This is a genomic window from Candidatus Flexifilum breve (assembly GCF_016713355.1).
This window is the reverse complement of the sequence record NZ_JADJPI010000037.1, coordinates 865,072-922,742: the sequence shown is the minus strand read 5'-3', so window position 1 is coordinate 922,742 and position 57,671 is coordinate 865,072. Positions and strand designations below refer to the sequence as shown.

The following is a 57,671-nucleotide window of genomic DNA, read 5'->3' as shown; positions in this document are numbered from 1 at the left end:
ATACGGGAATCGTCACCCTCAGATCGCCCCCTATGAGCCTCTGCAAGCGGGTGATGGACGGTGGTTCATCCTCGGGGTCGGCTCGGATAACACCTGGCAGAAATTTTGTGCAGTCGCTGGACTCGATGGTTTAGGCCAGGATCCGCGGTTCACGACGAATTCGGATCGTGTGCGTAACTATGATGCCCTCATGCCCCATGTCAGGCAGGCGCTGCTCCAGCATTCGGCCGATGAGTGGATGCAGATTCTGCGCGAAGCCGATGTTCCGGTCGGGAAAATCAACAGCGTCGCCGAAGCGTTGGCCGATCCACATCTACTGGAGCGCCACTTCATTGTGGAACTGGAGCATCCCACGCTCGGCACGGTCAAATCGCTCGCTACTCCCGTCCATATGTCGGCGACGCCGCTGCGCTATGATCGCCATCCACCACTGCTTGGCGAGCAGACCGAAGAGATTTTGCACGAACTAGGTTATGGCGCTGATCAGGTGTCCGATCTGCGCCAAGCTGGCGTTGTCTAGAACAGATACCCCCTTCAACTCGAATGAAGCTGAAGGGGTTGTTTTGTACCAAGTGGATCCAGCCTATGATCCGCTTTCAATTGGCAGGCTAGAATCGGCTGCCCATTCCTGCATCGACCCATCGTAGACGCTGATGTTTGGCACGCCGAGCAGCGTGAGGATCAAGGCGTCGCTGGTAGCCGAAATCCCCGCACCACAGTAGGCCACAACTCGCTCTTTTTCCAATACGCCACTTTGCGCAAAGGCAGCGCGCAGCGCGTCTGCTGGTAGATACGCGCCTGTCGCCGGGTCAACAAGACTTCCCCACGGCACATTGCGGCTCGTTGGAATGCGTTGGCTGTGGAAGTCCGACTCACCAAGCGTATTGAGTAAACACGCTGAAGCTGCTCCGGCCTGAAGTTCACGCAGCACCTCATCTTTGCCGATGAGGAAGCTCGGTCGGTGATGCGGCGTAAAGACAACTGGCGGACGGACTGTAGCGTTCGTCGAAGTCGGTCGCCCCTCGAGTGCCCACTTCTTCCAGCCGCCATTGAGCACAGCGGCGTTGTCGAAGCCAAACGTCCGCAGTAACCACCAAACCCGCGTCGACCACATGATGTTATTCGCGTCATACACAACAACCCGTGTGCCTTCACCAACTCCATGGCGCCCCAACGCCGCGGCAAACTGTTCTGCCGATGGAGCGCTGAAACGGAGGGTCGGATGCGGTGACGAAATCTCCTCGATCAAGTCGATAAAGGTGCTGTTGGGGATATGTCCAGCTTCCCAATTCTCACGTCCACTGACAATTGAAAGCGCGCTAGTTTCCGGATCGGTGCGGTAGTAGACGGTCGCATCCAGAATGCGCAGATCAGGGTCGTTCAAGTGCTCTTGCAACCAATCAGTCTCAACCAAGTATTCGGGATGGGCAAAACTACTCGTCATAAGTCTCTCTCAATCTCCTATACATAGTTACTTTTCGCAAGACGAAATCACCCCCCAGCTTGTTGTGTTAGGGCATTTAAATCTGATCACCAGAATAAAAACGCCCCGATTGCACGAACCGGGGCGCTCAATGTCTTGCAATATTTGTCATCACGACGTGATCAGCTCTCCCGGCAAGAAGGTATGCGACAACTACAACAACAGCGACTGAAAAACCACACGAAGTTAGACCTTATGTTGGGCGAACTGAGCACAGTGTAGCGGTGCGACTTTGGGCTGTCAAGAATCTTGCCAGAGCTGAGTCGCTATAGGTCGCCAAGGGGCTGAAGCCTGTAAGGTGGCACTGGCACTATCACAAGAGTTGGTCTCTTTGGTTTGCCCCACACGAGAAAGCCGATCCGTTTTAGGTCGCGTTTTTATTTCCAGCAGAGAAGTCCTCTTGTCTTTTGTTTCAGTCTGAGCCAATCGTTCAAAACATCGCGCACAATCCAGTTGTCGGCTATGCTCAACCCATAGACGGTGGTCTTCCGGCTCAAGTAAAGGCAGCTTTTTGGAAAAGTAGCTGGTGATAGATGTCTGCAAACAGGGATACACTTCAAAGGATTAACTTCTATGAGCGGCTGCGCGATGCGCTTTACGCCCTCTACGATCCGATAGTTATTACGGATAGCCCGCTCAATGCATGGCTGCAGCTTGACCAAAAAAACGCACCACTCGGCTTGCGTCAAGCACTTATGGATGCCATTAGCGCCCTTAAACCGCCCGAAAGCGATCCACGCAGCTCGAAGAGTTGGCGCATTTACAGTGTGCTGCACCAACGATTCATCGGGCAGTGGTCACAGCGAAAGGTTGCGCTCAATCTGGCCTTGAGCGAACGTCAGCTTCAACGCGAAGAAAAGGCTGCGATCAAGGCACTGATGATCTACTTGTGGACAACCTATCGGGTTGACCAAGGCTGGCAAACAGAGACTGCGTCGTTGGACGATCTGGGTGACGTCGAGGAGCGCTCTCACAAGCTTAGCGAGGTGGAAGCGCAAGAACTGAGAGCGCTTGCCAGCTTGGTCGAGACGGACATTGCCGTCGTGCTAGATGGGGTATTGGCGACTTTGAAACCCGCATTAGAACGTTCGCGGATACAAGTTGAGAACCATGTTGACCTTGGAATGTATCTTAAACGTGGATACGCTCAGACTTTACCAGCATTATCTGGCACACACTGGCTATCAATATGTTGGTTGCAACGCGCCGCTGCAAAGCTTACACATGGCGAGGGACAAAGCGGTTCGCTGCATCGTCCTTGATGTTTTAATGCCGGAGCTCGATGGCTGGCGCGCCCTAGAAATCCTGCGCCACGATCCGATCACCGAGGCGATCCCCATCATCGTCACCTCTATTCTGCCACAAGCAGAACTGGCACTCGCGCTCGGCGCAGTTGAATTCATGCGTAAGCCTATCACTCAAGCAGATCTCCTCGCTGCATTGGGTCGTTGGTATCGGCCGTTGTCGAAAGAATCGGCATAACGGCCCGCAGACACTTCATGAGTCGACTCACTGAAATATCGTTTTTCGTGGTCATGGTGATGCAGCGACTGACTAGCGGCTGAGAATCAACCTCATTGGCGGACATTAGGATAACTGGAATCCTTTGGAGATCGGGTCGACTGGCGCGCACGGCGAGGAACTCAACCCCGTTCATTGTGGGCATGACTAGATCGAGCAGGATGACGCGCGGTTGCAGCGCTTCCAGGATGCGCAGTGCCTCAGCCCCATCATTGGCGGTCATGACGCTGAAGTTCTGATCGTCCGCGCTCAACATGCGCGCGAACAGCTGACAAGCGTCCGGCTCATCATCGACGATCAGCACACTGCCGTCCGTAATCCCTCGACTCTCGAGCGTTTGCAGAAGCCGCTCACGGGAAACTGGCTTAACGAGGATGTCGTTGACACCGAGAGACTGTGCGCGCTCATCTGTATCCGGGATCGAACAGGCAATCACCAGCATGCCGGTATCCTGCGCTAGCTGGCGCAATGCCGCCGGATCGAGCATGTCCAGCTTTTGATTCACGAGAAGAAGGTCAATCGATAATTCAGCGCGGCGCTGTTCGAAATCCATGGGTAAGACTTCAACATCACTCATATAGCGTGTGATCAGCCTCCCGAGCACGTCACCCTGTTCCATGACAAATGCTTTTTGGTTCGCTACTTGTTCAGCGCCGCGCTTGGACGATAGACGGGGTTCATAGTGCAAATGTGGACTGAACAAGCGCATATGATCATTGGCCGCCTGGCTGTGCTGTAACAACGGCAGTGAGATGAAGAAGGTGGTTCCCAAGGCGATCTGGCTTTCCACCCAAATACGCCCATCATGCATTTCGACGAATTTCTTGCTGATCGCCAACCCGAGTCCGCTGCCACCATATTCACGCCGAATCCGCGCATCAAGCTGCTCAAATGGCTTAAAGAGCCGGTCCAAATCGGGTTTGGCGATACCGGGCCCTGTGTCGGTCACCGAAACGATCAGATTTTCGTCATTGATCGATGCCCGAATGATCACACCGCCCTGCTCCGTGAAACGGCCTGCATTGCTCAGGATGTTGAGCAAAACTTCCTGAATGCGCGTTCGATCACAGAAAACATAGTGGATGTCATCGTGGATCTCGTGATGCAAATACAGGTTTTTCCGCTTGAACAGCGGGGTAACCGCTGCAATCACGAATTCAATCATCTCGCGGAAATCGACCGACTCGCGCGTGAGTGCCATTTGATCCGACTCGATCTGGCTCATATCCAGAACATCGTTGACCAATCGGGAAAGCTGCTCGGCATTCCGCTGCACGACGGCGAGATCGGCGAGCAGCGCACCGGGTAAGGGTGCGTTATACATACGGGGGGACTGGGTGATCATCTCGGTGTAGCCCATGATCATATTGAGCGGCGTTCGCAGTTCGTGGCTGACATTCGCTACAAACTGCGCCTTCGCCGAACGCTCGGTTTCGGCAATCTGGCGGAGATTCTGCGTCAGTTTGTTCAAGCTGTTGAGCTGGGCATTTGCTCCTTTAAGCTCGGCGACGGTTTGTTCATATTCCGCGCGTTTATCTCGAAGCTGTTCCAACGTTTCGTTGGCAGCGGCATAGACTTCTTCCGCCCATTCCACCACATCGCCGATGGGTTTGTAAGCGGCGCTTAAAATGCCGTAAATTGCCCAGCAGCTTAGAAGCGCCCCGATTAACCAGATCGATGTGTCTGGCTCACCTTTGAGCAAGGTGAAGGCGAGCAGCAACCCGGACTGAATCATCGCCATTACTGCCGAAGCGTCCAAACCGATTAGCACAGCGGCGAGGGCGGGAATCAGAAAGGCCCCAGCATAAACCGGGACTGTGCCCAACCAGTCGGTTGACAACATGAGCATTGATTCCAGCAGAAACAACACTGCCCACTTCGCCGCGGTTGACGATCTGGAACTCAGGTGTCCGATTCCGGAAGATGCGGCAAAAATATAGACCGCGAACAGACTGAGCGTGAGTTTCGTCGGCATGTCGTTTGCGGCGGTGCCTGCCGTGAAAACAGCGAGGGCGCAAACATAAAACACAAGGATGATGGGCTGCACAGAGATGCGCGTGTCGCTCTGGAAGTTAATCGCGGAGTTCCGCATAAGCCTCCTCGATGTCGCCTTTATGTCGTGCTCTTGGCGTGTCATACGTTGAAATGAGAGTTAACTATATGAAATGCAAGTGTAATTATAGCAACCCGGTGCAAAAGGAGATTTGTAGTCCGTCACTTCGAACACATCAGTCCAAGAAATTGCCAAGTTATGTAAGTAAAAGGAAAAACATCGTGTCCAAGAGCAACTTTTCCCGCTTTGTCGTGCTTGTCATGCTGGTCGTTCTTTTGTTAGGGGCGGTTTTGCCCAGCGCCGCTCAAGCTGTCCCCGAATCCGATCCGACCGCGCCGATCCGGGTCTGGGTCGACGCTGAACGCGCGCGTCAGGTGCAGGCTTTCATCGATGCGAATCCCGATAAAGCCGCGCTCATCGAGATCATCAATGAGCCGCTGGGCGCGAACGTGCAGCAGCGCATGCTGCTCTACAACAACATCGGCGGCAACTGGCCCGATGTCATCTTTGAAGACCCGTCAACCTGGCGCACGCTCAATACCCCGCAGTTCGACTTCTTCCCTGCCGATCTGCGCCCGTATATTCCGCAGGATGTGCTCGATCAATTCTATCCGACCGCGAATGACCCGTGTATTGCGCCCGATGGCAGCCTGATCTGCGTGCGGAACGACATTGCGCCCGAGGTGATGTTCTACAACGTACCGGCGTTCGCGGAATTTGGCTACGAACTGCCGACAACGTGGGAAGAATATGTCGCGCTGGCGCAGCAAGTCGCGGAAGAACACCCCGGCTACACAATGGGGCAGCTGGACGGATGGGAACCACAGCTTCTGTGGTACCGCCACTCGGAATGTCCGTTGATGCAACCGCTCAGCGCTTCTAGTTTCCTTGTCAACTTCCTGCATCCGAACTGCCAGCGCATGAGCGAAATGCTGGATACGGTCAACGCGCTCGGTGTCCTCGACAATCAAGGGACGTTCAGCGCGGGCTATGGTCAAATCTGGGAGTCCGGCAACTGGCTGATCCATTTCGGACCCTCGTGGCTGCCGGACTTCGTCATCAAGGGGCTGTACCTGAACGCGGATGATCCCGAAAATCAGGGGACAGTTGGCGTAGCCCTTCTCCCCAACTGGGCTGATCAGGCGACCCGCACCACCAGCAATGTGGGCGGCGGTTCATACGCGATGAGCCGGCACACCCTCAACGCGGACTTGGCAGCCGAACTGATCATCTTCGTCAGCACAAACCCGGATGTCGGCGCGGCTCAGGCGGCGACCCCGGCTTATATGCCCAGTGCTGCAGCGTGGGGCGCGAGCCTGCTCACCCGCGTCCCCCTGCTCGCCAGCGATCCCGATCCGTGGACGGTCATCAGTGAAGCTGCGTCCGGTGTCATGGCGGACAGTGGTTTTGAAGGTCCGCCACACTCTTCGCCGGTCTTCAGTCCATTCTTCACCGATGTGGCAGCGGGTAACCGCACGGTCGTCAGCCTGAATGATGATTTGCAGGCGGCGCTGGTGGAAGCTGTCACCACGGCAGGCTTTGAAGCGGTGACAGACGGACCGTAAGCCGGGTCTATCTGCGGCCTAACGAACCGGAAATGGGACAGCGTTGGCAGCGTGGCGCTGTCCTGTTTTCCTGTTTTACCGTTGTCTTAGCTTGAGGAGATCGCCATGTCTGCTGTAAATCGCGTCGCCGCCAACGATTCTTACCGGCGTGCCGCGCGCAAAAAGCGTAGACCCATCGGAGATTGGAGTCTGCTGCTGATCGTCCCGTATCTGGTCGCGGTATTCATCTTCCATCTCGGCCCGGCATTGGTTGCCCTCATATTCAGCTTTTCGAAGTTCACCTTTGGTCGACCCGAGCTGTTCGCGGCGGGTCTCGAAAACTTTGTCAAAGTCTTCTCCGATCCGGTCTTCTTTCGCTCCTACAGCAATGTCATCCAATTCTCAATTCTGGCGACCGCGGTCGGGTTTGTCGGTTCGCTGGGGATTGCGCTGCTGCTCGCGCTCACCCGCGACCAGTTTGGAAGCGTGGCGCGGTCGCTGCTGTTTTTGCCCGGTGCGATCAACCCAACGGTCGTTGGCTTGATTTTCATTTTCATGCTCGACCCCGCAGTCAGTCCGTTTGGGTTTCTCTTTCGGGCGGTCGGGTGGAACGCGACCACCGATTTTGTCAGCGCGTCAAACGCGGTTGTGATCATGACGGCGCTGCGCTTCTTCATGTCGTCAGGCGCGTGGATCGCGATCTTTTATTCGGCGCTGGAAGGCGTCTCCCAAGAGCTGATCGATTCTGCAAAAATTGACGGCTGTTCCCCGTGGCAGTTGGCGTGGCTGGTGCGTCGCCCCATGATCATGGGTTTCGTCTGGTTCATGATCATTCAACTGGTGGCCTACAACCTGCAAATCTTCGCTGAACCGTATGTGATTTCGACGGCGTTGGGCGGGGCGAGTTTCATTGACCGCTACTGGTCACCGAACATGCTTGGTTCGTTCTATACCTTGCAGCGGGGCGATCTCGGTATGTCGGCGGTCGTTTCGCTGTCACAGACCGTTATCAGTATTACGGCGTCGATCTTCGTCGTCACTAGAACCGGTGCATTTGTCACTTCGACAGATTGAATTTCATTTCGGAAGCACATTTGATGGCAAAAGACTTTTCATACCCGAAGCGCCCAACAGAACCCGGTCGCACTTCCAATCTCTGGTTACAACGCTGGTTGTTTCGAACCGGCATTGGACCGGGAACTTACCTCGTCCGCGTCATTATCATCTGCCTGCTGATCTTCACTTTCCTGACACCAATGCTGTGGTTGGTCACCGCGATGACGAAAACCAATGCGCAGCTCATCAATCTGCCGCCCTTCGCGATTGGTTCGCTGGACTGGATCGGTCACGCATGGAACAACCTGCTCCTGTACTTGAACGGCGTGATTGTGCGCTGGATCTTGAATTCCGTGCAGTACACGACCCTTGGGCTGATCCTCAGCTTGCTCACGGCGATCCCGGCGGGATTCGTCCTCGCGGTCATTCGTTTTCGCGGGCGGAGTGTGGTGTTATGGATCACGCTGATCATGATGCTCGTCCCCGGTGATGCACTGGTGCTGCCGCTGTACATGGAGATGTTCTATCTGCGCATCATCAATACCCCATGGGCCTTGGTGCTTCCCGCAGCCTCGTTTCCGATGGGCGTATACCTGACCTTTCAGTACTTCAAAGCCAGCCTACCGCCCGACATCATTGCTGCGGCGCGCGTGGATGGCTGTTCCAACTTCCAACTCTTTCGGTATATCGGTTTACCCCTGTCGAAAAACATCGTCGGCGTGCTGGCGTTTACCAACTTCGCGGCCTTATGGAGCAACTTCTTCGCTGCCACTCTACTGGTGGACTCGACACAGCTCAAAACGTTACCCGCCGGGATTTCGATTATCGTGGGGAGCTGCGGTGCCGTCCTGCCCGCGGCGACGCGCTGCGTCATGCCCCCCGACGGAACGACGATTGCCCGCGCTGAGGTCGCGCTGCTCGGCGTGATTTCGACGCTCCCCGTCCTGATCATCTACATCCTTGCGCAGCGATTGGTGATTCGCGGCGCGACCGCCGGAGCAATCAAAGAATGAACGGCACACCGCTAGACTTACTCGATCAATACAATGTGACTTGGACAGAGTTTGCCCAAACCGACCGCAGTTCGATGCCGATTGGCAATGGCGAGGTCGGTGTCAATGTCTGGATGCAGCCGGGCGGAGAACTGCACTTCTATTTTGCTCGCACGGATGCCCGCACCGAAACCGATCGCAGCGTCAAGCTCGGCAAGGTGCGGCTGAAGTTTCTCGCCAGTGCCGGGCTCTTCGACCAACCGTTCCGGCAAACGCTCGTCTTGCGGGACGGGCGAATTGAATTTAATTTCGGCACGGATACCGCGCAGTCCGCGCGTTTGGAAGTGTTCGTCGACTCCGACCAGCCTGTGATTTATGTGACCGGACAGTTCTCGGTTCCCGTCACCGTGCAGGCCGATTACAGCAACTGGCGGACGGAGCCCTACCGCGGTGACATGCAGTTCAGCGGCGTGATGGAGACGGCGGACATCGTCCACCCGCGTGACGGGGGAATCCTGTTTTATCATCGCAATGGCGCAACCCAGATCCCGTTCATCACTCAGCTTGAGGCAGTCACCGCGCTAGCCGATACCATCCCCGACTGCCTGACCAACCGCACCTTCGGCGGGCTGCTATCGATGGAGGGCGCAGCGCTCAACGGGAACGCGGGCTTAATCTCGTCTACGCCGGTTCGGGAGTTTACGCTCCGCGTGATCACGCACAGCGATCAAGTGACGGATGTCGACGATTGGATCACCGCAGTCACGGCGCTGCGTACCGCAGTCTCCACCCCCGGCGAAGCCTGTCAGCGCACGATGGCATGGTGGCAGGATTATTGGCAGCAAAGCTGGCTGTTTGTCGAAGGTGATATACCCGTCACCGCGGGAGTCACGCCCGAACTGTTGTCCCTCCCGCTCGAAGTTCAGCCTGCGCCCAGCCCGGGTGTATCACAGGTGACGCAAGCGTATATCCTGACGCGCTGGATGTTCGCCTGCATGGAACGAGGCACGTTTCCCATTCTCTACAGCGGCGGCTTGTTCAACGTGATGCCGGGGATGAATGAACATCTGGGTGATATTTTTACGTTCAGTCGCTCGTTCAGCGCGCGTCCCTTTGGTGAATCGACGCCAGAATTTAACCCGGATGAACGCGGCTGGGGACATTTTTACCTGTGGCAAAACACCCGCCTGCCCTACGCCTCTATGCTAGCGCGCGGCGAACACGAGCCCGTGCGGGCGCTGTTTCGTTTCTACCGGCGCTTCTGGGAACTTGATCGCGGACGCGCACAGGTGTATTACGGGGCGCAAGGGCAGTACAACACGGAAATCGTTCATAGTCACGGGTTGATGCCTTCGGCGGTGTATGGTCTTGATCGTGCGGGTTTAGCGGATGGCTATGCGGCGAATCGCTGGGGCGGCGCGGTCGATCTTTCGCCCGGTCTGGAACTGCTGCAGTTGATGCTCGACTATTACGATTACGAACGTGACGATACCTTCCTCAGCGCTGAACTGCTGCCCTACGCCCGTGATCTGTTGGTGTTCATCGAGACGCGCTTTCCTGAGCGCGACCAGGGCAAGATCGTCATCGCTCCAATTCAGTCGGTCGAAACCTACTGGGACACGACCAACAGCTTGCCCGTGGTCGCCGGGATGCACGCCGTAGTCGCCCGAATTCTGGCGCTCGATCCCGAAAAAGTGCCGGGACGCAATTACTTCTCGCATGTGCAGCAGATTATGCCCGACCTGCCCATGGAGACCGTTGCGGGCACCCGGCTGATCGCGCCCGCTGCGGTCTATGATCCTGAGCGGCACAATGTCGAAGCCCCGCAGCTCTACGCGATCTTCCCGTTCCGGTTGTATGGACTCGGCAAACCGGATCTGCCCATGGCGCGGGAGAGTTTTCGGCATGGTACGCAGGTGGTCGGAAACTATCAACCGTTTATCGTTGGCAAGCCCCCCACCTATCCCAGCTATTCGGGTTGGCAGTATCACGGTTTGGTGACGGCGCTGCTCGGTCTGACGGATGAAGCGCAAACTATTCTCCAGAACAACTGCGCCTTGAGCAATCCGGGGCATCGCTTCCCGGCCATGTGGGGGCCAATCTACGATGCTGTACCCGACATTGACCATGCATCCAATATCCTAACGACGCTGCAACTCATGGCATTTCAGGCCGAGGGGGATGAGATTCGACTGCTCCCCACGTGGCCCAAGGCCTGGGATGTGTCATTCAAGCTGCATGCGCCGCGCGGCACGACGGTCGAATGTGTGTATCAACAGGGCAAGATCACGCGCCTGATCGTTACGCCGGAGGAACGGCGGAAAGACGTGGTGTGCGATGTCGAACTCCCTCAGTAGGCCGTTTTCCGTAGCTGCTGTGGTGGAACACAATCGATTCTCTTTGGGTTCCATAAACGCCGTGATCTGCCATATCGTCGTTAGCCACCCAAGCATGGGACAGTACTCGCAAATGCCTAAGGTTGGATAGTCTTATGCCGCTTCTGTTTGATATGTCATTTGATCAATTGAAAACCTACGCAGGCACGAATCCTCGGCCCGGCGATTTCGATGCCTTCTGGGATGCGGCGCTAACCGAAATGCAACACACTGACTCTCAAGTTGAATGCGTCTCGGCCGATTTCGAGTGTGCCTTCGCCGAGTGTTTTCATTTGTATTTCACCGGCGTGCGCGGGGCGCGCATTCATGCCCGGTTCGTGCGCCCCTTGCAGCGTTCCGGCAGTCAACCCGCCATACTGATGTTTCATGGGTATCAGGGCGCTTCACCCCAGTGGGTTGAATTACTGCCCTACGCCGCACAAGGGTTTGTGGTGGCAGCGATGGACTGTCGTGGGCAGGCTGGGCTGTCCGAAGATATCGGCGGTCACAAAGGAACTACACAGTCTGGCCACATCATTCGCGGACTGGATGGCCCGCCTGAAAACCTGTTGTTTCGGCATATTTTCCTAGATACCGCCCAGCTTGCACGGATTGTTATGGATATGCCCGAAGTCGACGCAGGTCGCGTTGGCGTAACCGGCATCAGTCAGGGCGGCGGTCTCACGCTCGCGTGTGCGGCGCTCGAACCGCGTATCCGCCGAGCCGCCCCGATCTTTCCCTTCCTGTGCGATTACCAACGGGTGTGGCAGATGGATCTGGCTCAAGATGCCTATGCGGAGCTGCGCACCTACTTCCGCAATCACGATCCGCTGCACCAGCGCGAAGCCGCCATCTTTACTCAACTGGGCTACATCGATGTGCAGCATTTGGCACCGAGAATTCGGGCCGAGGTGCTCGCGAGTATCGGACTGATGGACACCGTGTGTCCGCCCTCCACGCAATTTGCTGCTTACAACAAGATCTCCGCGCCCAAGTCGTTCGCCGTGTATCCCGATTTTGGGCACGAGGGGCTGCCAGGCATATATGATGCGATTTTCCAGTTCATGCAATCGATGTAATTGGCCAGATCGCAGCCGTCACTCAACAAAGTATGCCCGTTTACCAAGTACGGTAAATGCAATAACTTGCCCACTCGGTGCTGGCTCAGAACTCGACATCTTCAATCGAAACGGAATGCATCGACTGAGTGCGCTTTTGTCCAAGTACTTCGACGTAGGAATCCTATTTTGGGATTCCGCATCACCCTATACTACAGACGAAATGTGACTTTTGTCGCGTTTGATATTGATTCCATGATAGTTGCATTGGAGCAAATTATGTTGGGAATTAGGAAAATTCTTGCGTTTCTCGTGCTGCTTATGAGCATTGGTTCCGTTTCGTTGGGTGTCGTGACGGCTCAAGACGATACCGTCTTTCGGGTGATCGAGCCGGTGGCTTACCGTGCGGCGGGGATGCTGGCGACCCCCAGTGAACGCGCTGGGCATGTCGTCGATCTTCTGTGGCTGCCGCTCGTCGGCGGCGACACTAATGCTCAACCCGTCCCCACGGGTTTAGCCGAATCGTGGGAAGTAGCCGCGGACAATATGTCGGTTGTCTTCACGCTGCGTCAGGATGCCAAGTTCTCCGATGGTTCGCCGATCACGGCAGCGGATGCCGCGTGGAGCATCAACTATCAGATTATGAGCGGTCATCCCGACATCTACGGTCAACACGACTTCTTCCCTGCCCGCCGTGAATACGCGAACATTGTCGGCGCGCAAGAAGTCTTCGACGGCGGTATTCCAGCAGATGAGTTCGGCGCGGCGGATGTCGCAGGCATCATCGTGGTGGATGATTACACGCTGCGCATCGAATTCACACAGCCGACCCTGTTTATGCTCAATAACCTCCAGTTTGCGCGTATAGCCAAAGCCGAATCGGTGCTGGCCAGTGCCGGCAAAACCTATGCCGATGATGCCTACTGGACGACCGAATCCGGCACAGTGTTTTCGGGTCCGTTCATGCTGGAGTCATTTACATCGGGCAGCGGCATGACCCTCGTTCCTAATCCCTACTGGTTTGGCGCTGCACCAACTGTTAGCCGCGTGGAGTCCATTTTTGTCCAAGACCTGTCTTCGGGCATCGCGGCTTTCGAGAATGGGGAAGCCGAAGTTATCGATTTCACGATGACCCCGATTGATGTAGCGAACCTGGCATCGTCGGAATATCTCCAATCCAGCCTCGTGAGCTATCCCAGCTTGAGTGTCGTGCAGTTGTTCGTCACGCCCTTCCGCCCCATGGACGACGTGCATGTGCGCCGGGCGATCTCGATGGCGATTGACCGGCAGGCCCTGAGCAATGTGTTAGGCGGTGGCGACGGCCAAACGACCTATCAGGTGATTTCCGGTCACTTTGCGCCCGCCAACGTAAACTGCGGGGATCAATTCGCCAGCGTTGTTGGTATGCCCTACGATCCAGCCGCGGCTCAGGCCGAACTCGCCTTGTCACCCTATGCCGCGGAGATCGCCACGATGCCGCTGAACATGCAGTTGGGCATGTTCGGGATGCCGCTCTCGCAAGACTTGATCATCGCTCAGGTTGTCCAAGCGATGCTTCAACAGAATCTCGGTATCACGGTGAACATTCAATCGTCGCCCATCGCTGACTTCAACGCGCCGCCCTACCCGACGCACCTGTGGCCGAACGAACAGGGCGATCACTTCATCGATCAGATGGCCTTTATGAACAACCTCGCCTCCTTGAACTCTGCCGACCCGCTGCCCGATGAAGCGCAGATGGGGATGGTGACGATGCCGCGTGTCCCCGAACTCCTTGACCTGATGGCGCAGGCCGCTGCTGCGACCGACATTACCAGCCGCTGCGAGATTCTGGCGCAAGCCCAGCAGGTGTGGGTCGATCAGGTGTATACCATTGACCTGTTCACACTTGATAGTTCGATGCTGATCGCTCCGTATGTCGAAGGTGAAGTGATCAACAACTTTGGTGGTTCACTCAGTTTCCGTGAAACCCTCGAAGGCCTCAGTTACAACCGCTAGGCAGCGGTTGTAGTCCGTCGATTGCGCAAGGCTCAGAGCCCTGTGAAGTGGCTGGTCTGAGCCTTGTGGTTGGCATCCCCGGTGGGCAGTCGAAAATGATCTGAAAAAATGTTCATTATGGTGAACCAGCATGTTTAGCTTTCTAGTGCGTCGCCTCGCCGGTTTGATCCCCTTGCTGTTGGTGGTGAGCGCGTTTGTATTTGTTTTGGGGCAGTATGGCGCGGGCGATCTCGCCGCGTATTTGACCTTTCAACGCAGCGGCGGACGTTTCGATCAGGAGTTGTATGATCGCTACCGCGCTGAACTCGGTCTGGATGATCCCGTCTTGCTTCGCTATACCACGTGGCTTGGAAAAGCGCTCCAAGGCGATCTCGGTCGCTCTTATGTGGCGATTGGTGAGCCCGAGATTGCCGACCTGCTCGCGCGATCGCTGCCGATTACCCTGCAATTGGCGTTCGCTGCGTTGGTCTTCGTCACCTGTACCGCTGTCCCTATCGGTTTTATCACCGCGCTCTATCGCAACTCCCTGCTCGACCGCTTGCTGGTCTCGGCGGCCTCCGTGCTCTCGACTATTCCCGCGTTCGTCCTCGCGCCGCTCAGCATGATTGTGATTGTCAATCAACTGCATCTGCTGCCCTCGGTCGGGTTGGGCTGGCGCGGTTTGTTCAGCCAGGAGACGATTCTGCCGGCGGCTTGTCTGGCCGCTGGCCCGTTCCCTGAATCTTGTCCGCTTCACCCGCGCCTCGGTGCTGGAAGTTCTATCTCAGGACTATATTCGCGCGGCGCGGGCGCGCGGCCTCTCGACTCTTCAGGTGCTCCTCTATCACGTGGTGCGCAACAGCCTCACTCCGGTGATCACGGTGTTGGGGCTGACGGCCGGGCAGTTGGTCGGCAGCACCTTGTTCGTTGAGGCGATTTTCAATTTGCAGGGTTTCGGGCAGGTCGTCGCCCGCGCGTTGACGCTGGGTGATATTCAGACCGCGACGGCGGGGGCGCTGGTGGGCACTGTGATTGTGTTGTTGTCCAACCTGATGGTCGATGTGTTTTATGTCATGGTCGATCCCCGTGTCAAACTTTCCTGAAGGTGAGCCGATGAGCGCCGAGATCGATAATCAGTCCACAGACGCTGCCGCGCTGTGGCGCACCAGCAAGCCGCGCACCTTTTGGAGTGATGCTGTCCACAGCTTCGCGCATAACTTCACCGGAATGCTCGGTTTGCTGATCTTCGTCCTGCTGCTGCTGGCCGCCATCTTTGCCAATCAGATCGCGCCGTATGACTACCTGACGCAGGACTGGAACAACCTGCTTAAGCCGCCGAATAGCGCTCACCTGATGGGGACAGACGAACTCGGACGCGACGTCTTTAGCCGCGTGCTCATGGGCGCGCGCACGGCGTTTCTCGTCGCGTTGTGCATCTCAACCGTGTCGACCACGATCGGGTTGTTTGCCGGAGCGTTGAGCGCTTTCCTCGGCGGTTGGGTGGATCGGGTCGTGGTGTGGATTATGGATGCGCTGCTCAGTTTTCCATCGATCTGGTTGGCGGCGTTTGTGAGCGTGGTTACGCGCCCGACGATTGATTCGCTGACCAGCAGCTTGTACGCGAGTACCGGTTGGGCGCTGTTTCAGGATCGCGTCATCTTCAGCTATTTAGTCGTCATCTTTGCGATTGGCTTTGTGGCGTGGCCCTATATGGGGCGCTTGGTGCGGAGTCAGGTGCTGTCGCTGCGCGAGAAAGAGTTCATCGAAGCGGCGCGCGCGCTCGGCGCGGGGACGCGCTGGGTCACGATGCGCCATTTGATTCCGAATGTGCTGGGTTCCGTCATCGTGACTTTCACCTTGAGCTTCGGGAATGCCATGCTCTACGAATCCAGCCTGAGTTTCTTGGGGATCGGTATTCAGCCGCCGGGCGCAAGCTGGGGGCGCATGATCTTTGAGGCCCTGAGCCGCCTACGCGCCCAGCCCTACCTGATCATCATGCCGGGTCTGACGCTGACACTGGTGGTGCTGTCGCTGCAGTTTGTGGGGGATGCGCTCAACGATGCTCTAAACCCGCGTTCACACTCACGCTAGGTAACTTGAGTTATGGAGAAGCCTCATTCACGCTTACCCCTCACCCCAGCCCCTCTCCCACGCAAGCGGGGAGAGGGGAGAAAACCCTGCTCTTTCTAGCTCCCCTCCCCGAATTCGGGGAGGGGTCGGGGGTGGGGTCAGAGAAATGCTATCCATAACTCACGCTAGCTGACCAAAGATAACGGTTTTTGACAGGAATAGTTCGGATGAGTCTGGAACAACGGCAAAGAGATGTTTTGCAGGTTCAGCGACTGCAAGTTCAGTTCAAGACGCGTGACGGTCTCGTCTACGCCGTGCAAGACCTATCATTTCAGGTCGCTCCCGGTGAGATTGTTGGCTTGGTGGGTGAATCCGGTTGTGGCAAATCGACCGCGGCGCTGGCCTTGATGCGCCTCGTTCCCAAACCGGGACGGATCGTCGGCGGAAGCATATTGCTCAACAATCGCGACATCTTAACCTTGAGCGAGGCCGGAGATGCGGTCGCTGCGCGGGCACGAAGTGGCGATGGTCTTTCAGGACGCGCTCACCGCACTCGATCCGCGCATGACGGTGGGACGCCAGATCATGGAACCGCTGCGGATTCACTTGAAACTCACGCCGAAAGCCGCGCGTGCCCGAGCCGCCGATCTGCTGGCTCAAGTGGGGATTCCCTCGCCCGCGAGTCGCCTCAACCAGTTTCCCCACGAGTTTTCTGGGGGAATGCGCCAGCGCGTCATGATTGCGCTGGCACTGTCGTGCAGCCCGTCGCTGCTCATTGCGGATGAACCGACCACCGCGCTGGACGTGACCACGCAAAATCAGATTCTCAACCTGCTGGTCAAGCTCAAGGATGAGACGGGCGCGGCCATTGTGCTGATCACGCATGACGTGGGCGTCGTCTCGAATGTCTGTGATCGGGTGGTCGTCATGTACGCGGGGCGGGAAGTCGAAGTCGGCGGCACACACGCTATTTTCACGGGGGCGCGCCACCCGTATTCCCGCGGGCTGCTTGAATCGACGTTGATGCTGGATGGTGATCGCACGCGACCGCTCGAAGCCATCCCCGGCCTCCCCCCGGAACTGATCGACTTGCCGCCGGGCTGCGTCTTCTACCCGCGCTGCAAATACCGATCCGATCAGTGCAAAACCGCAGCTCCCCGGCTGGAACCCGTAGCGCATGCGCACGAAGCCGCCTGCTGGAATTGGAGATCGATCGACGCATGACGACTCAACCTGAAGTGCTCGGTGTCCGTAATCTGCGCACACATTTTCCGGGTCCCGCGCTCGGTTTGCCGTGGCAGGGACGCGCGACGGTGCGCGCGGTCGATGATGTCAGCTTTTCGATTGCTCACGGTCGTACGCTGGGCCTGGTGGGCGAATCGGGCTGTGGGAAATCGACCGTGGCGCGTTCGGTACTCCAATTGGTGCGCCCGACGAGCGGTCAGGTGCTCTTCAACGGTGTGGATCTCTGCGGATTGAAACCCAAAGCGCTCGTACCGCTGCGCAAGCACATGCAAATCATCTTTCAAGATCCGTATGCATCGCTCGATCCGCGCGCCACCATCGGCTTTACCATTGGTGAAGGGCTGTTGATTCACAAATTGGTCAATGAACGCGATCTGCGGCAGCGCGTCGCCGATCTCATGGTGATGGTCGGCTTGAACCCGGCTTTTGAGAATCGCTACCCGCATGAGTTCAGCGGTGGGCAGCGGCAGCGCGTGGGGATCGCGCGGGCACTGGCGACGAATCCCGAGTTCATCATTGGTGATGAGCCGATCTCGGCCTTGGATGTGTCGATTCAGGCGCAGATCATCAACTTACTGCGCGATCTGCGCGCCCGTTTGAACCTCACCATGCTGTTCATTTCGCATGATCTCCGCGCGGTTCGTTACCTGAGTGATGAAGTCGCTGTGATGTACCTCGGCAAGATCGTCGAAAGCGCGCCTACCGATCTGCTCTTCAAGCAACCGGCCCATCCCTACACCCAAGCCTTGCTGAGTTCAGTGCCCCAGCCGCGCTGGTCAAACAGCGGACGGGCTGCCGAGATCAAGGGCGAGGTTCCCAGCCCCCTCAACCCACCAGCGGGATGCTATTTCTCGACGCGCTGCCCCCACGTCATGCCGCGCTGCAAGCAAGAACAGCCCGCGCTGGTCGAAGTGCAGCCCGGACACAAAGCCGCCTGTTTTCTCCTGAATGATGCGAGTCGTTCTGAATGACCTTCTCACTGATTGACGCTATGCGCACGTACAACCTGATCTGGGAGCGGCAGAGTGCTCATTCCGGAGAGTCGATGCCGGTTGGGGGACACAGCATCGGCTGTAACGTCTGGGTCGAAAATGATGACCTGCTGCTGTACTTTGCGCAATCCGGCGCGTTTGACGAAAACGGCTCCATGCTCAAAGGCGGGCGCTTGCGCGTACGCAGCACGCCGACTCCGTTTGCGCTGAAGTTCCGGCAGACGCTGGAACTGTACGACGGGTACATCCATATCGAAGGCGAGTCTGAGCAGGGGACGGTGCAGATCCGCGTCTGGGTGGAGGTGGGGCGTCCCGTCATTCATGTGGACTGGACCGCAAGTTTTGCGGCGGATCTCACAGTCACATACGAAAGCTGGCGCACCGAAGACCGCCTCGTCGAGAGCCAATCGTACGAGCTGTTCCAGTGCAAGGAAGTGTGGGGGGATCCAACCACCCCGATTGTGTTTCACAAGGATCAGATTGAAGTCACGCGCGCCGATGAGCTTTTGTTCTATCACCGCAACCGCAACGACTATCTCTCGTTTGACCGCGAAATGGATACGCAAGGGATGCAGTCAATCAAGGCTGGACTGCACAACCCACAGCGTAACCGCACGATGGGCGGGCTGCTGACGGCTCCCGGGTTGGAGTATACGGGAACGCAGCGCGGGCGGTATGTCGATACCGATTTTGTTGGCTATCAGTTCCAGTCGCCCCAGCCAACCTCCGCGCAAAAACTGCAAATCACCCTGTACACCGCGCAGACCAATACGCTTGAAGCGTGGATAAGCGCCCTGCGCGCGCTTGATCACGAGGCGACTGAAGATGACCATGCACGGGAAGCCGCCCTAGCCTGGTGGCAGGCGTACTGGGCGCGCAGCTATATCGTCATCAACGGCGCGACGCCCGACGAACAGGATGTTATGTGGCAAATCGGGCGCAATTATCAACTGTTCCGCTACCTGCTCGGGTGCAACTATTACGGGGAATACCCGACCAAGTTCAACGGTGGGCTCTTCACGTTTGATCCGATTTTCGCCGGGAAAAGCCCCTGGTCTGAGCAAAAACTGCACTACACGCCGGACTACCGCTTATGGGGCGGCGGATCGCATACCAGTCAAAACCAGCGCCTCGTGTATTGGCCCATGCTCAAGTCCGGTGATTTTGACATGCTGCCGCAGATCTTCAATTTCTTCAATCGTCTGCTCGAAACAGCGACCCTCCGCGCCCAGTTCTACTTTGATGTAGATGGCGCGGTCTACCCGGAACAGATCGGCATTTACGGCTTGTGCCCAACGTGCGATCACGGGTGGGGAAACACCACCGGCTTGCCCGTGCCACAAATCAAGTATCATTTTTCCACGGCACTAGAAATCGGTGTGATGCTGATCGAATATGCCGCTTATACCCACAAGGATATTGGGGAATATATCGGTTTTCTGGATGGAATCGTCAAATTCTATGATGGTTTCTATCCACAGAATGATGCGCGCGGCAAGATGATCATCGAACCCGGCAATGCGCTGGAAACCTATCATCCGGTTCGCAATCCAATTGATGCGGTGGCCGGTCTACACGCCTTGCTGGGACGCATGCTGGCGCTGCCGGAGCGCTACAGTTTGCCGGAACAGCGGGCGAACTGGTGGCGCATTCTGGAGCGTGTGCCGCCGATCACCACCCGCACGAAAGCCGATCAGACGATCATCGCGTATGCCGAAAGCACGTCAGAGCGCCATAACGTCGAAATCCCCGAACTGTATCCGGTGTTTCCCTTTGGCCAGTATGGCATCGGCCAGCCCGATTTACAGTTGGCCATCGATACGGCGCGGCTAGCGGCGGAAGGCGATGAGCAGTTGTCCCACATTAGCTGGCATCAACAGGGGATTCAGTACGCAAAACTGGGGATGTTATCCGAAGCCAGCGACTTCCTGATTCGGAAACTCGGCAATGCCGATCAGCGCGTGCCGGTGTACTGGGGGCCGGGTCATGATTGGACGCCGGATCACAATTGGGGTGGCTCGGGCATGATTCAGCTTCAAGAAATGCTGCTGCAAACTAACGGTGGCACCGTCTACCTTTTGCCGTGCTGGGATAAAAGCATCGATGTGGCGTTTCGCCTGCATGCGCCGGGGAACACGATCATCGAATGTGAACACATTGACGGGCAGCTGCGTCGTCTGACCATGACCAGCGACCTCCCACGCCTTCAAGTCGAAGTGCGGCCCACGCCTGAGCGCGCGGGAGCCGAATCCGGTGATTGACAGAACACGTCGTGCCGCTTTCTCTAGAGCACGAATCAAATGGGCTATTTCATACTTCGAGTTGACCTGATGAACGATTCACCACATGGGTATCCTCGGCGCGAGGCCGATTTTGATGTCTTGCCCGGTTTTCAGAATCCGCCAGCGGGCTATGGCGAGGTGGCGTTTTACTGGTGGTTGGGTGAACCGCTCACCCGGGAACGCCTGACATGGCAGCTTGATCAGCTCACCCGGCGGGGCATCAGCGGGTTGCAAATCAACTATGCGCACAGCGATCTCGGCGGCGTGACGTGGGGTCTCAGCTATCCGAGTGAACCCGCGTTATTCAGCAGCGAATGGTGGGCGCTGTTCGATTGGTTTGTGCAGGAAGCGAATCAACGGGGCATTGCCGTCAGTGTGAGCGATTATACGCTCGGCGTGGGGCAGGGTTGGTATCTCGACGAGATCAGCGCGATCTACCCGGAAATGCGCGGGAAAACTTTACGCATGACCCTACACACGATCAAACCCGGCGAAGTGCTGGACATCGGACTGCCGGAAGGCTGCATCAGCGTGATGGCGTACCAATCCGAAGGCGCGCGGGTGGAAAACGGCATCGATCTGCGTCCGCTGGTCAGCGAAGGACAACTGCGCTGGACGCCGCCAGCGATTGGCTGGCAGGTGGCGGTGGTCGCGGCGGAAACGGTGACGCGCTCGCTCGACCCGATGCACCCGGCCAGCGGCCGAGAGACGATCAACCGCTTCTTTGAGCGCTTCACCGATCACCATCCCGATCAGCCGGGACGAGGGCTCAACTTCTTCTTCTCCGATGAGCTCAACTTTGGCGTGTCGGGCAAGCTGTGGACGACGCGCTTTGCCGAGGAATTCTGGCGGCGCAAAGGCTATGACCTGATCCCGGAACTACCCGCTCTCTGGCTCGATTTGGGCGCGCGCACCGCCAAAGTCCGCCTCGACTACAACGATGTGCTGGTGACGCTCTCGGAAGAAGGCTACTTCAAGCCGCTGTATGAGTGGCATCAGCGGCGCGGCATGATGTTTGGCTGTGATCACGGCGGGCGCGGCTTGACCGTCGATGAGTTCGGCGATTATTTTCGCACGCAGCGCTGGAATCAAGCGCCGGGCTGCGATCAGCCATTCCTGCAAACGGATCTGATCAAGAACAAGGTCGCAGCATCGATTGCCCACCTGTATGAGCGGCAGCGGGTGTGGCTGGAAGGCTTTCATTCCAGCGGATGGGGCACCTCAACCGCGGACCTCACCCGCGCCAGCCTGATCAACTATGTGCATGGGCAAAACCTGCTCAGTCTGCACGGGCTCTATTACTCAACCCGCGGTGGGTGGTGGGAATGGGCCCCGCCGTGCAATCATTTTCGCATGCCGTATTGGGCGCATTTTGGGAATTATCTGACGAGCATGGAGCGCCTGAGCTACCTGCTGAGTCAGGGTGTGCATCGCTGCGATGTGGCGCTTCTGTACCCGGTCGCCGCCGTCGAAGCGGGTTTGGACGGGCAGACGGCGGTCGAAACGAGCTTTGAACTGGGACGCGCTTTATACGCGCAGGGAATCGACTTCGATTTCATTGACTTTGAGTCGCTGGATCGCGCGGTGATCGACGGGAACGAACTCACAGTCGCGGGTGAACATTTCCGCGTTTTGATCCTGCCGTCGATGCGCGCTGTGCGGTATTCGACTCTTGAGAAAGCCGCGGCGTTTCAACGCGCTGGCGGCCTTGTGCTGCTCGTGGGGGCGCTCCCGGAAGCCAGTGATCGCCTCGGCGCAAACGATCCTGACCTCGATCAACTCGTGCGAGAAATAACCAGCCATCAGCCCGCCGTGGTCAGTTCCGCCGACGTGATCACGCACCTCCGCGGCGCGTTCCCGCCGGATTTTGCGGTCGAAACAACAGCGGGATCGTCGAGTGAACCGCTCGGGGTGATGCACCGCCGCATCGGTGCGCGCGACCTGTACGCCGTGTATGGTGTGACCCAAGGGTCACTGGGATATTTCCGGACGCATGGGCAGATTGAACTGTGGGATATGTGGACGGGGAGTACCCAACCGCTGTACGCCGTGAACACGGATCAACAGGGAACCTACGTGCGCCTGCCCTTGACCGAACACGAGCTGCAATTGATCGTGTTCGCGCCGGACGACAGCCCGCTGCTGATCGATGTGCCGGGGGTCGAGCAAGTCGCCGTCAGCGAACAGGGCGGCGTGACCGGGGTGGTCGCGGCTGGTGGCACGTATCACGGGACGATCCAGCAGGACGGAAGGTCACGAACGGTCAGCGGGACGGCTGAACAGCCGCCGGATGAGCTGGTGTTTGACCGAATATGGCGCTTTGAACTTGTGCCGACGCTCGACAATCAGTGGGGGGATTTTCGCCTACCCGCGACGGATAGACGCATCGGTGCGGAGATTCGGCGCTGCCGTTACCAGTTCGATCCTCAGCGCAGCGGCGAAGCTTCCGGTTGGGTACAGGCTGATTTCGATGATGCGGCGTGGGCCCAAACCACGATGGGCTTTGGGCGGCAGTTCTGGAAACTCGGTCCGCTGCCTGACAACGATCTGACACTCCTTGAAACCGCCTTGGGCGCGCTGACCGTCATTGATCCCCAGGTGCCCGTCGAATGGAATGGAGCGTGCTATGCATGGCAGTCCTACGAATTCTCGTGGCGTGACGGGATCGAAAATGACCCCGGACATCAAGGTTATCACGGACTGAAGGGTGAGGTTCACGACGACATCATCGCGTTAGGGCGCATCGAACAAACGCATACGGCATTGACGCGCGTGCCGGAAGCGAACGGTACCCATTACTATCTCTGGACAACCGTCCACGTCGCGCAGCCTTGCACCGCGAAAGTGGTCTGCGGCGGGTTACTACCAAGCAGGCTGTGGATCGACGGTGTGCCGCTGGCGCTCGATGCTGAGAACATCGTCTTGTCCAGCGGCAAGCATCCATTTCTGCTCCGGTATGACGATGTGGGGCGCGGGTACTGCTTTCTCACGGAACAATCGTTCCGGCGACCGCCGCTCGATAAGCACAACGCTACCCTACGTTAACACAATACAACTCAAATTCTGCCCTTTGATGCCCAGCCGGCACCTACGACTCCGCTTGGCTGGTATCACTTTACCAGCGCCCCCGGTTTGCGCTCGCTGGCGTTTCGCGCTTACGGCAAGGCGCGGCTGTGGGTGGCTGGGCAGGAATGCACGCTCGAAGCTGAACCGAGCGACGGGGACGCCATCGTTTACCGCGCGACCCTTCCCCATGCAATTCGGGACGTGGCCAACATAACGCTTTGTCTGGATCACTCGGGCGGACGCTATGACGGCGCGGCGATCCCCGATCCGATTGAGCTGGAGTGCGAGGAAGGATTGCTGGCGTGTGGCGATTGGTCACAAGTGGATGGTCTGCACACCTACTCCGGCGGGGCGTGGTATCGACAGGAATTCGCCTTAACTGAAGTACAGGCGGCGTGCCATCCCGTCCTCGATCTGGGAAACGTGAGCTCCACAGCGCTAGTACGGATTAACGATGTGACCATCGGTACCCGCATCGCGCCACCGTGGACCTTTGATCTCGCTGGTGTGCTGCGGGCGGGTAGCAACCGCGTAGAAATCTGTGTTTACAACACGCTGGCCAACCACTATCAGACGATCCCGACCCGGTTTCGCGGCTCGCCCGTCAGCGGATTGCTGGACGATGTGCGGCTGAAGTTCTACAGCCGAATCCGGCTCGACGCGTCGAATGCGGGACCGCAAGATGCTGACCAACTTGTTTGAATCGGTTCTGATTACCTACAATGCAGGATGAGTAAGCGCCGTAAAAGCGGGTTGTGTGAATACCGAGCATAAAATGCACGCTGCAACATCAGCAGAACGTCCGACAATCGCCTTTTTAACCCGGTCGCTGTCAGAAGGCACGCCGACTACAGCATGGGGTGAGATGGTGAACTTCGCGCAGAGTCACGATTTCAATCTTCTGATCGTCGTTGGTCGCATGCTGCAAGCCACAGCGGCTGTTCCCTCTCCCAACAGTCTCTATCAGTTGGTGACTCCCAATTCGGCGGATGGCGTGATCATCTCCGGCGGTTTGGGGCATTATGTTGGGATGCGCAGTTTGCAGGATTTTTACGAGCTGTTTGCGCCGCTGCCGGTCGTCGGTACGGATATCCTCCTCGATCAGTACCCCGGGGTGACCATGCAGTTCTATGGGGGCATGCGCACGCTGATGCAGCACCTCATCCACGATCACGGCTATCGTCGGATCGCCTTCATCCGCGGATCAGTCAGTTCGGTCACCGGTGAAGATCGGTACCGGGCTTATACCGACAGTCTGGCCGAAGCTGGCTTGCCCTTCGATCCCCTCTTAGTGACTGCTGGTGACTTCTTTGCCCCGTCGGGAGAGAACGCCGTCCGGTTGCTGGTAGACGAGCGTCGTGTTCACTTTGATGCGTTGGTCGCCGCGAACGATGATATGGCGATTGATGCGCTGCAGGCCCTACAAGCGCGTGCTATTCGCGTGCCAGAGGATATTGCCATTGCGGGTTTTGATGATCTCGTGAGCGCCCGATCGATGATCCCCCCATTGACAACTGTGCATCTCTCAGCGGGCGCTGAGACACGTAGTGCGGCGGAACTGCTGGTCGCAATCCTAAATGGTGAATCCGTTCAGCACCGGGTGGATATTCCTGCCCAACTGATCATTCGCCAATCGTGTGGCTGCAAATCAGCCGCGCTGGCTGAGTTTGAAGTACCTGGTCACAGCACCATCACTGATGACCAATCAACACTGCCGGAACGACGTACGGCCATCGTAAGTCACATGATTAGCGCGTGCAACGATGCGCTGTCAGCGGCGGAAAGCGCCATGCTTTACAGGTGGCATGATGCGTTCGTGAGCGATTTGCAGAGCACAACCGGTGAATTTAAGCGGTTTCTGACCGAATTCGTCGCCCTGTTTGGGGCTTCACGCATCAACCATACGACATGGCAGTCACTTCTTTCCGTACATCGTCGACACGTTCACCCCCTGCTCATCGATCCGAATGAGCTGCAGCGGGCCGAGAATCTCTGGCAATATGGGCGGGTATTTCTGGCGGAGATCGCCCTGAACATCGAGGCACAGCGGGAATATCGACAAGCTCAACTGGATGCGGCGCTGCGGTCGGTGGGTGAGGACCTGATCACGACCTTTGATCTCCAGGGGTTGAGCGAAACCATCGTGCGCGACTTTTCGAAACTGGGAATTCCGGCCTGTTATGTCGTGCTGTATGCCGAGAGTTCGACCACGCCTAACCGCATTCCGGATCACGCACGCTTGGTCCTCGCCTATAACGAAAGTGGAATTGTCCCTCTGGCGCCCGACGGGTGTTCGTTTGCCATTCGTGACATTGTGCCGCCGGATTATCTGCCAGCCCGACGCGCCCGTTCGACCTTAGCGGTACTGCCGCTCCAATTCCGTAACGAGCATTTTGGTTATGTCGTCTTTGAGATCGGACCGCTCAATGGCTTCATTTATGAGACCTTGAGTCTGCATCTGAGCAGCGCGCTCAAAGGGGCTCTGCTCGTCGAACAGATGAAAGATTTGTACAAAGAAGCGCTGCACGCTAAAAACCTCGCGGAAAAAAGCCAATCAACTCAAAACGCAGCTGCTCGCCAACGTGAGCCATGAACTGAGAACGCCCCTCAACATCATTCTGAGCTACAGTCGGCTGGCACTGGATGAGCGGCGCGACAGTGAAGTCCCACAGGAGTTACGCGCCGACCTGGGACATATTCATGACTCCGGTCAGCACTTGATCCGCCTGATCAACGATTTGCTGGATCTGTCGCGCGCGGATCTCGGCGAGCTTGACTTGTACCCGGAAACAATTGCCCCGCGTCCGTTTCTTGAGCAAACGTTTCGAACGATGCTGGATAGCAGCAGTCCGGTTGCCGGCGTCCTGTGGAAGCTGGAACTCCCACCGCGCTTACCCGTCATTCAAGCCGATCCAACGCGCTTGCGGCAGATCATCTTCAATCTTCTGAGTAATGCGAGTAAGTTCACCGATGCTGGAGAAGTTGTGCTCGGTGCCGACGTCATTCCCCCGCACTTTCATATCTGGGTGCGCGACACGGGCTACGGTATTCCCATTGACCAACAGGAACGCATCTTTGAACCATTCGTCTCCGAAAGTCAAGTCAATCACCGTCCGGAGGGGATCGGATTAGGTCTGACGATTACGCGCCGTTTGATCGCCTTGCATGGTGGCTCGCTGCTGCTAGAAAGCCAACCGGGCACAGGCAGTACTTTCCACATTTACCTGCCGCTGCCTAACTTAAGTGGGCGCATCATTGATGTCAGCCCACAGCCGAATGATCGGAAACGACGCTCGGTTCTGCTCATTTCCGCCTTGGACTTGCCGCCGCTCGAATTCGTCAACCTTGCGCGGAAATCTAACGCAGACACCATTCTGGTCTCGTCAATTGAAGCTCTGAACCAGGCCCTCGGCGCTGTGTTGCCAATTATATTGGCATGGGATATGGATCATGCCCGTCCCGGCGACTGGCTTATCATTCAACACGTACGCAATCATCCACGGCTGTGCCAGATTCCGTTCATGTTGTACCGTGATAAACGCGCAGAGGGTGATGCAGCGAGCGCTGAGCTGACCAACGTGCTGCTCAAACCGCTGAGCATGCAAAATTTATCTGATTTGATTCAGTCGCTCGCCCCTTACCGGCTGGCGCACCCATCCTCGTCGTCGATGATGATGCCCAAGCCCGGGAAGTGTATCTAGGCTTGTTGTCGGAAAGATTTGCCGGATACCCGGTGATGACAGCTGAAAACGGCGAAGTCGCCTTGGATGTGCTGAAAACTGTGACCCCGAGCCTGATACTTCTCGATTTATCGATGCCGAAGGTTGATGGCTTTCGTGTCCTCGAAGTTGTTCGCAGCAGTCCCCGGATGAGCTCAACGCCGATCGTGGTGTTAACGGGCAGACTGTTATCGTTTGAAGACATCAAGCGTCTGGATTACGGTAATGTGATGCTCCAGTTCAAAAACATCCATTCCGACGAGGAGTTGGTCGCGAATATTCAGCACATCTTCGACGGAGAGGCAGCTTTACCCCAACACTCCAGTCAATTAGTCAAGCAGGCGTTAGCCTATATGCAGCAGAACTTCGCGTATACCTTGTCGCGTGCGGAGATCGCCGCCGCCGTGGGGGTGAGCGAGGATTACCTCAGTCGGATTTTTGGCAAAGAAATGGGTATCCCACCTTTGGGAATATCTGAATCGCTACCGGATTTTGCGAGCCAAACACCTGCTCGTGCAGTCCGATATAAGCATCACCCGGATCGCCAGTGAAGTCGGTTTTGATGACCCGGCGTACTTCAGCCGTGTGTTCCAAAAGATCGCCGCCTGTTCGCCTCGGGATTATCGACTGCTGCACCGTTCATTGAGAGGATCGCCATTCCCCACCCTCCCTGAAAACTGACAAGAGTAGGTTCTCGAAACAAATCTACGAATGGATGTAGGGGCGCACCTGAGTGTACGCCCGAAACCGGGTAGACACATAGGTCTACCCCTACATTGGAACTTTCGAGAGTCTACTTAAGCCTGCCCTGAAGTCTGCCTTTTCAAGTGCTGCGACCCATATACAGCTGAGCAGAATTGATTGGGCTTGTCGTTTCCAATGCGCCTCCTCATGTGCCGACCACTATCCTGCTCACAATCAACCAACGTGTCTTCGGATCGAACGAAGATAACGCTAATGTCCAAGTACCACGGCAGAAATATCCTTTAATCAAAGTACACACTTGCGTAAAGTCAGAAGCAAGAAGTCTGTTTTTCCCTACCTGAACACAGGCCGTAGGTGAATTATGGTTTTTGACACAAATACCCGGTGGATCTGGGACGCAGGCGACACCCAAGCCCCGCAATATCTTTTTTGAACTTCCGACGTACATTTGACCTGAGCACGATCCCGGCTGCTGCGCCCTGCATATCAGCGCCGATGCGCGCTACTATCTTTACGTCAACGGTGTTCGCTTAGGCTATGGTCCAGCGCGCGGCTACCCTTACCGCTATCACTATGATAACTATGATATCGCGGAGCACCTGCGGATCGGCAAAAATGTGGTCGCGGTGATGGTCAACCACTGGGGCGAAGGGACATTTCACCAGTTAGTGGTGCGCGGCGGTCTGCTGCGCCAAATCGACATGGACGACATCATTGTTTCAGATGCACGCTGGCGCGTCAGACGCAACACCGCTTACCGGCAGAACACACCGCGCATTTCGATCCAACTTCCGTGGGAGGAGCAGTTCGATGCGCGGCTCGCCGACGGCTGGACGGATATCGACTTTGACGATGCGGAATGGGACAGCGCGGTAGAAATCCCGCCCGCTGACGTCCCGTGGTCAGGCTTGACGGCGCGGCGCGTTCCCCTCCTCGGCAATGAGCCGATCCAACCCACGAGCATCACGGATACCGGAATTGTCCGGTTACCGACACTCATACTGGCCGGCCATTTACATCCCTACATCCTTGGCGCAGACAACACCGCTGTCGGTATAGGGACGGTTGACGCACTCCTGGTGACGCGTCTGCAGGCCTCCGTCAGCGGTACTATCGTATTGAAAAAGCGCGCCAACTACGGCGGTCTGCCAACGGTCTATCTGGACGGGCAAAAACTGACTTGGGAGTCCGGTCAGATCGAACCACAGGCCTTGATCAGTCTGACGGCAGGGGAACATCTCCTGTTGTTGGACTGGAAGGGTATGATCTTCGAGACGGACTTCCGCCATCAGCCCGCTGGAAGTTCGGATCTTCAACTCCGCGCGGGGCTAGACAGCGAAGATCGTGGCTGGCAAGTGAGTGTCAATCCATCCGACGACGAGCGGCAGGCGGCGCTTGCTGCCACTCACAGCGAGCTGCTTCCACCCACCCTACACTGGACGGTGATGCAACCGCTCGATGTTCCGGACATCGATGTGCAGCGCTTCGTAATGTCGAGTGAACCGCTTGAACATACAAGCGCTGCGGTCAGTCTTCCACTCGCGGTGTCAGTGAAAGCACCGCAGCACGGTCAGCAGTTCATCTTTGACTTCGGCCGCGAAGTCTTGGGCTGGACCGAATTTGACGTTGATGCCCCGACAGGTGCGATTCTCGATTTTGTAGGATTTGAAATCATGCAGTCGCAGGCTCCGGGGTACAGTCTGGGAGTCGACAATTCGTTTCGCTATACGTGTCGTGCGGGACGGCAAACGTATAGGTCAATTTTCCGCCGTGGATTTCGCTATCTGCTACTGTCGGTACATGACGCTGATCAACCGGTGACCGTTCACCGGGTAACGCTGCACCAAGCGACCTATGATCAACCCGTGATTGGGCGTTTCCAGTGTTCTGATCCCCGATTGAATCAGATTTGGGACATGTGTGCCTATGCGGAACGATTGTGCTCCGACGATGTGTTCAGCGCGGATGGCGCGTATGAGCAGGCATTGTGGGTCGGGGATGCGTACGCTCAGCAACTCATTCATCAGGTCATTTATAGTGACCCATCACTTCCCGAAAATACGCTGAGAGTCGTGGCGGATTCACTGCGCAGCACCCCGATCGTGAACTCACAGGTTCCCAGCGCGTGGGAAAAATCGCTTGATGCCAAATTGGAGTTGGCTGTGGGCGATTGGCTGCTATATGCACTATTTTTTTTCAATGCGGACAGCAAGTTTGCACAGGAAATATATCCGGCGCTGGCACAACAAGCAGAATTCGCGCTTGCACGCTGCAAGGCACATCGCCTCGGCCTATTCAGTCTGGAAGGCTGCTGGCACTTCTCGATTGGTCAGACATTGACGGCGTCGATTTCAATGACCAGCGCAAATTAGCGTTCACGCATGAAAACTGTTTGCTCGTGGCGGCACTGCGCGCGACCGCAAAATGGCGCTCGTAGTGGGCAAATCCGCTGATGCACAACGTTGGAATCTGTTTGCGGCCCATCTCAGTGTTGCCATCAACCAGCATTTGTGGTCAGAGGAACTGGAGGCCTACGTTGACAGCATTGACGAAGATGGACAGCTAAGCGCGAAAATTTCCCAAGCGGTCAATGTAGCAGCCCTATTCTCCGGTGTGCCGACGAACGAACGCGCAGCACAACTGCTGCCCGCTGTGGTAGTACCACCACAGCACTGGATCCATATTGGCAGTCCGTTTATGCTGTCATTCAGCCTAGAACTGCTCGTGCGTGAGCGACGCTTTGATGAGCTGCTGCAAGTAATCCGGTCACGCTGGGGGAGAATGCTGGATCGTGGCGCAACGGCGACATGGGAAACATTCTCCAATCCACGTTCATGGTGTCATGCCTGGTCGGCAACACCGGCTTACTTCTTGTCAGCGCATATCCTCGGAGTAAGCCCGATTGAAGTCGGCTATAAGCGAATCTGCATCGCACCGCAACCGGGCGACCTGACGTGGGCGCGAGGTACAGTTCCCACACCATTCGGCAAGTTGGATGTCGAATGGCGAGTTGTGGGACAGTACCTATATCTGAAGTACAAAGCCCCGGAGGGATGCGAAATTGAGGTTATATGTCCGCTTGGTTTCGAGTTCAAGCGCATCACTGACGCTATATAGTGGAAGAAACTAGTGGAAGGAAGATTCAGGTAGTGTGAATGTAGAAAGTGTATAGAATACTGCATGATGCGTCTCTAGCAGCTGAACACTTTATCTTTGCGAGAAATTCGCTACGCCACCGCTGTTATGCTGATGCAGACTCTATTGGATCGGGAGGCTACTCACTTGTGAGCGTACTCGATTGGTGCTCGTTCAAGTCTTGAAACCGTGTAATAGCAAGAAACCCTAACCACGCTGTGTTTCCCGTGAGTCAAGCAGCTCGATAGTAGTCGTGGAGCACACCGCCGAGTCGATCGCGCCGTTTGACCATCCCGCTGCTTATACTTTCTGAGGATAGATCGGGAATCTTCTGCCCAATGCCTTGATGCGGTCACGCTTTGTTGAAGCGATGCTCATACTCGTGCAGTACATATTTCAGATGCGCCGCATTCAAAATGCTGAGTCGGTCGAGGCATGCCTCGCGCACCGAACGCACCCAGCGTTCCGCATAAGCGTTGGCACATGGAGCGCGAACTGGAGTATGGACAACTTCGATTCCTTCAGATGCAAACACGGCATCAAAGGCATCGCCGTACTTGCCATCGTTATCTCGAATGAGATACGTGAACGTTTGCTTTTGCTCCTGCAGGTGTCAGAGGAAATAACGAGCTTGCTGGATCACCCAAGCTCGTGTAGGACCCGCGGTAACGCCGGCAAGGTGGACGCGACGTGTTCCGACTTCAATGAAAAAGAAGACGTACAGTGTCTGCAAGCGAAGTGTCTTAACGGTGAAAAAATCACACGCCAGAAGTTGGTGACCGTAGTGTTTCAAAATCGTGCCCCATAAGGTGGCTCGACGTTGCCGTTTTGGGGCGGGAGAAATGCCGTGACAGCGAAGGATGTCTCGGACGGTCGTTTCGCCGAGCGTTACCGCTAGCTTTTTTAACTCCCCGTGCAGCTTGCCCTCACTCCAACCGTTCTCGCGTGCCAATCTTAAGACTACTGCTAAGTCATTCAGAATTTTCGCTTTAATTCAGGCAAACAATTATCCTTGCGTAACATTCAGTCGCTGCGATTGTCCGCTACTTTCGGCTGCGGACGCCGCCAGCGTCGCCAGGGCTTGCGCCGGAGTTTGCCCTGTGCCCAACGCTGCCGCAAGATATCCTGCAACGATCGGTGCTGAAAACGAGGTTCCCGCCCAGCGTGCCCAGCCATCAACTGCTTGTGTACCGTCGGGCAGCATTCCAATATACAGCCCGAGTATGCCCGTGTCGCGATTTGCCGATGGCGTGTCCTGCGCGGGAGGAGTTGCTCCCGGCCCAGCACCGCTCGGCTCCAAATCACCACCAAACGCAATCACACCCACGATTTCGGGTTTGTCCGGACGATTACTATAAGGTGCGGGTTGTTTATGGCTGCTCAGTGCCCCCACGCCGATGACGGCATCAAACGCGGCGGGAAACCGGGGATCGCGCCGCTGCTCCGCGCCGACGCTGTCATTGCCCGCCGCCGCGATGACAAGGGCATTGTGTTTCGTCTTCAACGCACGGCAGGCCTCCTCGACCGCGTTCAACGAACGCGTGACAAAGGCGTTATGCGCATCCAACCAAGCTGTGAACCACCCCCATTCGGTTTGAAACTGTGGATCATCGGCTCGGTATCCCAGATGTTTGCTCAAGGGGATATCGAAGGTTAGGCTGAGATTGACGATCATCGGGCGGGATGCTGGACGCTGCGTCAGCGTGTTTAAGGCGTCGAGGATCGTTCGGAGCGAGCCAACGCCCCAACGACCGAGCACCTCCATCAGCGTCACCCGCGCCGCCGGAGCGACCAGCGCCGCGATGCCGGCGGCAAACAGCCCATGATCGAGCATCTCGTAATCGTGTCCGCTCACCCCGACTCCCTGCGTGTGACTGCCGAGGCGGTCAATTTCCGGCTTGGTGCTGCCGCTGTAGCGCACTTCAAAGCGGCGGTTGTTGAGTGAGAAGCTGCCGTCCGGTGCAAGCAACTGCCCGAGCATAGGGTTTAACGGCTGCCCGTTGTGATACGCGTACTCGAACTGCTCGCGAGTGGGCGCGCTATCGAGGACGAAAATATCCACACCATGACCATCATCCAAATTAAGCTGATTCCCCTGATCATCGAAAAAGCGAAACATCCACGGATCAACGCCAGAGGTGGTCGCTTTCATCCCATTCGGAGCGACGGGACGCGCGCCCGGACCGCCGACCGTCAAAATCGGCTGGGCGCTACTGATGAACCAGTTGGGCGAAACCCCGGTGACGACAACGCGCTCCCCCCTGACCGAATCCGTTTTCCAGCGCTTCATCCAGCGGCGCGATCAATCGCTCGATCAAGGCGCGCGGGTCGTTCCATTCGTCACCAGCCTGCCCTACATTGACGAACACGGAGGATAGGTAAGCGGGTGAAGTGCCCACCGCTTGGGGAGCGGGGCGAGAGGACGCCTCGCGCCTCAGGAGGACATCGAACACAGCGCTGATGATGCGCGCGCAGCCTGCAAGCTCGGATCCCGGCGGTCGGCGGTTGGTCGTCGTGACGGAGGTGCTGGCATCGGCGAATTCTACGGCGCGGGACAGGGTAAGGTTGTCGCGCACAAGCGGCACTGCCCGCAGGGCGCGCAGCAGCGCATCTCGACTCAGCGGTGCCTCGTGTTCGACGATCAGCGCAACTTCTCCGGGAGCGAAAAAGCCGAAATGCGGTTCACCATCACGCTGCGTCATATTGTTCTCCCATTAATCACGCCCATTGGTCAGAGGATCGGGGCTGCCGATCAGAATGAAGGCGCCCCAAAATGCCGGATGACGTCCTGCTTTGGCGGTTAACTGCGCCGCGCGGAGCGCCGCTCCCTTGGATTGGCCGTCGCGCAATGCCCGATACAGGTGCTCCATGAGCGCTAACGTCGCGCCGTCTTCAATGCGCCACAGGCTGGCGATCAACGCCCCAGCGCCGCCGAACAAAAACCCTTGCCCCAAGCCGATCAGTTCATCGCCATTGCTGACGCTCACGCGCCCGGTTTCGCACGCGCTTAGAGTCACCAGTTCATAGCTCAGATCATATTGCAGCAGGTCATCGAGAAAGAGCGGATCGCCGGCCAGTTGGAGGAACGAGAAATCGGGCTCATCCATGCGGAAGGATCCGTGCGCGGCAATGTGTAGCAGAGCGCCCGGCGCATGGGCCAACTGATCGCGAACGGCATCGGCTTCACTGTACGTGATCGTCGGAAAGAGGCGAGTCACGATTTCGGCTTCAGCCCGCGTTTGTGGCACTTTGCCATCCCAGGAATAGGTGAGCGCCACCGCGTTCCCATTCCGCTGCACGGCGGGACGAGTCAGCAGGGCGGCCGCTGGCAGGGTCACGATTTCGTGCGTCTCAATCAGGTAACGATCTGCGCCGTGAAGCAAATGAAATGGCAGATAGTGCAGCGCGCCGTAGGGAACGACGTACAGACGTGTACAGCCCGCGAGCGCCGCCGCGACTGGAGCGATCAGCGCGTCATACAATCGCGCGGCGATGCCATCGAAGTGCTGCATAAGCTGAACTTGCGGCGCTGCCTGTCCAAGGCGCAGCGCCCGGTCGACATTCAACTGCAAGCGTTCGATCAGTGAGCCGACCTCATTGGGCGTTTGCGGCAGTGAATGCGCTGTGATGCCATCGTGCTTGACAACGAACACCCACATTTCGTCCCCGTCGGCATAGTATTCGAGCAGAACGGAGTCAGATGGGAGGCGCGCCTGAATTTCGCTCAGGGCTGGCGCACTGATCGAGCGGGCGGCGGCTTGGTCGGCACTCCGTAAGTAGAGTTTTTCGGTGATGGCGCGGATGCGCCGTTCGCAGTCCGCCAGCCGCCGCGCCGCTTCATCGGCGTCGATGCCAGCGCGCTGCTCGGGCTCGATTTGCTCGTAGGTGCTGCGATAGTACCAGTGATGTTCCGCGCGGAGTTCGGCCAATTCCTCAACCAGTTCCGCTGTCCGCGCATCATTCGTCAGCCAATGCAGTTGATCCCGACTGTGCAAATACGTCAGCAGCGTCTGCGACTTCGCCCGTTCGAGCGAGGCGAAGGCCTCGGCTGCCTGACCTTGAGCCAGGTAAAGCCGGATCAAAGCCTGGAGCGCGGCGGTTCGGTTTTCGAGGAAGGCAGACCGGAACGTGATGGTCAACTGCTGCTGCGCCCGCTCTACTTGCGCGACCGCGATCTGGAGATGACGCCGCGCTGTCCGAACATCGGCGAGCGCCAGCGCGGCTTGTCCAAGCAGAAGATGCGCGCTGTAACGGAGCGGGGGCGCACTCTGGCGAATGAGAGCCAGCGCGCGGCGTGCGCTGATGCGGGCCGCGATGGGATCACCCTGATCAAGTTCGGCTTGCGCTTGAGCGAGCAGCGCCTGCGCCTGATAAAACGGGCGCTGACTCGCCGCAAAGGTCGCCGCGGCGGTTTGAGCGTCGCGCAGCGCCTGATCCACCTCACCCTGCCGCAGCGCGATCTGAGCACGCCGCAGCCGCGCGGTGCTCGCCCACGGTGCCGCACCCATGGCGATGAAACTCTGCTCGGCGGCATCAAGCGCCGCGACTGCCGCATCGAGATGCCCCAAGTGCGCCTCTGCTTCGGCGAGGAGCAGCAGCGTGCGCGCCCGATCATGTTCTGCACCTGCGCGTTCGTAGTCAGCGCTCACCTGATAAGCCAGTTCGCGCGCCTTGTGGAACTGGTTGAGCGGCAGATAACACTCGATCATCTCGCTGCGTGCGAGGGCGGTTTCTTTAGGAAACTGCCCTCGGCTCGTTCGATCACATCATGGAGCAGCCGGAGCGCCCGTTGATAACGCCCCTGCCCCAACGCGACATAGGCAAGCGCCAGATCGATGTTGATGATGCCGCTCGTTTCACCCGCTGCCAGCATGTGTGTTTTGGCTTGACCGTAATACGCTAGCGCGCGGCGCAAATCGCCGAGGAAGTTGGCCGCATAACCCATGTTGGTATGGAGAATGGGCAGGTAGCGCTGCCCGCGCTCACCTAAAGTCAGCGCCACCGCCAGCGCCGCTTCATACCGCGCGAGCGCCTGGGCATGATCGCCCATGAGGTCATAGACGACGGCGGTATTCAAGTCGAGGCGCAGCGTCATTTCCTGATCACCGTGCGCCGTGAAGATGTTGCGCGCGGCCTCTGCATCCCGGAGGGCGATTTCAACAAAGCCGAGTTCCGTCGACAGCCCCAAACGCCCGATGCGCGTCCGCGCCCAACCAAACTGATCGCCCGCGCTTAAGAAGGCGCTGCCCGCCTGTTCGAGTTTCGCCCACGCCTCGGTGACACGATGCAAAAAACGCAGCGCATCCCCCTGTGTCATCAGGCCAAGCGCCATTTGCCGCGTATCGCCACGCGCCGCGCCGATCTGCTCGATGAAACCACCGTAATCGAGCGTGCGGCGTGGATCACGATACCAAGCGGCGTCCGCCTCCTGTTTCAACCACTGGATGAGGGCATCCGCGTCCGCAGCGGGCAGCGGGACGGACAAGACCTGCGCGATGAGCGGGTCATCACGTTCCTCTGCGCTCAAGAGGGAGCGCAGCGTTCTGTCATTAAGAACAAACGGTGCGGAAAGATTCATAGCTCAATCGCCAGCTCATGAACGACGATCACTTGGTGCGTTGCCGAGGCGATGCGCAGTTCATAGGTGCCGGGCGCAATCTTCGTAAATTTGAAATCGCCGCCGCTTTCCAGCAGAGCCGTCGCCGTGAGATTGCCGCCAACGAAGAGCTGTGCCAGCGCCCCATCCCAGATGCCGGGCTCATTGGCGATCACCTGCCCGGTGATCGTGCAGGCCTCGCCTTCAGAGAAATATTCGATGAAGACGGTCACGCCGCGCCCCTGGGCCGTCAATTCGCCGCGCGCCAACCCACCGCGCAAGGCGGGCTGCAGTTTCTTCGGCAGCAGTACGGCAATGATCTCATCCAGCGAGGGCAACCGCGGAAGTCTGTTGGTCTCTGGGCGGGCGCGCTTGATCGACTGTGCATCGAGGTTCAAGTAATCGCTCAATTGGGCGACTTCAGCGCGCGCGCGCGGGCTGGTTTGGAGATACGCGTCAATGCGTCGACGCGTCGACGGATCGAGCAAGTTCAGTACATAATCCGCGAGTTCGTCGGGACTCGGGGTATCCCAGTGATATAAGGACTGGCTGAGGGCTGTTTCTAGTTGTCGCGCCGCATCCAAACGTTCCGCGCAATAAGGGCAGTCGCGCACATGAGCCTGGACCGCCGCGTCGGCGGTGCCGTCGAGCGCAGCGCTCAACTGATCTTCGGTTAAGGGTGGAGGCAGACTGCACTGCGACATCGGGTTCATATCCGTCATCAGGAACTCTCGGTTAATTGGATTAATGCAGCTTCGGCTGATTTATCACAATACTGACCGTGCTTACCCCTGTTTTTCGTCGCGAACGCCGCGCAGCAGCGCCTGCAGGACTTCGTCGCCGCGCAGACGGCGGCGGATGCGCTGCAAGGCGACCGAAATGTCGCGTACATCATCCCAGTGCCCTAGCTGTTCGCGCAGAATGTCGGCAGGCTTCAGATCTTCGATAAAGCACCAGCGCGCCAGCAGTTGATCGTTCTTATCGGGCAGCAGAGCGCAGATGCGCACCCACAGCGTTTGCGCATTGAGGTTCGCGTCCCAGGTCGGCTGTATGGCGGGCGCGAGATCGTCGGATGGCAAGGGGACGGCGGCTACTTGAGTCTGGGCAGTGCGCACATGCATAGCAATGCTGGTATAGACGCAGCGTTTGAGGTATTGCAGGAGCTGCGCCAGCGTCTCGAACCGCTCAAACTTGCTGCCGCTGACCGCGAAATAGAACTGCGTCAGCGCGTCGTTGACGAAGTAGGCTGCGTCTTCATCCGTCCAGCGAAACTGATGATGCTGGTAAACCCATTTGCGCACAAGCGGTTCGTAAATGTCGTATAAGCGGGTGAAAGCGTCGGGTGTCCGGCGGAGAAGCGCCCGCCGCATCAATTCCATGCAGTAATCAGTCACAAAGTCAGTGTGCAGGGTGAACTTCCGCGTTTCTTCGTGGCAGTGTAACGCGATCTGCTCTAAAGGTACCTGTGAGGTATCCATCAGCAGCATCCCCCTTATAGGTTTGTGAACAGCAACCTTCAGCCACATCCTATCACGATAATAAACGCGTGGCGGGTGGCGCGATCCCACACCCGGAGTTCGACCAGATAGCAGCACTGCTGGAACGACTCACCGAGATCAGTCATGTCGATGTTGCGGATGAAGACCGTGGTCGCGTCGGGCGTCGTGCCCGTATCGTCGAGGTTATCAGTCGCGCTCGCTTCCCACGCATCGACACTGTATGGGAAGACGATAGGCGGAATGCCCCCGGCGACGGTGAGCGTGGCCGCTCCGTAGTAGGCATCATCAAACTGCGCCCAGATCTGGAACTCTGTTTCTCCCGTGGTCTCACCGCATGCCGGGACGATGGTCGTGCCGTCCATCAACCGCACCTGCAGGCCATCAGGATACGGCGCAATCGTATGAGATCGGCGTCGCAGAACGAACCGGGGAATGTACCATTTTCCGCAGCAGCGTAGTCAGCATAGTCCATCCAGCCGTTCGCATCCGTTTCAAGGACGACGAAGGTTGTCGGATAGCCGGGGTTCGGCGTCGGACACTGCCAGACGAAGCTGCTGCCTGTCCAATGCCAATGCCCCCGTGAGAGCAACCAGCGCGTATGCACAGCGCTCGTCGCGGCATCACCGGGCGCGGGTGCAGACGTGCCCGCCGGACGATAAGCCACGCGGAAGCGCGTCGCCTGACCGGGCTGAATGTTGCCATCGATCGGCACGTAGGCGCCGCAAGGATCGCCGGGAGTGCGGTGTCCAACGGGTTGGTACAGACCCGTGTGCGGCGTCATATCGCCCGTGACCACCCCGCCGCCGTCGAAGTCATACACGCTGAGATCGCCGCACATCTCTTCTAGAAAGGGATCGGGCGTCACTGCCCCCGGCAGCCACAGCGCATCCAAGCCGAGGAAGCGTGCCGCCGGGACGAACCCGCTCGTCAGCACCCCGTTGGGAATGACCACGCCGCTCGTCGTCAGCACGTCGCCGTCGGTGAACTGCAGCTCTTCTTCGTGGAGAATCTCCGTCGAGAACATGAAGCGTTCAAACGAACCGCGTTCCCATTCATCGCCCATGTATTCGACCCCGTCGATCCCGAAATCGACGCCCTTGTCGGGAATGCCCGCCGGCGCATACGGAATCAGATCGCTGTTGCGCGCGGCAATCGACACGGTGGCCAGCGAGAGAATATCGCCGTCGAGGATGATCGGGAAGCGTTCGCCCCCGCTGAACGAACCTTCAATGGAGAACAGGATATCGGCGCGGTTATCACGCAGCAGGCTGATCAGTTCTTCAGCGGAGAAATTGCCCCGCTGTTCCGTCACCCACCGGATGATGCGCTCCCATACCTCATCACTGCCCACAAGATCGAGGCCATCCAGCCCAATGTCATACCCAATGCCGAACGGCGCGACCAGCACGTTATTCGCGATGATCCCGCCCGTGGTGAACAGCAGATCGCCGGCGGTGAAGTTGCCATTCGGATCGGCCAATTCGGTCGAGAAGGCAACCACGTGCTCGTTCTGCCCCTGCAAATTCAGGCGCACATCCAGCGCATCCAGCCCGAGGTCGTCACGCACGTCGAAGCGCTGCAGCAGTTCCCGATTGCGGGCGCACAACTGACCGGATGGGCTGAGGACATCGCCGTCCGAAATGTAGGGGACGCCGTCATACGGCTCGCCCTGCTGCATCATAAAATCTTCCTCGGTGGAAAAAGCTCCACCCCGGCAGTTTTCGAGAAACTGTAACGGAAAATCCTGCATCGCTGCGGGCAGTGTGACAGCCAGCAGACTACCTATGACCAGCGCCACACGGATGAACTTGTACATGCTCCCCCTCCAATACTGTTCACGAACAATCCACTAAATGTAGTTTCCAGTCTGTTTATCACAGTCCGTCTGGGTTCGAGCGCTACCACTGGAACGCGGCACCAGAACGCTGTGATCCGGCCTGCACGACGCCGTCAACTCACTTTTTCGAGCAAGTTCTCACTCATCACCTTCGCCACCATTTCCACCCGAGAACTCACATTCAATTTCAGAAAGAGGCGCTTGGCATAGGTATTCACGGTGGTTGGGCGCAGCAGCAGCGCCTGCGCAATCGCTTTATTGGTGAGCCCTTTGGTGATCAACCCCGCGATCTCCTGCTCACGTGGGCTCAGTTGACGGTGCCGGAGGTCCAGCGACTCGGGCGCTTCCGCAATCGTCACTTTGTAGAAGCGGTTCTCAAGCCAGACGTAGACCTGAAACCGAGTCCCGGTTCCATCGTCAAATGCCGTTTGAACGACGCCCGCTGCGCCGAGTAACTGGCTCAATGCCTGCTGCAAACGCGGATCAGACGTCAAGGCCGAAGACGCGGATGCGCCGTCCAGAGTCTCGACATCAACGTACGAGGGTGCGTCAAACATCATCTACCTTTCCTATTCACTTGCGCATAAATCACGCTTGTATTTACGTAAATGCCACCGACGCACCCGCTATCACAGCCTCGGTTGAAAATCCCCTGTCGCATAAATGAGTGACGCCATCTGGGGTCGTCGAAATCGGGACATAGACCGTCAGCGCAAAACCGACTAGCCTTGCAAATGCCCGTCAAAATGCGGAAGGAATGAGGACAATGTCTAGCGCTTCTTACTTCAATCCGGCCTTCGAAAACCAGTATCTCGAGAACGACCAGTTCGACATGGAAGGCGATTTCGAGGATCTGGAATACGAAAATCTGGAAGGCAGCGATCCGGAAGGATACAGTCTGGAAGACGAGCTGTCCTATGAGGACGGCGAGGATGGGGAGATGGGTGAGTTGGAAGGCGACCAGTTCTCCTTCGGTCGCATTTTCCGTAAGATCACGCCCGTCCTGAAGAAGTTCGCGCCGAAGGTGGCGAGCCTGGTGGGTGGGGCAGTCGGCGGTCCAGCCGGTGCAGCCATCGCCAACCGGATCGCGTCTGCCGTAGCGCGCGAACAAGAGGAGATGGAATACAGCGGCGAGTATCTGGGCGAAGAAGAAACGCAGTTCGAATCGATGCTCGAAGCCAGCGGTCTCAACATGGAAATCCTCGGCGAAATGGCTCATTACGCCGAATTGGCCGCCCAGACTGAAAACGAAGACGAAGCCGATCAGTTCATCGGCGCAATCGCAAATCTCGCATCGCAAATCCTGCCCAACCTGCTCGGCGAATCGCAGTACGAAGACGTCTCGCGCGAGTCGATTGTCAGCGAAGCCATCTACGAAGAAGAGTCGGATCAATTCCTGCCCTTGATCGCCGCGGCTGCCCCGCTGATCGGCAAGGCCGCCGGAGCACTGCTGCCCCGCGTCCTGCCGCACGCCACCCGAGCAGTGTCGCGCGCCGTTCAGGGCGTTGGCCGCTCGATCAAGCGGATGCCCCCGGCACAGCGGCGCGTCGCCATGCGCGCCCTGCCCCGCGTCGCCGCGAAGACCGCCTTGCGGACCGCGCGGGCGCTGCCCAAAGTGGCGGCCACGTCCAAGGGACGCCCAACCGCGCAGTCGGTCGGTCAGGTCGTCGCCGGCGCAGCCGCGCGTCCCATCGTCGAGACGCTGGGATCGCCGACCACGCTGCAGACCGCCGCGCGTCGGAACCGGATGTGGGCCCGCCAGTACCGCGTCAGCGGAACGCTCACCATGACGCCTATTCGCCGCCGCAGGATGTAACACGATGTGGCTCACGACAGCGCAGGCTAAACCAACTCCGGTTCGAGCCAATGGCAACGGGACACCACTGTCGCTGCGGATCGCTCGCGCCGCGCAGCACTTTGCCCGCGCTCAGGCGGTGAATTCCGCCCGCAACGCCGCCGCGCTGCGCCCGTTCCACGCTGACGAATTTGGAACACACCCCGGCAGTCCATCCAGCGCGCACATCGCCGCGGCCAATGAGCTGATTAGCAGCCTACGCGATCAACTGGATGGAGTCGTGGAACGACTGGAGGCGAGCACGGCTTCCTCCAGCCAGCCACAAGCGCGCGGGCTGGAACCTGTGCTGGCGTATCGTGAACGGGCCGAACGTGGGATCAAGCTGATCGAAAAGATCTGGGCCTTCTACCTGGAACTGTTCGGGCAGCGGCAGTCGCCGTTTGCACCCATGCTGCTCGCGGCTGACCGCATCGCTCTGGATTCGTATCAGGCTGTGTTCGTCGGCTTAGGTACGGCCCGCTCGATCCCATCGCCAGCGCCGTTCTCGTACATGGAGACGGGTTTCACCCCGGCGACATTCCGGCGTGGCATTCCGCTGTCGCGCATCAGCAAACAGATCAATCCGTTCCCGGTGGTCAGCCTGCCGCATCATCGCTTGGTCAATCCGTGGACGCTCGGGGCCGTGCCCCACGAGGTCAGTCACAATCTGCAAAGTGATCTCGGCTTGTGGGAGGACGTGCCCAAACGGGTGCGAGCGCGGCTGCTGGACAATGGGATCGACGTCGGCAGCGCGGCCACCTGGGCGCGCTGGCACAAAGAAACCTGGGCCGACCTGTGTGGACTGCTCCTCGGGGGTCCAGCCGTCGTCGACTCGCTGCTCGATGTGGTCGCGCGCACGCCGCTCGCCACCACCGCTTACAACCCGAACGGAGTGCATCCCACGTCGTACCTGCGCGTGCTGATCAATGTGGAACTGCTGCGGCGCATGGGCTTTCCCGAGGAGGCCGCCGTGTACGAAGGCTTATGGAAGCGTATGTATCCGCAGCCGCGCGCCGGCGGCATTCCAGCGGCGCTGCTGGCCAGCTTTCCGCGAGCCTGCGCGCTGGTCGTCGACACCATGTGCTTCCAGCCGTACGCGCAGTTGGGCGGCAAAGCGCTGGCCGAGGTGGTCTGCTTCCGTCCGGAGTACGCACAAATGACAGAGGAAGCGGCGGCGCGCCTCGCGCACGGCACCGATCCGGGCATCATACCGGCGCGCTTTTTGATCAGCGCGGCGCGGATCGCCTTTGAGCGCGGTCATGCCGCACCCGATGTCATCGCTCGGCATTTCTATCGCGCGCTGACGCAGCGCTAGTCGATCAGCACCACCCTGTTCGAGGTTTCAGTTCGGATGGAGGCAAATGACAATGGCAGTGGTAATCAAGGGGCGGGTGCACCTGATGGGTGAACCCGGCGAAGCGGCGCAAGCGATGCCGCGTCTCCTCGTGCAGGCGTGGGACACTATTTTCCTTCGCCAGCAGGAGATGCTGGGAGAAGCCGTCACCGACTCGGTCGGCGGTTTCATGATCGAGATCGATCCGACCACACGGAGCGGCAAAAGCCTGTCGGCGAAGACCAAAATCTACTACCGCGTCCGCCATAATGGGCGCGAAATCCCCGTGCGCGATGTGACCGGCAGTTGGGCGGTCGCCGCGGACGATCCCAAAGGGCAGCCGACGGTCTACGAAACGGCGCTCTCCGTTCTAGCGCGTGACTTGCAGACTCAGGACTCGGACGTGATTCTCAAAGAAGTGGCCGGGAGTCTGCGTGATTTGGTCGCTATTCAGCCGACCAAAGGCGGAAATGGCACGGGCAGTCAGAGCTACCCGTCTGAGATCGAGACGGCGGTCGCCGATGCGGCCCGCGATCTGCTAGGTAAACGGGTTGCCGCCCGCGATGGCAAGGGGCTGATCAGCGCGTTGAGCCGCGTGTTCGAGTTTGAGGTCGTCGACGGGCATCGCAGCGCACGCTGGCGTCCGCCGACGTACGCCGTCGAAACGGAACTGGGCGCACAGCTCACCGGCGCGCAAGCCAGCCTGTATCAATTCGCGGCCACCGGCATTGCCGAACTGCGCCGCCGCATCGATACACTCGTTGCCCAGGGGACGGACGTCGACGATGACCGCGTCAGCGGCGCGCGTCTCAGCTTTCTCGCCGAGGTGGACGATCTGCTCGGCGCGCTCGGCTCCGAGTCGCTCCGCAGCATCCGCATCGATGGTTCCTTTGAACGGCTGGAGGCGTATCTGGAAGAGATCGAAGAGGCGTTCGATTTCGACGACGACGAAAACCGACTGACGGTCGAAGACGAGCGCGCCTACACCGATTTCCTGATCGCCGAGCAGTATTTGAACGGGTTGAAGGACGCCTGGGTTCGGTTCAGAGACGATCCGGATGTGACATTCGGGACGCTGCTCATGGAATTGGAGCGGCTGTTCGCGGTCGTCACCGAGGGCGTGGACGAAATCTATACCATGCTGGATACGCTGGACTTTGACGCCGCCGAGCGGCGCGCCACCGAGCTGACCTTCTCAGACGAGCAGATCAGCATTGCTGAACTGTTCGACTGGGTGCTGATCTTTTCCAGCAAAGCGGCGCGGGTGCTCAAGGATGGCGGCAGGAAAGCGCTGCCCCGGCTGTGCTCGGAAGCCACCCAGCTCTATGAGTTCATGGACAATCTGGTCACCAGTCCGCCGACCAACATCCGCGTATTCAATCATTCGCGGGTCATCATCGCCATCGCCGAGCTGGCTGGCTATCTGGAACAGGTCAAGAACAAGCTGTGCTTCGACACATACAGCGCAGCCGGTCTATAAGAGTGTGAAGGAGACTCTCCATGTCCACTACCCAGCAAGTGCAGGATCAGGAGTTACAGCTCGCTGAGTTCGCGCAGCAGCTTGTCGACCGCCTGGGGCCGCGCCTGATCGCCAACCCATCCTTCGCCGAACAGATCGTGGATCAGATCGACACGATGTTCGAATCGGTGATGGAGCAAAGCGCCCAGATGCCGCGTCCAGCGGACGGGGGGCTGGCCAACCTCATTGGCCTCGGCGATGAGTCGGCGCGCGGCATCGCGGAGACGCATCTGCCCTATCAGGTGCGCCCCTATGACGAGCAGATCAGCGCCGAGCGCATTCTGGCGACGGGCGACCTGTACTACATTTACCAGCACGAGATGATCGGCGTATTCTCCGCCGTCCTCAAGCTGCAAGAGCTGTTCAAAGCGGGGACGGTGCGCCTGTCCGATGGACGCGGCGCCTACCGCCTGTACCAATATGATCGGCGCGAGGTGCTGCGCCATACCGCCCGGGATCGCTTCCAGGCGTACCGTCGAGTCTTTGGCTACACGCCCGTGCCGCCGCCGAACGGCGCGCAGCCGAATCGCAAGTTTCACGGGCTGTTCAGCCAGTTCATGAATGAAGTGTCGCAGTTCTGGCGCGACAAGCGAGTCGCCGAGGTGGTGCGCACCAACGCCAATGATCCCAGTTTTGCCAATATCTCACGGGTGCGCCGCGCCGGGCTGGCTCTGCGCAACAACCTCAAGAACGCTTCGTATGGTCACGTCAACGTGCTGCGCGTCGAACTGCTGCAGCTGCTTGAGGAAGCCTTCGAAATTCTGGGAGCGGAAGACATCCGCGACCTGTTCGGGGCAGACAACGCCTGGGATGTCATCGAGGAAGTGCAGCGGCGCTATCTTGGGCGCGTCTACCTGCCGACGTCAGAACGCAGCCGCATGGCTATCAGCGGACGCAACGTCATTCGCTGGTTGGGACACAATTACATCCTCAACAACCGCCGGGCGGAATTTGAAGGTTTGCTAGCATTGATCGCCGACGACGCCGACGAATGGCTGACCAGTGTAGAATCGCTGCAAACCGATCAGCCGCGCGTTGTTTCCGCGCCGCGGCCTAACCGCCGCACCAATGGGCGCCAACGCGCGATCACGCCGCAAGCGTCCGGTGAGTGGATCGGCTGATGTCCTCGCGTGGCTCTCTCGCCAACCCGGGAGAGCCACTGCACTCGTTCGCCATCAGCGATCATGAAAGGACATACCTGTGAACGACTACGAACGCGAGTCGCTGCTCGCCGAAATGCTGTCCAGCGGACAGCGAAGGCGGCAGCTCATTCGCAACCTGAATACGATGCTCCCGACCGGGCGGAACCGCTGGTTTCAATCCCAGACGAACGCGCACCGCGCCGCACAGACGACGGCTCGTCGCCTGACGCAGAGGACAGGCCGTCCCTTCGCGGTTCGACATCATGTCTACCAGCCGCTCAGGCTGCGCCATTATCATCTGGCGACGCCGGACGGCCGCCCGGTCCGGCTGCGCTTCTTTTATGGGGTGATTGAAACGCTCCTTGAAGCTGAAATGGACAGCGAACTGGGCGGACTGGTCAGTGCGTTGGCCAGCGGCGCGAAGGTGGCCTCGGCCATCGGCAAAGGCGCGCGCGTCTTGGGAACCGTTGGCAAGGGCGCGCGGGTGCTGGGCACGGTCGGGCGCGGCGTACGCACGGCCTCGACCGTCGCCCGGGGGGCACGAGCGGCAGCCCAGGTTGGGCGAGGCGTACGCGCCGCCTCGACGGTCGCGCGCGGAGCCCGAACCGCAGCCCGAGTTGGCCGCGGGGTCAAAACCGCTTCACGGGTCGGGCGCGGCCTCGGGAGTGTGGGGAAAATGGGTCGCAGTTTGAGCGGCGTGCGCCGCGCGGCTTCGACTGCGCGCACTGTCGGCAAGGTGAATAGGCCGATCAAGATTGTGCGCGGTCCCGGCGGTTTACCGGTGATTCGCAGCGCCGGAACAGGCGTGAAGATCTTGAAAAGTCCACGCTTCGCGCCCTCGCGCTACGGTGGACGCCAGATCACGCCCACCGACGTGCCGCGCAGTCGCCCGAAGGGTTACCGCCGTCCGGCGAAAGCCGCGCGGCAGCTGGCGACCGGGCAAAAGCAGCGCGTCGCCGACTCCGCCTGGAAGGACTTCCTGCGCAAACGCCGCGCCTATGTCAAACGACTGCGCGCTCGCAAAGGTGAGGATATCCACCATGCCATTGAACGACAGGTGCTGACCCGCTATCCGGGCGTGTTCAACCAGCGCGAGATCAATGATTTTGGCAACATGCGCGGCATCCCCACCGAAAACGCGGGGCTGAAGCAGTTACACAATCGCTCGATCCGCGACCAATGGGATTATCACTACCGCAAGCTGGACGCCACGATCGTCGAGAATGGACTCGAACCGGGAACGCCCGAATACAACCAGTTTGTCCGCGACTACCTGTCAGCCGCGCGGGATGAGATCGACTACACCATCGGGCAGTTTTTCACCGAGCAGCGACGAGCGGGCGACGATTGAAGCGAGACGCCGCGCCCAGCCGGGCGCGAAGCTTACCGGAGGTGAGCTGTGGACTTCGAGAATGCGTATGAATACGCGGTGCTGGAAGCGGAAGGCGCGAGCGATGTCGCCTGGATTCAGCGCTCGCTCAACCAGATCATGAGCGCGGGGCTGGCAGTCGATGGCAAACTGGGGCCGCAGACTCGGGAGGCGATCAAGAATTTTCAGCGCAGCCGCGGGCTCACCGCCGACGGAATTGTCGGGCCGACTACGGAGGCCGCGCTCAGAGCGGCGCTGCAAGGCGGCGGTTCAGCGGGCAAGCCGACGACGCTCGACGGCTTTGCCTTTGACAGCGCTAAACTCAGCGCGGGACATCAGGCGCTGATAAATTCACTGGCGCGCGAAATCGTCGCCAGCCTGGGCACACCCGCACCAGTGAAATCGGTCTACATCGTCGGGCATACCGATCCGGTGGGGTCGGCAGCCTACAACGATCAGCTTGCCCACCGACGCGCCGACGCGGTGGCGATCCAACTTCGCGCCAGCCTCGGGCAATTGCGCCCCGGCAGCAACAACCTTGTGAGCATCGTCGTGGAATCGCGCGGCGAAACCGAGCAGATAGCGGGCGGCGCGGCGCGGAATCGGCGCGTCGTCATCACGCTGCGCACGGGCGGCCGTCCCAAAAGCTGCGTGATTCGTCCGGTATCCACCACTCAGGTCATTGCGCGCCTTGGCGTGCCACGCTCGCGTTCGCTAATGTTCACGCGACCGGGCGCGGTGTTGGCCGAAAATCCGCCGCCGATCACTCGTCCCTGCTGTATGCTCGCGCCACAGCAAAGTCCGCGCGGCTCCAGCACTTCTAACTTACTCAAACCCGGTGGCATGGGCAAGCACAATGGCAGTAACGAGCAGGTGGGGCTGATCTACACGGGCAAAGCGGGCTTCCTCGACTTAGGTCATATTCGTGATATGGTCGACATCACCAAGTCGATTCATGACCAGCTCACACAAGGTCCCACACCCAACAAGGTCGCTGCGGTCTTCACCTTTGGCGGATCGCGGGTGTTGATGGGCGAAGCGGTCATGCACAAATGCCCGGTTGATGACATTTTGGTCGCGCGGGCTATCGCCTATGATGTCGGGCTGGGACACGAGATCTTCTCCTATGATCTCTCGACACCCGGCGGTCACAACTCCTCGTTTTCGCCCGAAGATCTGTGCTCCAACCTGCTGGGCACGCTGATCGGGGCGCGCGCGCTGAAAGCGGGCGGCAACTTCAACGACGCGGTGACGCGGGAGCTCGACAAATTGCTACGTGACCTCGACGCGCAGAGCGTCGCCGAGTCGCGCCGTGCCTTTGACCTGATCAACGGACGCTGGGTGAAGTGGTCAGACACATCCGGGACCGTCTCGCTGCTGAGCAAAGACTACCTGCGCCGCCGCAATTTCTCACATGTGCCGTGGAAAGCTGGCCATAGCAGCGACCAGGCGACGCCCGCATTTGCCACCGCATTTTTCCCGCCGCTCCGCTCCATTTATACCTACACGCACAAGGAAGGCGGCACGGACATCAAGGCGGACGACTTCGGTAATCGGATCGACGCCATCAAAGCGGATGCTAAGAAGCGCTACGGCGCGAACTTCGACTCGCCGTAGCCCGATAGATGGAGATGCAGCCCATGATCATCGACTGCCACTGCCACGCCGGGCGCGGCGACCTGCTGACCGATCCGTGGAATACGGATGCGCCGCTGAAGACGCATCTTGAACGCGCTCGCGCGGCGGGCATCGACACGACGGTGGTCTTCGCCCCATTTCACACCGACTACGCTGTCGCCAATGCGGAAGTCGCGCGCATCGTCGCGCGCCACCCCGGCCAATTGGTGGGATTCGCTTTCGTCCATCCCCGCCGCGACACTGGGCGGATTTTCCAAATGGTTGAGCAGGCGGTCGCACGCTGGAGTTTTCGCGGCATCAAAGTTCATGGTGCGGATGGGCTGCCTGGACGCGAAATCTGCGCCGTGGCCGCCCATTTCGGCATTCCCGTGCTGGTCGATGTCGTCGGTAAGGCGCACGCCATCGAGATGTTCGCTTCGCGCTACCCCTCCGTCGATTTCATCATCCCGCATCTGGGTAGCTTCGCGGATGACTGGAAGGCACAGCAGACGGTGTGCGATCAACTGGTGCGTTATCCAAACGTCTATGCGGATACCTCTGGCGTACGCCGCTTTGACTACATTGTGCAAGCGGTGGAACGGGCGGGCGCACGCAAATTGTTGTTCGGCAGCGATGGTCCGTGGCTGCATCCCGGGGTGGAACTGCACAAGATTCGGGTGCTCGGCCAGTCACCCGCCGACGAAGCGCTGATCCTCGGCGGCAACATACGCCGGCTGCTGGCAAAGATGCGTAAGCCAAACCTTACGCGCTTCGCAGCGAAGGAACTGCCGCCACAGCAGGAGCTACCGATCGTCGTGGAGGCGACTTCACAGCGCGACCCTGAGCTCTAGGTAGACTCCAGCGCTTTCGTTTAGTTTGAGTGGATAAAACCTCTGCATGGTTTTCTGGACCAAGGCTTCAGTTCTTCTCTGGCTTCTGGGTGCATCCCATCCTCCTGTTTCTTCTGCAGATCCTACTGCAAACTGTCCAAGAGACTATGACGTATTACAGTCATGCTGCCAAAGTACAGGGCCCAAAACCGAGGAGCATATCGATTGCTACTCCCTCAGATATGTCACATAATATCGAGCGTCTGTTCGCCGACTTTAAGGTTGAAAATGTGCACTTGCTGTGCGAAAGTCACGTGCAGCGTAAGGGGGGATTGCGTAGCAATCGACAGACGGGGACAGTCGTCAGAATGATCACGCTGTTCGCAGATCAAATTGACGGTGTTGGACGATCCGAGCGGATAGCGGATCACCCCATGACGTTCAGTGAGACGAATATCCCAGATTAGGGTCGTCCCAGCATCCGTCGTACGTAAACCGATCAGATACTCCAGCGGGATAGTAATTGCCGAAACACCTGTCCAACCGACAAAGTCGCGTCCGGCAGGCTTTCCCGGCCGTGGATACTCCGGTGAGTAATTCTCCCACAGCGTCCCTGTCTGCTGGAAGACCGCCGCCACATTCTCAACGTGATTACGGGCTATCGCATAGGCGAGGTCGTGCTTTCCCTGTTCCGTCAGCCCCCGCAGTACCATGTAATTGGTCGGCGACCAAACCGCGCCCAGCCAGTATCCACCATAGGGATTGTAGTCGGGCGAGTCATGAGGCGTTGTCGGCACACGATGCGGACGATTAAACATCTTAGGATCGTCCAGATGGGCAATCAGTCGGTGAGCCCGATCTTGCGGGAGATCTGCGTTCAACAATGCCCAGTACGCTCCAATGCTCTTCGTCGAACTTAAGCGTCCATCAGGCGCACGGTCAAAGTAGAATCCGCAATCCTCATCCCACAGATGCTCGTTGATCAGTAGCTTAAGCTGTTCCAACTCGCTCGTTAACTCGTCGTTGAACTCATCACGTCCAATAGTCTGCGCCATGGTGAGCAGAATCCGAAGGTTAAGCGTCTGCTGCAATGTCGCATCGCCCCAGGTGTAATGCCGATGATGAAACTCCGAACGCGGCACACGGGTCTGATTATCCATGCCACTTGCCCACCCGCATGTCCAATAACTGCCATCAGGATGCGTGCGCCAATCCTTCCACCAGCGATGATAGCCGACCAACACGGGGAACACTGCGCTTAAGCGATCAACATCGCCTGTGTGGTGATAATGCTGCCATTCCGTCCACGCGAAGAGATTGGGCCCCGTGCTGCGCGGGTCAAGCGCTTGATAGAGGTCATGTCCGCTGTAGGTGTCGATCTCGCGGCAGATAAACCCGTCGTCGTGCTGTTTGGCGTAAAAGTTATCCAGCGTCCCCATAAAATCGCAGACGCGGCGAGCATAGCGCCCGAACTGCATCATAAAACAGCTATCCCAGAGATACGTATTCGCATTGAAGGCTGGATCGATGAAGTTGGCGATGAAACCGGTCCCGCGTTCAGGTTGGCGCAGATTCTTGAATGCCAACTGCCACGCCTTGTCGTACATGGCAACCCATTCAGGATGGTCATCGGCGATCAACTGCGGCAGTCGCTCCCGATCATAGGCGGGTATGGGTTTAGGTTCATACTGACGCTGCCGGAACACATTTTCGGCGACCGGATAGCGCGGCGGAAACGGAAAAGTCCCCATCATGCGTTTGGCGACATAATCCAGATCGGGGATGTGCAGATCAAGTGCATTCAACAGAATCGACAAGAGGTAATTATTGAACGGGTAATCCGGTCGCATCTTGATTTGGGCAACAATCGCGGCCCGGTTCGCTTGATTCACATCGAACAGCGCTGCCAGCTGCGCGCTTGTGCCATAGATGAGGTACTCAGCCTCGCGTACGCCTGCCTCAATCCGTGCTTCTCGTGGACTGACAATGATGGAGAATAACGGTTCATCGGACGTGACCAACCCGAAGACAAATGTATTGGCCGGCGCGCTTGGATGATTGGGGCGAAAACGAGCCAGCGCCGACTCAATAACCATAGACAGAGTCATGAGATTGTCCTCAGTGCAGGGCCAGAAAATGTCGGTGCTACTCGCCTTTTTGCGCACTCCGCAGCGTATCTTCCACCGCCAGCAGATGTTCAAACATGCGCTTACTCGCGACTTCTGCATCGCGGGCCTTCAACGCTGCCAAAATGCCTTCATGCATGCGTATCGCGCGTTCAACACGATCCGGATTCACTGCGCCTTTATCGACCGAGGTGCGCTGACTGCTGGCAATACTCATCCGCGTAAGCGCCTGCATGATGCGCATGAGCAGCGCATTGCCCGAATAGTCCGCGATTCTGACGTGGAATTCGATATCTAGCTGAGGGAAGTCTTCCGGGTTGGTTTTGTGGCATTGCCATGAGCGGGCAATCAAATCGTCAAGACTGGCGATCCCTTCATCGGTGATCCGCTTGGCGGCGAACGCTGTTGCCCCCGGTTCGATTACCTCGCGCGCTTCAATCAACTCCAAGAACGAGCTGTCATTAAGCGAAAAAACCAGGTCGAAGTTCTCGACCAATAACTGCGGCTCCAGCGATGTGATGTAGGTGCCAGAACCGTGCCGTAGTTCGACCACATTCATCATCGACAATGAACGGAGCGCCTCGCGTAAAGTCGCGCGACTCACGCCCATCAGCGTCGCAAGCTCGCGTTCCGGCGGCAGGCGATCACCAGGCCGTAACTGCTGTTCCCGGATCAGTGACAGCACACGGTCTGTGATCTGGTGCGAGATGGCTTCACGATGCACAGTCCCACGAAATTGCTCATTCATTGTCGCTTGTCGAGCTGCCATGAGTTTAGTGTCCAAGTGATCTAACCAATTATGACTTCCATCATAAGCGATTCGTCGCACAATTGGCAACAGCGGTCGGCAAGGCGCAGAAGAAGTGTTCTCCTGCGCCCAGTTTTTCTTTCAATCCGTATCAGACTCGGAGAGGTTCGTTAGGCCGACTTCCAGGCGTCGATCTGGCGCTGCATCTCGTCGCGCACGCGCTCGATGCCCGCGTCCAGCAAGGCCTGATTGAGCCGCGACAGGCCTTCATCGACATCGACGACGCCGCTGCCCAGCGGATTGCCGAATTCCTGGTTGACGGCCGATACCGACGCGATTTCGGTCTCCACGGCGGAACGGTCAAAAGTGAAACCGAGAACGGGTGACGGACGCGCATTGCGGTTAAGTTCTGCCGTATCAGGCCACGCGCCAACCTGCGTCGGATCGGTATAGTACGAGTTAAAGACGTTGCCGTACATCCAGTCGGTGTTGGGGTTATAGCCCGTGTCACCGAAGCTCGCCGCACCATTGGCGGGACGGATCAACAGGCTATCTTGATCGGCCCATTCCCAATGGATACCTTCCAGACCCTTACCCAACGTATTGAAGAACACCGGATCAGTGTTGATCAGTTCGAGGTAGCGCACAGCGAGTTCAGGATTGGCGGAAGTCGAACTCACGCCCGTCAACGTCGAGGTGACACTGCCGGTCGTCAGCAGCGGTTCGGCAATCGCTTTGCTTGTGACTGCCCAACCCCACCGGGCTTCGACTTCCGCATTGCCGCCGGGCTTCACAATATCAGAGACACGCACGGCATATTGGCCGGCTGTCCACGCAGCATCCATCTCGCTCCACTGCGCGACATCGGACGGGGCATAGCCTGCGAGATACCAGCGGCGGATCAGTTCGGATGCCTGACGGAATTCATCAGTCTGCGAGTAGATTTGCACCTGTGCGTTCTCGTCGGTACTGCGAACGACGAGCATAAAGTCTTGCGGATCGTAGCCATAGTTTTCGGGAACATTGAGCGGCGACAAATTGTAGGTGACATGCGTCAGCGTATCATCCTGATCCGCGTATTCCTTGATGGCCGCCATAATCGGTTCGAGTTCTTCATAGCTCGTCAGATTGTTGAAGGCGTCGCCCAAACCAATCGCTTCCAGCACGTCAGTACGGATGTACGGGCCAAAGGGCTTGACGAAAATCTGCTGGTTGATGCCACCATAGATGCCGCCACCCACGCGCGCCGCTTCCCAGGTTGCGGGAGTCAGGCTGTTCCAGTAGCCGGGAGCGAGTTCAGGCAGCAGGTCTTCCAAGCGAATCAGATATTCCTGCGTGATGTTGTTGTAATAGTTGTTGATCCACGGCGCAGTAAAGGTCAGGTCGTAATTTTCTGCGGAAGCGTTAATCAAACCGATCTGATCATTGAAGGCGCCCCAATCGACGGCACGCAGCTCAATGGTCGCACCGATACGTTCGGCCATATACGCGCTCAAAGCGTCCTGCACCCGTTGCACATCCGGCTGCGGGGAACCGGGATAGAGGTAGACCAAACGCGGCAAATCCTGGAACCGGGATGATGATGCTTTGGCCATGCGCGTCAAACCCGATAAGCTCACTCCACCTGCAGCGGCGGCTATACTCAGCCCCTTAAGAAAATCTCGTCTCGAAAATCCTTTTGACATGAGGGAACTCCTTGAGAATTGATTGATGTCTTCGATTCGTGCATCATCAAGCGGTGTAGCCGCTGTCGTGCCTATTTGAAGGCTCCCAGTGTCACCCCGCGCACGAGGTAACGCTGGAAGAACAGAAAGAACAGGGCGGCAGGTCCTGTTGCCAAAACAGCCATCGCCATACGCGCCGTTTGCGTAGGAACTTCGCCCATGTTGACCCCAACCGCACTTTGTAACTGCATTGCCTGAGCATTGCTCTGAATGATGTAGAGCAAATACTGAAGCGGATAAAGCTGAGGATCGCGAATGAAATACAGCGCCGTTGTCCAGTCATTCCAGTAATTGAGCGCGGTAAACAACGCGATCGTCGCCAAGGCAGGTTTTGCTAGTGGCAGGGCAATCGATACGAAGATGCGGAACTCCCCTGCCCCATCAACGCGCGCCGCATCGATCAGTTCGGAGGGCAAAGCGGCAAAGTATGTCCGCAAGATCAGCACGTAATACACAACGACGAAGTATGGGAGCATCAGCGCAAGAATCGTGTCTTGCACACGCAGATACTGCGTCATGAGAATGTAGTAGGGCACCAACCCACCGTTGAACAGCATGGTGAAAAACACGAATAGCGACAATGGCTTGCGCAAGACGAACGTCGGACGTGAGAGCGCATAGCCAAGCATCGACATGAGCAAGACGGCAATGATCGTGCCCACGAGCGTCGTAAAAATCGTGACTCCATATGCCCGCAAAATTGCCTGAGGGTTTCGAAAAATCAGCTCGTAGGCCGCTGTGCTGAAGTGCGATGGGATCAGGCTGTAACCTTCACGGGTGAGCGCGGTTTCGTCCGTAAATGACGAGGACAGGATCAGCAGCAGTGGCAGCAGGCAGCACAACCCTAAAATCAGGACGACGATGTGAATGCTGAAGCGCCCCAACCAATTCATCAACCGGTCGGTGTCCATCTGCTTCTGTTGACGAAGTTTTTGAGCCTGAGTCGCCATGCGTCAGTCCTCGCTTTCTAAAACAGGGAGAGCGGTTCGTCCGCTCGCTCAATGCGCCGCACGATCCAGTTGAAGACGATCACCAGCACAAAGCCGACAATAGATTGATAGAATTGAGCCGCCGCCGCCATGCTGACGTTTTGCGTCACGATCAGCGAACGATAGATGTAGGTGTCCAGCACATCCGTCGTCGGGTACAGCAGGGGTTGGTTGCGCGTAACCTGAAAGAACAACCCGAAATCGGCGTTCAGGATATAGGCCATCGACAACAGGAGATTGATGACCACCAGTGGTAGGATCATCGGGAAATTTACATGGATGAACTGCTGCCATTTGTTCGCGCCGTCAATACGCGCAGACTCAAACAACTGCGTATCAATCGCCAGCATTCCCGACAGGTAAATCAGACTGCTGATGCCCATCCCGCTCCACAGACTGATTAGCAGCAGGATACCAGGCCAGTATTGCGGCGAGTTGTACCAGGAAACCGGTGCCAACCCGAGGTTACGCAGTAGGATGTTGATGAGCCCGTTGTCGGTCGCTAGCAGCGCATACACGAAGTAACCAACGACTACCCACGAAATAAAGCGCGGCAGCAGCAGGAGCGTCTGATAGTACTTGGTCAGCTTGCTGCTGTAGATTTCGTAGAGCAGCCACGCCAGCAATAGCGCCGCCACCGTACTGCCACTGATGAACAGCAGATTGAGAAACACGGTGTTGATCGTGGCGCGGACAGCCGTCTCCGTTGCAAACAGAAACCGGAAGTTATCCAGCCCGACGAACTCGCTCCCAAAGACACCCCGCCGTACTTTGTAATCGGTGAAGGCTACCCACACACCAAACAGGGTCAGATACTTGAAAACGAGAATCCAGATGAGCGCGGGCAGCGACATAAGGAACCAGGTCAGGTTGCGCCGGAAATGATCGCGTTTCAGGAACGCAAAGCGTTGAGGCTGAACAGAAGTCGGTGCCATTGATCCCAAAGGTTGGTTAAAAGAAACGTCCATAAAGCACTTTGCAAAATACTTAGTCGTTGAGTTTTGAATTGACCTATTGACCTAGTGGTCAGACCACTTTATAATTCATTGTAGATAGATTTGTTTGGCTTGTCAATGCACTGTGAAAAAATGGATGAAGTGAAGAAACCCTTAAACAATATCTACGCGACCCTACCCTGTGCCGCACCGCCCGCTTGGGCTGTGTGGCAGCGTCGTTTGATCGAAGTGATGAGCGAAGCGGTGTATCCGTTCGCACAGAAGTACACGCGCGCCGATGGTTCATTGATCTGGCGTGACGGTCAAGACGATTCGTTCCAAACCCGTGACGGCGCGGACGACTTTTACGAGAGTTTTTACAATTGGGCGCTGTTGTACCTGTTGGGCGGCGGCGATCATCTGCTACCGATGGCGCACCACCACTGGGATGGCGTAACGCAGCAGTTAACCCGGCTGGGCCTTGTCCGCAAGGAATACGAACGCGGCTACGACCAGTTTCATCAGGGCGAAAGCTACATCTACTTCTACTTCCTGTGCCTCGCTGATCCGTCCAATCCAAAATTAATCGAACGCGCACGGCGCTTCGCCGGGTTCTACCTCAATGAAGACCCGGGCGCGATCAACTATGATCCGGAGCGGAGGATCATCCGCGCACCGCACAACGGCAGCGAGGGCGCGCGGTGGGGCTATTTCGATGATGAACCCGTTTACGAGAACTTCCCCTATATGGAGCCGTACGGGTTGCCCTACGAAGATGTGGCGGGCATCACCACCTATGCTGATCTCGCGGATCCGGAGCTGGCGCGGCGCATGGGCGCGGTCATGCAGGAGCGCATGGGCAAAGGTGACGCCGCCACGAATTTGATCGTCACCAGTTTGATCGCAAACGCCTACCTGATGACAGGCGACGACAAATACCGCGGCTGGATCGCGGACTATGTTGGTGCGTGGATGGAACGTGCCCGTCAGAACGGCGGCTTGCTGCCGGATAACGTCGGCTTGTCTGGTCGGGTGGGCGAATACATCGACGGGAAGTGGTATGGCGGATTATATGGTTGGAGCTGGCCGCATGGCTATTACAACGTGTGCATGGCGGCGATCATCGGGGCGGCGAACGCCTTTCTGCTCACCGGCGACCAACGCTATCTTGAGCTCCCGCGCTGGCAGATCGACGCGATCCACGCGCTCGGCATGACCCGCACGCTCGGCCAAATGGCGGCGCAGTTCGGCAGCTTTTGGACGATCATGGCGCGAGAACAATCCCCGGAAACCGAAATCT

The 57,671-nt window shown here is 58.0% G+C and carries 46 protein-coding genes and 3 pseudogenes (2 of these 49 only partly in view); 32 read left to right on the top strand and 17 right to left on the bottom strand.

The window, feature by feature from the left end:
• On the top strand, positions 1-520 hold the final stretch of the coding sequence (locus tag IPK17_RS34940) for a CaiB/BaiF CoA transferase family protein (protein ID WP_343422344.1). 674 nt of this gene lie to the left of the window's left edge; 520 of the gene's 1,194 nt are visible here — the last part of the coding sequence; its start codon lies off the left edge, out of view; it ends in the stop codon at positions 518-520.
• A 63-nt stretch (positions 521-583) separates the two neighbouring features.
• Here IPK17_RS34940 and IPK17_RS34935 read toward each other — a convergent pair whose 3' ends face one another.
• Positions 584-1,444 (bottom strand): sulfurtransferase, encoded by an 861-nt coding sequence (locus tag IPK17_RS34935; RefSeq protein ID WP_343422343.1) that lies wholly within the window; start codon positions 1,442-1,444, stop codon positions 584-586.
• A gap of 572 nt (positions 1,445-2,016) precedes the next feature.
• On the opposite strand from IPK17_RS34935, the gene IPK17_RS34930 reads away from it, so the two are divergent.
• A complete protein-coding gene (locus tag IPK17_RS34930; RefSeq protein WP_343422342.1) occupies positions 2,017-2,745 on the top strand; it encodes a hypothetical protein in 729 nt (242 codons plus the stop codon).
• Positions 2,651-2,965 carry a response regulator gene (locus IPK17_RS40825; RefSeq protein WP_350341677.1) on the top strand — a complete coding sequence of 105 codons (315 nt, stop codon included), beginning with the start codon at positions 2,651-2,653 and terminating at the stop codon, positions 2,963-2,965. The genes IPK17_RS34930 and IPK17_RS40825 overlap by 95 nt, the downstream gene beginning before the upstream one ends.
• On the opposite strand, the gene IPK17_RS34920 is transcribed toward IPK17_RS40825, so the two are convergent.
• Entirely contained in the window at positions 2,898-5,096 is a 2,199-nt protein-coding gene (locus IPK17_RS34920) for an ATP-binding protein (protein ID WP_343422340.1), read from the bottom strand. The genes IPK17_RS40825 and IPK17_RS34920 overlap by 68 nt on opposite strands.
• A 182-nt stretch (positions 5,097-5,278) precedes the next feature.
• Here IPK17_RS34920 and IPK17_RS34915 point away from each other — a divergent pair, with 182 nt between their 5' ends.
• The 21 genes and pseudogenes from IPK17_RS34915 (at position 5,279) to IPK17_RS34820 (ending at position 31,255) form a co-directional block, all read left to right on the top strand.
• Entirely contained in the window at positions 5,279-6,622 is a 1,344-nt protein-coding gene (locus IPK17_RS34915; protein ID WP_343422339.1) for an ABC transporter substrate-binding protein, read from the top strand.
• A gap of 105 nt (positions 6,623-6,727) precedes the next feature.
• Positions 6,728-7,675: a carbohydrate ABC transporter permease gene (locus tag IPK17_RS34910; RefSeq protein ID WP_343422338.1), complete on the top strand. Its 948-nt coding sequence runs from the start codon at positions 6,728-6,730 to the stop codon at positions 7,673-7,675.
• A 23-nt stretch (positions 7,676-7,698) separates the two neighbouring features.
• The gene (locus IPK17_RS34905) at positions 7,699-8,670 is read left to right on the top strand and encodes a carbohydrate ABC transporter permease (RefSeq protein WP_343422337.1); all 972 of its coding nucleotides are present in this window, start codon (positions 7,699-7,701) and stop codon (positions 8,668-8,670) included.
• Complete coding sequence (locus tag IPK17_RS34900) at positions 8,667-11,006, top strand: DUF5703 domain-containing protein (protein ID WP_343422336.1); 2,340 nt, start codon at positions 8,667-8,669, stop codon at positions 11,004-11,006. The genes IPK17_RS34905 and IPK17_RS34900 overlap by 4 nt, the downstream gene beginning before the upstream one ends.
• Before the next feature lie 134 nt (positions 11,007-11,140).
• Positions 11,141-12,103: an acetylxylan esterase gene (locus IPK17_RS34895; RefSeq protein WP_343422335.1), complete on the top strand. Its 963-nt coding sequence runs from the start codon at positions 11,141-11,143 to the stop codon at positions 12,101-12,103.
• A 300-nt stretch (positions 12,104-12,403) separates the two neighbouring features.
• Complete coding sequence (locus tag IPK17_RS34890) at positions 12,404-14,080, top strand: ABC transporter substrate-binding protein (protein WP_343422334.1); 1,677 nt, start codon at positions 12,404-12,406, stop codon at positions 14,078-14,080.
• A 130-nt stretch (positions 14,081-14,210) separates the two neighbouring features.
• A pseudogene (locus IPK17_RS34885) lies at positions 14,211-14,771 on the top strand (ABC transporter permease); the annotation flags it as partial.
• A 55-nt stretch (positions 14,772-14,826) separates the two neighbouring features.
• On the top strand, positions 14,827-15,162 hold the full coding sequence (locus IPK17_RS34880; protein WP_343422333.1) for an ABC transporter permease subunit: 336 nt from the start codon (positions 14,827-14,829) through the stop codon (positions 15,160-15,162).
• Between the two features lie 10 nt (positions 15,163-15,172).
• Positions 15,173-16,150: an ABC transporter permease gene (locus tag IPK17_RS34875; protein ID WP_343422332.1), complete on the top strand. Its 978-nt coding sequence runs from the start codon at positions 15,173-15,175 to the stop codon at positions 16,148-16,150.
• A gap of 206 nt (positions 16,151-16,356) precedes the next feature.
• Positions 16,357-16,548 (top strand): annotated as a pseudogene (locus IPK17_RS34870) (ATP-binding cassette domain-containing protein); the annotation flags it as partial.
• A gap of 76 nt (positions 16,549-16,624) precedes the next feature.
• On the top strand, positions 16,625-17,353 hold the full coding sequence (locus tag IPK17_RS34865) for an ABC transporter ATP-binding protein (protein ID WP_343422331.1): 729 nt from the start codon (positions 16,625-16,627) through the stop codon (positions 17,351-17,353).
• The gene (locus IPK17_RS34860) at positions 17,350-18,345 is read left to right on the top strand and encodes an ABC transporter ATP-binding protein (protein ID WP_343422330.1); all 996 of its coding nucleotides are present in this window, start codon (positions 17,350-17,352) and stop codon (positions 18,343-18,345) included. Before IPK17_RS34865 ends, IPK17_RS34860 begins: the two co-directional genes overlap by 4 nt.
• The gene (locus IPK17_RS34855) at positions 18,342-20,627 is read left to right on the top strand and encodes a DUF5703 domain-containing protein (RefSeq protein ID WP_343422329.1); all 2,286 of its coding nucleotides are present in this window, start codon (positions 18,342-18,344) and stop codon (positions 20,625-20,627) included. The genes IPK17_RS34860 and IPK17_RS34855 overlap by 4 nt, the downstream gene beginning before the upstream one ends.
• Before the next feature lie 69 nt (positions 20,628-20,696).
• The gene (locus IPK17_RS34850; RefSeq protein WP_343422328.1) at positions 20,697-23,693 is read left to right on the top strand and encodes a glycosyl hydrolase; all 2,997 of its coding nucleotides are present in this window, start codon (positions 20,697-20,699) and stop codon (positions 23,691-23,693) included.
• A gap of 87 nt (positions 23,694-23,780) precedes the next feature.
• Positions 23,781-24,416, top strand: coding sequence for a cupin domain-containing protein (locus IPK17_RS34845; RefSeq protein WP_343422327.1), 636 nt, complete (start codon positions 23,781-23,783; stop codon positions 24,414-24,416).
• 73 nt (positions 24,417-24,489) lie between these two features.
• Positions 24,490-26,307 carry a LacI family DNA-binding transcriptional regulator gene (locus tag IPK17_RS34840; protein ID WP_343422326.1) on the top strand — a complete coding sequence of 606 codons (1,818 nt, stop codon included), beginning with the start codon at positions 24,490-24,492 and terminating at the stop codon, positions 26,305-26,307.
• A complete protein-coding gene (locus tag IPK17_RS34835) occupies positions 26,297-27,415 on the top strand; it encodes a sensor histidine kinase (protein ID WP_343422325.1) in 1,119 nt (372 codons plus the stop codon). The genes IPK17_RS34840 and IPK17_RS34835 overlap by 11 nt, the downstream gene beginning before the upstream one ends.
• Complete coding sequence (locus IPK17_RS34830) at positions 27,406-27,984, top strand: response regulator (protein ID WP_343422324.1); 579 nt, start codon at positions 27,406-27,408, stop codon at positions 27,982-27,984. The genes IPK17_RS34835 and IPK17_RS34830 overlap by 10 nt, the downstream gene beginning before the upstream one ends.
• Positions 27,947-28,114 (top strand): AraC family transcriptional regulator, encoded by a 168-nt coding sequence (locus IPK17_RS40820; protein WP_350341670.1) that lies wholly within the window; start codon positions 27,947-27,949, stop codon positions 28,112-28,114. Before IPK17_RS34830 ends, IPK17_RS40820 begins: the two co-directional genes overlap by 38 nt.
• Before the next feature lie 503 nt (positions 28,115-28,617).
• Positions 28,618-30,510, top strand: a complete 1,893-nt coding sequence (locus IPK17_RS34825; RefSeq protein ID WP_343422598.1) for a family 78 glycoside hydrolase catalytic domain — start codon at positions 28,618-28,620, stop codon at positions 30,508-30,510.
• 52 nt (positions 30,511-30,562) lie between these two features.
• Entirely contained in the window at positions 30,563-31,255 is a 693-nt protein-coding gene (locus IPK17_RS34820) for an alpha-L-rhamnosidase C-terminal domain-containing protein (RefSeq protein WP_343422323.1), read from the top strand.
• 1,024 nt (positions 31,256-32,279) lie between these two features.
• On the opposite strand, the gene IPK17_RS34815 is transcribed toward IPK17_RS34820, so the two are convergent.
• The 9 genes from IPK17_RS34815 to IPK17_RS34775 form a co-directional block, all read right to left on the bottom strand.
• Positions 32,280-33,563, bottom strand: a complete 1,284-nt coding sequence (locus IPK17_RS34815) for a S8 family serine peptidase (protein WP_343422322.1) — start codon at positions 33,561-33,563, stop codon at positions 32,280-32,282.
• Positions 33,484-33,975: a hypothetical protein gene (locus IPK17_RS34810; protein ID WP_343422321.1), complete on the bottom strand. Its 492-nt coding sequence runs from the start codon at positions 33,973-33,975 to the stop codon at positions 33,484-33,486. Before IPK17_RS34810 ends, IPK17_RS34815 begins: the two co-directional genes overlap by 80 nt.
• A gap of 12 nt (positions 33,976-33,987) precedes the next feature.
• Positions 33,988-35,982 (bottom strand): CHAT domain-containing protein, encoded by a 1,995-nt coding sequence (locus IPK17_RS34805; RefSeq protein WP_343422320.1) that lies wholly within the window; start codon positions 35,980-35,982, stop codon positions 33,988-33,990.
• Positions 35,979-36,800, bottom strand: a complete 822-nt coding sequence (locus IPK17_RS34800) for a tetratricopeptide repeat protein (protein WP_343422319.1) — start codon at positions 36,798-36,800, stop codon at positions 35,979-35,981. The genes IPK17_RS34805 and IPK17_RS34800 overlap by 4 nt, the downstream gene beginning before the upstream one ends.
• 47 nt (positions 36,801-36,847) lie before the next feature.
• Entirely contained in the window at positions 36,848-37,591 is a 744-nt protein-coding gene (locus tag IPK17_RS34795; RefSeq protein WP_343422318.1) for a hypothetical protein, read from the bottom strand.
• Positions 37,592-37,654: 63 nt separating this feature from the next.
• Positions 37,655-38,347 carry an RNA polymerase sigma factor gene (locus tag IPK17_RS34790; RefSeq protein WP_343422317.1) on the bottom strand — a complete coding sequence of 231 codons (693 nt, stop codon included), beginning with the start codon at positions 38,345-38,347 and terminating at the stop codon, positions 37,655-37,657.
• Positions 38,348-38,385: 38 nt separating this feature from the next.
• Positions 38,386-38,730, bottom strand: coding sequence for a hypothetical protein (locus tag IPK17_RS34785; protein WP_343422316.1), 345 nt, complete (start codon positions 38,728-38,730; stop codon positions 38,386-38,388).
• Entirely contained in the window at positions 38,730-40,184 is a 1,455-nt protein-coding gene (locus IPK17_RS34780) for a hypothetical protein (protein WP_343422315.1), read from the bottom strand. Before IPK17_RS34780 ends, IPK17_RS34785 begins: the two co-directional genes overlap by 1 nt.
• A gap of 134 nt (positions 40,185-40,318) precedes the next feature.
• Positions 40,319-40,765, bottom strand: a complete 447-nt coding sequence (locus IPK17_RS34775; RefSeq protein WP_343422314.1) for a response regulator transcription factor — start codon at positions 40,763-40,765, stop codon at positions 40,319-40,321.
• A 206-nt stretch (positions 40,766-40,971) separates the two neighbouring features.
• On the opposite strand from IPK17_RS34775, the gene IPK17_RS34770 reads away from it, so the two are divergent.
• The 7 genes from IPK17_RS34770 (at position 40,972) to IPK17_RS34740 (ending at position 49,870) form a co-directional block, all read left to right on the top strand.
• The gene (locus IPK17_RS34770) at positions 40,972-42,021 is read left to right on the top strand and encodes a hypothetical protein (RefSeq protein WP_343422313.1); all 1,050 of its coding nucleotides are present in this window, start codon (positions 40,972-40,974) and stop codon (positions 42,019-42,021) included.
• 4 nt (positions 42,022-42,025) lie between these two features.
• Complete coding sequence (locus tag IPK17_RS34765; RefSeq protein WP_343422312.1) at positions 42,026-43,354, top strand: hypothetical protein; 1,329 nt, start codon at positions 42,026-42,028, stop codon at positions 43,352-43,354.
• A gap of 52 nt (positions 43,355-43,406) precedes the next feature.
• Positions 43,407-44,852: a hypothetical protein gene (locus IPK17_RS34760; RefSeq protein ID WP_343422311.1), complete on the top strand. Its 1,446-nt coding sequence runs from the start codon at positions 43,407-43,409 to the stop codon at positions 44,850-44,852.
• A 20-nt stretch (positions 44,853-44,872) separates the two neighbouring features.
• On the top strand, positions 44,873-46,012 hold the full coding sequence (locus IPK17_RS34755) for a hypothetical protein (RefSeq protein WP_343422310.1): 1,140 nt from the start codon (positions 44,873-44,875) through the stop codon (positions 46,010-46,012).
• A 79-nt stretch (positions 46,013-46,091) separates the two neighbouring features.
• Positions 46,092-47,384: a TrbL/VirB6 family protein gene (locus IPK17_RS34750; protein ID WP_343422309.1), complete on the top strand. Its 1,293-nt coding sequence runs from the start codon at positions 46,092-46,094 to the stop codon at positions 47,382-47,384.
• Positions 47,385-47,432: 48 nt separating this feature from the next.
• Positions 47,433-49,019, top strand: a complete 1,587-nt coding sequence (locus tag IPK17_RS34745) for a DUF4056 domain-containing protein (RefSeq protein ID WP_343422308.1) — start codon at positions 47,433-47,435, stop codon at positions 49,017-49,019.
• 14 nt (positions 49,020-49,033) lie between these two features.
• Entirely contained in the window at positions 49,034-49,870 is an 837-nt protein-coding gene (locus IPK17_RS34740; RefSeq protein WP_343422307.1) for an amidohydrolase family protein, read from the top strand.
• Between the two features lie 224 nt (positions 49,871-50,094).
• Here IPK17_RS34740 and IPK17_RS34735 read toward each other — a convergent pair whose 3' ends face one another.
• The 6 genes and pseudogenes from IPK17_RS34735 to IPK17_RS34715 all read right to left on the bottom strand — a co-directional run bounded on the left by IPK17_RS34735 (position 50,095) and on the right by IPK17_RS34715 (position 56,371).
• Positions 50,095-51,957 carry an MGH1-like glycoside hydrolase domain-containing protein gene (locus IPK17_RS34735; protein ID WP_343422306.1) on the bottom strand — a complete coding sequence of 621 codons (1,863 nt, stop codon included), beginning with the start codon at positions 51,955-51,957 and terminating at the stop codon, positions 50,095-50,097.
• A gap of 37 nt (positions 51,958-51,994) precedes the next feature.
• Positions 51,995-52,744 carry a FadR/GntR family transcriptional regulator gene (locus IPK17_RS34730; protein WP_343422305.1) on the bottom strand — a complete coding sequence of 250 codons (750 nt, stop codon included), beginning with the start codon at positions 52,742-52,744 and terminating at the stop codon, positions 51,995-51,997.
• 149 nt (positions 52,745-52,893) lie between these two features.
• Positions 52,894-54,318: an ABC transporter substrate-binding protein gene (locus IPK17_RS34725; protein ID WP_343422304.1), complete on the bottom strand. Its 1,425-nt coding sequence runs from the start codon at positions 54,316-54,318 to the stop codon at positions 52,894-52,896.
• Between the two features lie 12 nt (positions 54,319-54,330).
• Positions 54,331-54,408, bottom strand: a pseudogene (locus IPK17_RS40815) (twin-arginine translocation signal domain-containing protein); the annotation flags it as partial.
• Between the two features lie 71 nt (positions 54,409-54,479).
• Positions 54,480-55,397: a carbohydrate ABC transporter permease gene (locus tag IPK17_RS34720; protein WP_343422303.1), complete on the bottom strand. Its 918-nt coding sequence runs from the start codon at positions 55,395-55,397 to the stop codon at positions 54,480-54,482.
• A 17-nt stretch (positions 55,398-55,414) separates the two neighbouring features.
• The gene (locus tag IPK17_RS34715) at positions 55,415-56,371 is read right to left on the bottom strand and encodes an ABC transporter permease (protein WP_343422302.1); all 957 of its coding nucleotides are present in this window, start codon (positions 56,369-56,371) and stop codon (positions 55,415-55,417) included.
• Positions 56,372-56,533: 162 nt separating this feature from the next.
• Between IPK17_RS34715 and IPK17_RS34710 the strand changes: the two genes are divergently transcribed.
• Positions 56,534-57,671 carry the 5' portion of a DUF8034 domain-containing protein gene (locus IPK17_RS34710; protein WP_343422301.1) on the top strand. It continues 818 nt past the right edge of the window, so only the first 1,138 of its 1,956 coding nucleotides appear in the window; the start codon lies at positions 56,534-56,536; its stop codon lies beyond the right edge, outside the window.

Excerpts from the sequence above, each read along its gene's own strand:
- IPK17_RS34740 (WP_343422307.1), top strand. The coding sequence starts at position 49,034 with ATGCAGCCCATGATCATCGACTGCCACTGCCACGCCGGGCGCGGCGAC.
- IPK17_RS34820 (WP_343422323.1), top strand. The coding sequence starts at position 30,563 with ATGGCGCTCGTAGTGGGCAAATCCGCTGATGCACAACGTTGGAATCTG.
- IPK17_RS34790 (WP_343422317.1), bottom strand. The coding sequence starts at position 38,347 with ATGGATACCTCACAGGTACCTTTAGAGCAGATCGCGTTACACTGCCAC.
- IPK17_RS34785 (WP_343422316.1), bottom strand. The coding sequence starts at position 38,730 with ATGGACGGCACGACCATCGTCCCGGCATGCGGTGAGACCACGGGAGAA.
- IPK17_RS34810 (WP_343422321.1), bottom strand. The coding sequence starts at position 33,975 with ATGACGCAGCGTGATGGTGAACCGCATTTCGGCTTTTTCGCTCCCGGA.
- IPK17_RS34715 (WP_343422302.1), bottom strand. The coding sequence starts at position 56,371 with ATGGCACCGACTTCTGTTCAGCCTCAACGCTTTGCGTTCCTGAAACGC.
- IPK17_RS34890 (WP_343422334.1), top strand. The coding sequence starts at position 12,404 with ATGAGCATTGGTTCCGTTTCGTTGGGTGTCGTGACGGCTCAAGACGAT.
- IPK17_RS34730 (WP_343422305.1), bottom strand. The coding sequence starts at position 52,744 with ATGGCAGCTCGACAAGCGACAATGAATGAGCAATTTCGTGGGACTGTG.
- IPK17_RS34905 (WP_343422337.1), top strand. The coding sequence starts at position 7,699 with ATGGCAAAAGACTTTTCATACCCGAAGCGCCCAACAGAACCCGGTCGC.
- IPK17_RS34815 (WP_343422322.1), bottom strand. The coding sequence starts at position 33,563 with ATGAAGCGCTGGAAAACGGATTCGGTCAGGGGGGAGCGCGTTGTCGTC.
- IPK17_RS34935 (WP_343422343.1), bottom strand. The coding sequence starts at position 1,444 with ATGACGAGTAGTTTTGCCCATCCCGAATACTTGGTTGAGACTGATTGG.
- IPK17_RS34760 (WP_343422311.1), top strand. The coding sequence starts at position 43,407 with ATGGCAGTGGTAATCAAGGGGCGGGTGCACCTGATGGGTGAACCCGGC.
- IPK17_RS34840 (WP_343422326.1), top strand. The coding sequence starts at position 24,490 with ATGCACGCTGCAACATCAGCAGAACGTCCGACAATCGCCTTTTTAACC.
- IPK17_RS34755 (WP_343422310.1), top strand. The coding sequence starts at position 44,873 with ATGTCCACTACCCAGCAAGTGCAGGATCAGGAGTTACAGCTCGCTGAG.
- IPK17_RS34860 (WP_343422330.1), top strand. The coding sequence starts at position 17,350 with ATGACGACTCAACCTGAAGTGCTCGGTGTCCGTAATCTGCGCACACAT.
- IPK17_RS34805 (WP_343422320.1), bottom strand. The coding sequence starts at position 35,982 with ATGATCGAGTGTTATCTGCCGCTCAACCAGTTCCACAAGGCGCGCGAA.
- IPK17_RS34795 (WP_343422318.1), bottom strand. The coding sequence starts at position 37,591 with ATGACGGATATGAACCCGATGTCGCAGTGCAGTCTGCCTCCACCCTTA.
- IPK17_RS34900 (WP_343422336.1), top strand. The coding sequence starts at position 8,667 with ATGAACGGCACACCGCTAGACTTACTCGATCAATACAATGTGACTTGG.
- IPK17_RS34875 (WP_343422332.1), top strand. The coding sequence starts at position 15,173 with ATGAGCGCCGAGATCGATAATCAGTCCACAGACGCTGCCGCGCTGTGG.
- IPK17_RS34775 (WP_343422314.1), bottom strand. The coding sequence starts at position 40,765 with ATGATGTTTGACGCACCCTCGTACGTTGATGTCGAGACTCTGGACGGC.
- IPK17_RS34770 (WP_343422313.1), top strand. The coding sequence starts at position 40,972 with ATGTCTAGCGCTTCTTACTTCAATCCGGCCTTCGAAAACCAGTATCTC.
- IPK17_RS34735 (WP_343422306.1), bottom strand. The coding sequence starts at position 51,957 with ATGACTCTGTCTATGGTTATTGAGTCGGCGCTGGCTCGTTTTCGCCCC.
- IPK17_RS34910 (WP_343422338.1), top strand. The coding sequence starts at position 6,728 with ATGTCTGCTGTAAATCGCGTCGCCGCCAACGATTCTTACCGGCGTGCC.
- IPK17_RS34855 (WP_343422329.1), top strand. The coding sequence starts at position 18,342 with ATGACCTTCTCACTGATTGACGCTATGCGCACGTACAACCTGATCTGG.
- IPK17_RS34765 (WP_343422312.1), top strand. The coding sequence starts at position 42,026 with ATGTGGCTCACGACAGCGCAGGCTAAACCAACTCCGGTTCGAGCCAAT.
- IPK17_RS34895 (WP_343422335.1), top strand. The coding sequence starts at position 11,141 with ATGCCGCTTCTGTTTGATATGTCATTTGATCAATTGAAAACCTACGCA.
- IPK17_RS34780 (WP_343422315.1), bottom strand. The coding sequence starts at position 40,184 with ATGTACAAGTTCATCCGTGTGGCGCTGGTCATAGGTAGTCTGCTGGCT.
- IPK17_RS34725 (WP_343422304.1), bottom strand. The coding sequence starts at position 54,318 with ATGGCCAAAGCATCATCATCCCGGTTCCAGGATTTGCCGCGTTTGGTC.
- IPK17_RS34720 (WP_343422303.1), bottom strand. The coding sequence starts at position 55,397 with ATGGCGACTCAGGCTCAAAAACTTCGTCAACAGAAGCAGATGGACACC.
- IPK17_RS34850 (WP_343422328.1), top strand. The coding sequence starts at position 20,697 with ATGAACGATTCACCACATGGGTATCCTCGGCGCGAGGCCGATTTTGAT.
- IPK17_RS34920 (WP_343422340.1), bottom strand. The coding sequence starts at position 5,096 with ATGCGGAACTCCGCGATTAACTTCCAGAGCGACACGCGCATCTCTGTG.
- IPK17_RS34930 (WP_343422342.1), top strand. The coding sequence starts at position 2,017 with ATGTCTGCAAACAGGGATACACTTCAAAGGATTAACTTCTATGAGCGG.
- IPK17_RS34865 (WP_343422331.1), top strand. The coding sequence starts at position 16,625 with ATGCGGTCGCTGCGCGGGCACGAAGTGGCGATGGTCTTTCAGGACGCG.